Source organism: Methylocella sp. (genome assembly GCF_044226135.1).
Taxonomy (GTDB): Bacteria; Pseudomonadota; Alphaproteobacteria; order Rhizobiales; family Beijerinckiaceae; genus Methylocapsa.
Map to the genome: position 1 here is coordinate 1 of NZ_JBGAHM010000021.1, position 53,396 is coordinate 53,396.

Sequence of the window (53,396 nt, forward strand, 5' to 3'; positions counted from 1 at the left end):
GACCGGCGCGCCGGCGCGGTCGACGACGAAGGTCAGCGCCACGTCGCTCGAAGCCTGGACGATGCGCTGCATGTCCTCGAAGCTGCCGATCGGCCGGCCGTCGATCGAGACGATGACGTCGCCGGGCCTGAAGCCCGCCGCCTCGGCCGCGCCGCCCGCCGTCACGGCGTCGACGACCGGCGTCAGCACGGCGCGGCCGTTGACGTAATAGACCCCCGAGAAGATGACGATCGCGAGGATGAAATTGGCGATCGGCCCGGCCGCGACGATGGCCGCGCGCTTCCACACCGGCTGGGCGAAGAAGCTGACCGCGCGCTCCTGCGGGGCCATCATGGCGGCCGCCTGCTGGTCGGTCATGGAGGCGCCGTTGGCGTCGCCGTGGAACTTCACATAGCCGCCGAGCGGAAGGGCCGCGACGCGCCAGCGCGTGCCGTGGCGGTCGACCGCCGCGAAGATCTCGGGGCCGAAGCCGAGCGAGAAGGCGTCGACCTTGACGCCGCACCAGCGGCCGACGAGGAAATGGCCAAGCTCGTGGAAGAACACCACGACGCTGAGCACGAAGATGAAGGGAAAGACATAGGTCGCGGCCGACCAAAGGGGCGAAAGAATATCCATCATCTCCTCATCGGGCGCGCGGCGCGCGGCCCGTCAGGCTGACGGACGCCCCTCGCTTCAGGACGCCGCCGCGCCCTGCGGCAGACGGGCGCTCGTCCGCTCACGCACGGCCCGGTCGATCTCGAGCGCTTCGGCGACCGTCTCCGGCTCGCGCGCCACGCCGTCGCCGAGCGCGCCGTCGCAGGCCTCCTCGACGAGCCGGGCGATCTCGTGGAACGAGATGCGCCGTTCGAGAAAGGCGGCGACGGCGATTTCATTGGCCGCGTTCAATACAGTAGGAAGCCCGCGCCCGGCGCGCAAGGCGTCGAGGGCGACGCGCAACGCCGGGAAGCGCGCGAAATCGGGCCGCTCGAACGTCAGCTGGCCGACGCCGGCGAGGTCGAGGCGGCGCGCTTTGGTCTTGAGCCGCGCCGGAAAGGCGAGGCAATGGGCGATCGGCACCTTCATGTCGGGCGCGGCGAGCCCGGCCGAGACCGACCCGTCCGTGAAGGCGACGAGCCCGTGCACGACCGATTGCGGATGCACCAGAACGTCGAGCCGCTCCGGCTCGATCCCGAAGATGTAATGCGCCTCGATGACTTCGAGGCCCTTGTTCATGAGCCCGGCGCAGTCGACCGTGATCTTCGGGCCCATCGACCAGTTCGGATGGGCGAGCGCCTGCTCCGGCGTCGCCGCGGCGATGGCCTCGAAGCTCCAGGCGCGGAACGGGCCGCCGGACGCCGTCAGCGTGATCATCTCGACCGCGGCGAGATCGGCCTCGCCCATCGCCTGGAACACGGCGTTGTGCTCGCTGTCGACCGGCAGCAGGCGCGTCCCCGAGGCCGCCGCCTGCTTCATGAAGGCGGGGCCGGCGCAGACGAGACATTCCTTGTTGGCGAGGGCGACGGTGCGCCCCGCCTGCAGCGCCGCGAAGGTCGGCGCGACGCCCGCCGTGCCGACGATGGCGCCGACGACGATGTCGGCCGGGCGCAGCGCCGCCTCGACCACGGCCTCGGGGCCCGCGGCCGCCTCGACGCCGGTGCCCGCGAGCGCGGCCTTGAGGTCACGATAGGCGGCGGGATCGGCGACGGCGGCGAAGGCGGCGCCGAGTTCGACGGCGGTCCTCGCCAGCGCCGCCGCGTCGCGCCCGCCGGCGACGGCCGAAACCGTGAAGGCGCCGCTCGCGCCCTTGACCACTTCGGCGGTGGAGCGCCCGATCGAGCCCGTCGCGCCGAGCACGACGAGGCTGCGCGGGGCGGCGCACGGCGCCGGCGCCCAAAACGCCTCGCGAGCGGGCGCGGGCGGCTCCTGCGCGCTCTCATGCGCGCTCTTGGGCCGCAGATGGACGACTTTTTTCATGACGTTCCGTCGAAGGGCGGGAAACGTCCCGATAACATCATGGGCGGCGACGAAAAGACAGTCGCGGCGGTTCGTTTCGGCGCGACTGTCGCCCATCGGCCACAGAGGCCGCAGCGGGGGCGAATGGGCTCAGGTCCAGTGAAACAGGCCGGACGGGCCGCGCAGCGCGGCGAGACCGGCGGCGAAGGCCGCGGCCGCGATGAAGCCGTCGAGCCGGTCCATGAAGCCGCCATGGCCTGGAATCAGCGCGCTCGAATCCTTGACCCCGAAGCGGCGCTTGACGGCGGATTCGAAAATGTCGCCGGCCTGCGACACGGCGGCGGCGGCGAGGCCCAGCAGGAAGACCGGCGCGAGCGTCGCGAAGGCCGGCGCGTCGGCCCCGTAAAGCCCGACGAGCGCGCCAAGGCTCGCGCCGGCGACGATCCCGCTGAGCGTGCCCGACCAGGTCTTGGACGGCGAGACGCGCGGCCAGAGTTTTGGCCCGCCGATCAGCCGGCCGCCGAAATAGGCGAAGACGTCCGTGCCCCAGACCGTGGCGCAGAGCCAGACGACGGCTTTCGCGCCGCCGCCGGCCGAGAAGAACAGAAGGCAGAGGGCGACGATGAGCGACCCCGCATAGGGCGCGCCGCAGAAGGCCCAGAGGCGCCGCCCCGGCCCCGCCGCGGCCGCCGCCAGCCCTCCGCCGGCCAGCAGCGCGAGGCAGGCCGCCGCATAAGTCTGGCGCGCCGAGAGATAGGCGGCCGCGCCCACGGCCGCCGCGACGGCGAGAAAGCGCAGGCGCGGGCGCAGCGTCTTGATCAGCGTCTGCCATTCATAGGCGACGGCGAGGGTGGCTGAGCACCAGATCAGGACGAAGGCCGCGCCGCCGAACACCACCGAGGCGAGCGGCGCGGCGGCCAGCACCAGCGACGAGACGACGCGGGGCGCAAGGTCGGCCATGCGCCGCCCCGGCCGCAGCGGGCCGCGTCCGCTCGTCCCGCGCGGGGCGCCGCCGGCGTTGTCGAGGCTTGTTTCGGCCATGGCGCGCGCGCCTGCGTCTCGAGGGGTGATGGCTCAGCCTCCGGCCACGCTCACGGCCGGGGCCGAGCCGCCGAAGCGCCGCTCGCGCTGGCCATATTCGGCGAGGGCGGCGGCGAAGGCCTTGCGATCGAAGTCGGGCCAGTGCATCGGCAGGAACACGAACTCCGAATAGGCCGCCTGCCAGAGCAGGAAGTTGGACAGGCGCTGCTCGCCGGAGGTGCGGATGATGAGGTCGGGGTCGGGCGCGCCGGCGGCGTCGAGCCGCGAGGCGAAATAGGCCGCGTCGACGGCGGACGGGTCGATCCGGCCCGCGCGCGCGTCCTCGGCGATCGCCCGGGCCGCGGCGGCGATCTCCTGCCTCGCCCCGTAATTGAAGGCGACGATCAGGGTGAGGCCGCCGCAGTCGCGGGTCGTGGCTTCGGCCTCGGCGAGGAGCGCGCGGACGTCGGGCTTCAGGTCGTCGCGCCGGCCGATGATCCTGACCTTGACGTCAGCCTTGCGCAAATCGGCGAGGTCGTTGCGGATGAAGAACTTCAGGAGGCCGAGGAGATCGGAGATCTCCTCCTGCGGGCGGCTCCAGTTTTCGACCGAGAAGCTGTAGACGGTGAGATAGTCGAGCCCGAAGTCGATCGCGGCGCGCACGGCGCCGCGCAGCGCCTCGAGGCCGCGACGATGGCCTTCGATGCGCGGCAGGCCGCGGGCCGCGGCCCAGCGGCCGTTGCCGTCCATGATGACCCCGACATGAACGGGCGCGCGCTTGTCCGGCGTCGCCGCGGCCGGCGTCTTGTTCGAGAACATGCTTCGCATCGCGTCCTGGCGCCGCCTTCTAGAGCATCTTCAGCGGAAGCCGCACACTCCCGCCTCCGGAACATGCGTTCAAGCAAAGAATTGAAGCGCAGGCCAGCCGGGCCCCGCGCCTGAACGGCGCAAGCCGCGGGACCGTCGCGCGCGCCGGGGAGGGGCGTCAGAACCGGGGCGCGTCAGACCTGCATGATCTCCTTTTCCTTGGCGGCGAGGGCGGAATCGACGTCGGCGACGAACTGGTCGGTCGCCTTCTGCACCTCCGCCTCCTGCCGCTTCTGGTCGTCCTCGCTGATCTCCTTGTCTTTCAGGAGCTTCTTCAACATGTCGATGCCGTCGCGCCGCACATGCCTGATGGCGACGCGGGCGTCCTCGGCGTATTTGTGGGCGACCTTGGCCATCTCCTTGCGCCGCTGCTCGTTGAGCTCGGGGATGCGGATGCGCAGCACCAGCCCCTCGGTCATCGGCGAAAGGCCGAGATTGGAGTTGCGGATCGCCTTTTCGACGGCGCCGACCATGCCCTTGTCCCAGACCTGCACCGAGAGCATGCGCGGCTCGGGCACGCTGATCGTCGCCACCTGGTTCATCGGCATGGACTGGCCATAGGCCTCGACATGGATGGGTTCGAGCAGGCTCGCCGAGGCGCGTCCGGTGCGCAGGCCGCCGAGTTCATGCTTCAGGGTCGCGATCGCGCCCTGCATGCGCCGCTTGAGGTCGGCGAGGTCGAAGTCTGCGCTCATCTGGGGCGGTCCTGGCTCATGATCCTGCTGAACGCCGCGCCCCGGCGCGTCGACGGGGGCGGCCCGACGCGCCGGCCTTAAGGCGAGACGAGGCTGAAGCGCCCCTTCCCCTGCAGCGCGGCGCTGATCGCGCCCGGCTCGCGGATGGAAAAGACGATTATCGGAATCCGGTTCTCCCGCGCAAGGGCGAAAGCGGCCGTGTCCATCACCGCGAGATTCTTGGCGATCGCCTCGTCCTGCGACAGGGCTTCGTAGCGCGTGGCGTTCGGGTCGCGCTTGGGGTCGGCCGAATAGACCCCGTCGACCTGGGTCGCCTTCATGATCAGGTCGCACGAAAGCTCGGCGCCGCGCAGCGCCGCGCCGGTGTCGGTCGTGAAGAAGGGATTGCCGGTGCCGCCGGCGAGCACCACGATGCGGCCCTTGCCGAGGTGATGCAGCGCCGCCTGCCGCGAGAACGGCTCGCACAGCGAGGGCATGGGCACGGCCGAGAGGGCGCGCGCGCTCTGCCCCTCCTTCTCGATCGCATATTCGAGGGCGAGCGCGTTCATCACCGTGGCCAGCATGCCGATGGAGTCGGCGCGGGCGCGCTCGATGCCCTTGTCGGCCCCGGCGATGCCGCGGAAGAAATTGCCGCCGCCGACCACCACCGCCACCTCGACCCCGAGCGCGGCCGAGGCCGCGAGATCGGCGGCGATATGGGTCAGGGTCGGCATGTCGAGGCCATGCGAGCCCGGCCCCATCAGGGCCTCGCCCGACAGCTTGACGACGACGCGGCGCCAGGGCGAAGGCGAAGACGCGGCCGTCGCGCCGGCCGAGGTTTGCGCAGTATGGGTCATCGCCGCCGTCCTCACAATGAGCGCAGGGTCGTGCCGCTGGAGGCGTCTCCAGCGTAAGTTGCGGATTTCGGCCGTCTTCGCGCGCTGCTCGAAACCGGGCGCGCCGCGGCGGGCGCACCATGGCCATGGCTCAGGCGCCCGTCAAGCCTCTTCGGCCCGCGGCCGGACGTCGCCGAAAGCCCCGCGCAAGCGCCGCGGTTTCAGGCATACTCGCCGCTCAAACGCTCCTGGAATCCCGCCGCGCATGGCCGTCCGTCTTTTTCGCGATTCGATCCTCGCCCGGCTCGCGCTGATCCCTTCCGTGATCCTCGCGCTCGGCATCGCCGTCGCGATCGGCGCGACGCTCGCCGGCGCGCGCGGGCGCATCGCCTCGGAGGAAGCCTCGGGCGTCACGCTCGGGGATCATCTGATCCGCTTCGCGCTCGACGACCTCGCCGCGGCCAGAAGCCCCGGCGACCGGGCGGCGACGGCGCGTCGGCTGCGCGAGGGGCTCGCCCAGATCCGCCACATCCGCGTCGCCTTCCCGGACGCGCCGCCGCCGCCGCCGTCGAATCTCGCGCCCGCCTGGTTCACGGCGCTGCTGCGCCCGCCGGAAATCGTCAAGACCTATTCGCTCGGCGGGGGCGCGGAGCCGCGGGGCGAGATCGTCATGCGCGGCGAGCCCTCCGACGAGTCGGCCGAAATCTGGTCGGGCCTCCTGTTCCTGACCGCGCTGCTCGGGCTCCTGTCCTTCGCCATCGTCACGCTCATGGTGGCGGCGGCGCGCCATGCGCTCGCGCCGCTGCGCCAGCTGCTCGAAGGGCTCGACCGGCTCGGGCGGGGCCAGTTCGGCGCGCTGCCGCAGATCGGCACGGGCGAGCTCGCCCCCATCGCCGCCCATTTCAACCGGCTCTCCGCCACGCTCGCGCGCTCGGAGGCCGACAATCATCTCCTGATCGACCGGCTGATGTCGGTGCAGGACGCCGAGCGCAAGGAGCTCGCGCGCGAACTGCATGACGAATTCGGCGCCTCGCTGTTCGGCATCAGGGCGGCGGCCTCCTGCATCGTCGAGGCCGCCTCCGCCGAGGTCGGGCCGGAGGCGAAGACCGAGATCGTCGAACGGGCGCGCAGCGTCTCGGCCCTCGCCGACGCCATCCAGAAGCAGAACTACCGCATTCTCGAGCGCATCCGCCCCATGGTGCTGCGCCAGATGGGGCTCGCCGAGGCGCTCGCCCAGCTCGTCGAAAGCTTTCGCGCGCAGCACAAGGAGTTTTCCTGCGCGATCGAGGTTTCGGAGACGGCCGCCGGGCGGCGCTTCGACGAGGAGGCGAGCCTGACCGCCTATCGCATCGCCCAGGAGGGGCTGACCAATGTCGCGCGCCATTCGGGCGCGGATTCGGTCTGCGTCTCGATGGAGGTCGCGCGCGCGCCCTCCGGCGCTGAAGAAATCCGCCTCGCGGTCGAGGACGACGGCGTCGGCCCGCCGCCCGAACTGCGCTATGGCTATGGGCTGCTCGGCATGAGCGAAAGGGTGCGCAAGCTCGACGGACGTCTTACGATAAAAGAAGGCGAGGCCGGCGGGACGCGAATCGAGGCGGTCATTCCGCTCGCGCCGCAAAGAGCGCAGAACGAAACGCCCCGGCCCACAGGGGCCGAAACCACGGCCGAAGGCGCGCAGGGAGGCGCGGAGTCATGACGGCGGGAGCCAAGATTCTTCTCATCGAGGATCATCCGATCGTGCGCGACGGCTGCCTGCGCATCCTCGCCCGGCGGCCCGACTTCACCGCCGTCGAGGCCGCGACCGCTCAGGCCGGGCTCGCGGCCAACCGGACTTTTCTGCCCGACGTGATCATCCTCGACCTCGAACTGCCGGACCTTGGCGGGCTCGACGCCATGCCCGAGCTCTTGAAGGACAATCCCTCCGCCCGCATCGTCATCTTCAGCATGTATGAGGCGGCGAGCTTCGTCACCAAGGCGCTGGAGCGCGGCGCGCGCGGCTATGTGACCAAGAACGACGACCCCAACGCCATTTTGCAGGCGGTGGACAAGGCGCTCGCCGGCGCGGTCTATCTCGGCCAGTCGGTGGCGCAAAACCTCGCGCTCGCCAATTTCGAACCGGCCGACGACCCGCTGCGGGCGCTGAGCGAGCGCGAGAAGCAGGTCGTGACCCTGCTCGGCGAGGGCAAGAGCCTGTCGGAAATCTCGGCGGCGCTGGCGATCGGCTACAAGACCGCGGCGAACATCGTCTCGACGGTCAAGCAGAAGCTCGGCATCGGCACGAGCCCGGCGCTGATCAAATTCGCGGTGGAGCTGAGGGGGCGGGGGGCAAGGGGCGCGGGCGAGGGGCGGGCGTGAGGCGTCACACCCGCATCGGCATCAGCACATAGAGCGCGCTCGCGCCCTCGCGGTCCTGCGCCAGAGTGGGAGAGCCGGGGTCGGCGAGCTTGAACAGCGCCGTGTCGCTGTCGAGCTGCTCCATGATGTCGAGCAGGTAGCGGGCGTTGAAGCCGATGTCGAGCGGCGCGGAATCATAGTCGACGTCAAGCTCCTCCTGCGCCGAGCCCGACTCCGGGTTCGTCACCGAAAGCGTCATGCGTCCGTCGGCGATGGCGAGCTTGACCGCTCTGCCCCGATCCGAGGAAATGGTCGAGACGCGGTCGACCGCCGCCGCGAAAGGCGCGCGGTCCACGATCAACCGCTTGTCGTTGCCGGCCGGAATGACCCGCATATAGTCCGGGAAGGTGCCGTCGATCAGCTTCGAGGTCAGCACCACGTCGCCGAAGGTGAGCCGGATCTTGGTCGTCGAAAGCTCGACCTTGACGTCTTCGGACAGGCCCTCGACGAGCTTCTGCGTCTCGGTCACGGCCTTGCGCGGCACGATCACGCCGGGAACGCCGGCGGCCCCCTTGGGGCAGGCGATCTCGACGCGCGCGAGCCTGTGCCCGTCGGTCGCGACCGCGCGCAGGACTGTCTCGCCCCCCTCCTCCATGGAATGCAGGAAGATGCCGTTGAGGTAATAGCGCGTCTCCTCGTTCGAGATCGCGAACTGGGTCTTGTCGATCAGCTTTTTCAGGTCGGCCGGCGCGAGCATGAACTCATGGCTGAACTCGCCCGTCGCAAGATCGGGAAAATCGCCGTCGGGCAGGGTCTGGAGCGTGAAGCGCGAGCGGCCCGAGCGCAGCTGGAGCTGGCCGCCGTCGCCCATGGCCTCAAGCGAGACCTGCGCGCCGTCGGGCAGCTTGCGCACGATGTCATAAAGCGTATGCGCCGGAAGCGTGGTCGAGGCGGCGGCCTCGTTGGACAGGATCGGGATGGTGTTGCGCCGCTCCACCACGCGATGAACATGGCCGAGCGATTTGAGCAGGGCCGCTCGCTCAAGGGTGACTTTCATGGCGCGTCCGTTTCCTCTTATAAAACCGTGCGCAAGCCAGTGAGCCTCGGCCGGGGGCGAGACTTTGGCGCGGCGCGGCAATTTGCGCAAGCGGCGCAAGGCGTTTCCCACCGGCTTCCTGCGCGCCGGCCCGCAGACGGGGCGGACGCAAAACCACCGCAATCGCCGGGCCTTTACCCGTCGTTAAGCCCGGCCGGGCCAGCATCGGCGCGGGCGGCGGAGTCCCGACGGAGAAGGGCGACGCAGCCTTCATGAGCAGGCGCGAGACGGACGAGCGGCTTGAACCCCATTTCGGACCGGCGCGGAAGCCGTTGATGGCGCAGCGGGGCGAACGGCCCGGCCGGGCGCGCAAGCCGGCGAAGGCGCGCCGCAGGCGGCGCTCGGGGCTCGTCGGCGCGCTGTCGCTCGGGCTGACGCTGGCGGTATGGGGCGGCGTGGCGGCGACGGCGGTGGTCGGCTACCACATCACCCAGCTCCCGCCGATCGACAAGCTCGAGGTGCCGAAGCGCCCGCCCAACATCGCCATTCTGGCCGACGACGGGGCGCTCCTCGCCAATCGCGGCGACACGGGCGGGGCGAGCGTCAAGCTCTCCGACCTGCCGGCCTTCGCCCCGAAGGCGTTCGTGGCGATCGAGGACCGGCGCTTCTATTCGCACTGGGGCGTCGACCCCATCGGCGTGCTGCGCGCGGCGACGCGCAACGCCGCAGGCGGCGCGACGCAGGGCGGCTCGACCCTGACCCAGCAGCTCGCGAAAAACCTGTTCCTGACGCAGGAGCGAACCTTTTCGCGCAAGATCCAGGAGGCGATCCTCGCGGTCTGGCTCGAGCGCAAATATTCCAAGAACCAGATACTCGAGCTTTATCTGAACCGCGTCTATTTCGGCTCGGGCGCCTATGGGATCGAGGCCGCCTCGCAGCGCTATTTCGGCCATCCGGCGCGCGCGCTCACCCTGCCCGAGGCGGCCATGCTCGCGGGCCTGATGAAGGCCCCGACCAAGCTCGCGCCGAACCGCAACCTGAAGGGCGCGCAGGAACGGGCGGCGCAGGTCGTCGCGGCGATGGCCGAGGAAGGCTTCGTGACGCCGGGCATGGCGCAATACGCCCTCGCCAATCCGGCGACGCCGGCGAAGCCGAAGGGCGCGGGCTCGGCCAATTACGCGGCCGACTATGTGATGGACGTCCTCGACGACACGATCGGCGCGGTCGACGAGGACATCGTGGTGACGACGACGATCAGCGCGCGGCTGCAGGCCGCGGGCGAGGCCGCGCTGACGCAGGAGCTCGACGCCAAGGGCGCGAAATTCGGCGTCGAGCAGGGCGCGCTGGTCTCGATCGAGCCGAACGGCGCGATCAAGGCGCTGATCGGCGGGCGCAACTACGCCGACAGCCAGTTCAACCGCGCGACGGCGGCCAAGCGCCAGCCGGGCTCGGCCTTCAAGCCCTTCGTCTATCTCGCCGCGCTCGAACATGGGCTGACGCCGGCGAGCGTGCGCGACGACGCCCCGATCAACGTGCGCGGCTGGACGCCGGAGAATTATTCGCGCCAGTATTTCGGCCCGGTGACGCTGACGAAGGCGCTCTCCCTCTCGCTCAACACGGTCGCGGTGCGGCTCGGCCTCGAGGTCGGCCCCAAGGCGGTGATCAACGCCGCGCATCGCCTGGGGATCGAATCCGAGCTGACGCCCAACGCCTCGATCGCGCTCGGCACCTCGGAGGTGACGCCGCTCGAACTGGTTTCGGCCTATGCGCCCTTCGCCAACGGCGGCGTGGCGGTCGAACCCTTCATCATCCTGCGCGTCAAGACGGCGGCCGGCAAGCTGCTCTACCAGCGCAAGTCCTTTTCCAACGGACGGGCGATGGACGCGGCCTATGTCCCGATGATGAACGCCATGATGCAGGAGACGCTACTGACCGGCACGGCGCGCAAGGGCGAGCTGCCGGGCTGGCAGGCGGCGGGCAAGACCGGCACGAGCCAGGATTTCCGCGACGCCTGGTTCGTCGGCTATACGGCGCGGCTCGTGACCGGCGTGTGGCTCGGCAATGACGACAACTCGCCGACCAAAAAGGCCTCGGGCGGCAATCTGCCGGTGGAGATCTGGTCGCGCTACATGCGCGTCGCGCATCAGGGCGTTCCGCCGCAGCCGCTGCCCGGCGGAATCTGGCGCGCGCCCGAGGCGGCGCCTTCCTTCTGGCCGGGCGCAGGGCAGGACGCGGCGCCGGTCGAAGTCGCCCCGCCGCCGCCCGTGGCGGAGGCCGGCGCGCCGGGCGCGCCCTCCCCCGCGACGGGACCCGCGCCCGCGGCCCAGCAGCCGCGCCGCGCCGCGGCCGACCCGACGCAGGGCGGCTTCGCGCCGCCGGGCCTCATTCCCACGCAGGGGCGCGCGGCCGGGCGGCCGCCGGCGCGGGAGAAGAATTTCTTTGAAAGCCTGTTCGGCGGCTGAGCGCGTTCCATTTTGACGCGAAAGGCCGATCCCGCGGGACCGGCCTTCGCGCCCGCCGCGTCAATCCGCCGGCTCTTTTTCGAGCGTGGCGCAATGGGCCTTGGCGGCGGCGGCCGCCGCCTCGTCGACGAAGTCGATGCGCACCATATTGGTCGCGCCGGGCGTGCCGAAGGGGACGCCAGCCACGGTGATGATGCGGTCGCCGACGAAGGCGAAGCCCTCGCGATAGGCGAATTTGGCGGCGCGCCGCGTCATGTCGTCGATGTCATGCGCGTCCTTGGTGACGAGCGCGTGCACGCCCCAGGCGATGGCGAGCCGGGCCGCCGTCTCCGGGTAAGGCGTGAGCGCGAGCACCGGCGCGACCGGGCGCTCCCGCGCGATGCGCAGCGCCGTCGCGCCTGACGCCGTCCAGGCGACGATCGCCTTGAGGTCGAGCGTCTCGACGACGTTGCGCGCGGCGATGGCGATGGCGTCGGCCCCCGTCGCCTCGGGCGCCGTGCGCTGGGCGTTGATGATGCTGCGGTAATAGGCGTCGCGCTCGACCTCCTCGGCGATCCTGTTCATGGTCGCCACGGCCTCGACCGGATAATGGCCGGCGGCGCTTTCGGCCGAGAGCATGACCGCGTCGGCGCCCTCGAACACGGCGGTCGCCACGTCCGACACTTCGGCGCGCGTCGGCACCGGCGAGTTGATCATGGACTCGAGCATCTGCGTCGCGACCACCACCGGCTTGCCGAGACGGCGGGAGATGCGGCTGATGCGCTTTTGCAGGCCGGGCACCTTTTCGAGCGGCATCTCGACGCCGAGGTCGCCGCGCGCGACCATCAGCCCGTCGGAGATTTCGACGATCTCCTCGAGCCGCGCGATCGCCTGCGGCTTCTCGATCTTCGACATGACGGCGGCGCGCCCGCGCGCGAGCTTCTTGACCTCGGCGACGTCGTCGGGCCGCTGCACGAAGGAGACGGCGACCCAGTCGACGCCGGCCGCAAGCCCGGCTTCGAGATCGGCGCGGTCCTTGTCGGTCATGGGCGAGACGGGAATCTCGGTGTCGGGCAGGCTGACGCCCTTGCGGTTCGAGATTTCGCCGGCGACGTCGACGCGCGCCACGGCGCGGTCGGCCTCGGCCTCGACCACATAGAGGCGCACCTTGCCGTCGTCGACGAGCAGCGTGTGGCCGGGCGCGAGCGCCTTGAGGATTTCGGGATGCGGCAGGCAGACCCTTGTTTCGTCGCCGGGCTCGGGATTCGAGTCGAGCGTGAAGGTCTGGCCAGGCTTGAGCTTGACGGCGCGGTCCCTGAACAGGCCGATGCGCAGCTTCGGTCCCTGGAGATCGAGCAGGATCCCGATCGGGCGGCCGGATTCGGCCTGCACGGCGCGGATCATGCGCACCTGCTCGCGCATCGCGTCATGCGAGGCGTGGCTCATGTTGATGCGGAAGACGTCGGCTCCCGCCCTGTGCAGGGCGCGCAGCGTCTCCTCCTTGGCCGAGGCCGGCCCGATGGTCGCGATGATTTTGCACCGACGCAGTCGCCGCATGAGAGCCTCTTTTCGGGGAAGCCGGGGCGGCGGGCGGGCCCTGCGGCTGTCGCGACGCGTCCGGACGGTAAGATCGTCGATCGTGACCCGCCGGCGGCGGCGTGGTCCCGCATGCTGTTTAAAGCGCTTTTGTTTCCTTTTTACGCCAGCGCCGCGGCGCTCCTGAAGACGCGCGGGCCGGCCGGACGCGTCCGGCCGCGAGGCTCACGGCCTCGCCGCGGCGGCGTCGGTGAGCTGAACCGTCCAGTTCTTCGCCTCCTTGCCGGTGTCGACTTCAAAGAAGCCCGTCCGGTCGAAGCCCCTGACATAGCAGTCCTCGCGGCCGAGAATGCGGAATTCGCGGTCGCGCGTGCACATGAAGGCCTTGCCCTTCCACTCCGCGCCGCGTTCGTCCTGGGCGTAGAGATAATAATATTCGGCGGCGAGCGCGCCGCGCACCAGCGTCTCGCAGGCGCCGGGCTTCAGGTTCCACCAGCCCTCGCTGACCCATGTCGCGCCGTCCGTATAGGCGAGCGAGACGCTGACCCGATTCGCCGTGGCGTTGCACAGGCGGAAATCGGCGAGCGCCGGCGCGACGCCCAGAGCCGCGACGAGCCCGGCAAAGGCCCCGAGCGCGACGGCGGGCGTAAACCTTCGCCGCACAGCCGTCAAGATTGCGGTGATCCGCTTTGTCAACACCGACCTCTGGAGGAGTCCCGCAGGACGATGGCCGCTTCTAGCGCGCGCGGGCGGCGATGGCCAGCAAGCCCGCCCGCCGCGCCGCGGGCGCGGGGCCGCGGGCGCGATCACATTTTCTCCTGCGGGCGGGCGCGGCTTTGGCGCATGGTTGCGGCCGCGCCCCGGCCGGGCGATGGTCGCCCGCCTGAAACCCGAAGGAGCGACGCCGACCGATGACCGAGCCCGATTTTCCGCGCGAGCCGGATCATGATCCGGTCGAACGCATCGAAGGCCCGCTCGACGCCGGCGTCCTGTTCATCTGCGACCACGCCTCCAACGCCCTGCCCGCGCGCTATGGATCGCTCGGCCTGCCGCAGGGCGAGCTCGAACGCCATATCGGCTATGACATCGGCGCGGCGACGCTGACGCGGCGGCTCGCCGCCCTCGCCGGCGCGCCGGCCGTGCTGTCGCGCTTCTCGCGCCTGCTCATCGACCCCAACCGCGGCGCCGACGACCCGACGCTGGTCATGCAGCTGTCCGACGGCGCGATCGTGCCGGGCAACGCCGGCGTGAGCGCCGAGGAGGTCGAACGCCGCGTCGCGCGGTTCTGGCGTCCCTATCGCCAGGCGGTTTCGGAGGCGATCGAGGCGATGGCCGCGAGGGGGCCGCTTCCCGTCGTGCTCTCGATCCATTCCTTCACGCCGACCTGGCGCGGCGTCGTGCGGCCATGGGAGATCGGCGTCCTGTGGGACACGGACCCGCGCCTCGCCCTGCCGCTGATCGCGGCGCTCGGGGAGGCGGGGTTCACGGTCGGCGACAACGAGCCCTATGACGGCGCGCTCGAAGGCGACACGCTGGACGAAGAGGTGACGCGGCGCGGGCTCGCCGGGATCCTGATCGAGGCGCGCCAGGATCTTGTCGCCTCGATCGAGGACGCCGAGAGCTTCGCCGACCGGCTCGCCCCGATCATCGCGGCGCAGATCGCCAGGCCGGAGCTGCGCGAGCCGGCCTTCCTGCCGAGCCGCACCGGCCGCCACAGGCGCCGCGTCGCGGCCGACGCGGCGTCAGGCTAAAGCCGGCACGCCGATTGCTGCTTCATGGTCAGCGGCGTCATTTATTAGGTAAACTGCTTACATAATAACTGAACGCTCGTGAAGAAGCAAGGATAAATCAAATGGCGGACCACAAAGTTACAGTTGAACAGCTCCCGAGTGGCAAATGGGCCTGCTTTCTCCACTTGCCCGACCATGATCAGCCGATCGACCTCGGCAAGCAATTCAAGAATGACGAGCAGGCCGAAAACTGGCTCAACGTCTCTGAATCCGTAACGGCCATCGATATGATGATCCGCAAATACAAGAAGACGGCCTGAAACCGGCCGGCGCGGCGGCCGCCCGGCCGCCGCGCCATAAAAACTGATCTATTTCAATATGTTGTCGCCTTGAACAAAAGCGCGCCGCGCCGATGTGCGTGAAATTCCTGTCCACTTTCGAACAGGTCAGATTTGAAACGCGTCCGCGCTCCCGCCTCCAGACCCTTTCGCCGGACCTTTTCGCCCCATGGTCTCCCTCTCCGCCGTCTGCGGATAGCGGGGACAAGGCCGCGCCCGGCTTGACCGGCGCGGCGCGACGGCGCATGGGCGCGATTTCGCCCGCCTGGCCACAGGGATTTTATCGCTTTTGTTAACGCCCTCGGCCTATCGGAAAGGACGGCGCCTTTCGGCCCGCACGCAGTTGGAGGAGCTTGCGCTCATGACTCAAGACATCGCCGACAGCGGCGTCGCCGCCGCCGAGCTGACCCAGTTCGTGGAGCGCGTCGAGCGGCTCGAAGAAGAAAAGAAGGCGCTCGCCGACGACATCCGCGACGTCTACGCCGAAATGAAGGGCCGCGGCTTCGACGTGAAGGTGGTGCGCCAGATCGTCCGCATGCGCAAGCAGGACCACGCCGAACGCATGGAGATGGAGGCGATCCTCGAACTCTACATGTCCGCCCTGAATATGAAATAGCCCCAGTCGTCATCACGCTGTAAAAAAAGACGGCTTCAACGCGCCCGCCCGCATCAACGCCAGGGCCCCTTCGCGCGTTGGAGCGTGGACGCGGCGGACCGGATCCGCCCGCGCGCTTTTTCGTCCCTGGAGCACACGATGACCGCAGACGCCGAAATCCTGTTTTCGCCCTTCACGCTCGGCGATCTGCGCCTGCCGAACCGCATCGTCATGGCGCCCCTGACGCGCAGCCGCGCGAGCAGGGACACGCTCGCGCCCAACGACCTCAACGCCCAATATTACCGCCAGCGCGCCAGCGCCGGCATGATCGTCACGGAGGCCACGCAGATCTCGCAGGAGGGCCAGGGCTATGTGTGGACGCCCGGCCTCTACGACGAGGCGCAGGTCGAAGGCTGGCGCAAGGTCACGCAGGCGGTGCATGAGGAAGGCGGGCTGATCTTCAACCAGCTCTGGCACGTCGGCCGCATCTCCCATGTCGATTTGCAGCCGAACGGCGCCGCGCCCGTCTCCTCCTCCGCCGTCGCCGCACGGGTCGAGACTTTTCTTGCGACGGGCCGCGCGCCCGTTTCGACGCCGCGCGCGCTCGAAACCGACGAGATCGCCCGCGTCGTCGAGGATTACCGCAAGGCCGCCGCGAACGCCAAGCGCGCCGGCTTCGACGGCGTCGAGATCCATGGCGCGAACGGCTATCTGATCGACCAGTTTCTCAAGGACGGCGTCAACCGGCGCACGGACCGCTACGGCGGCTCGGTCGAAAACCGCCTGCGTTTCCCGCTCGAGGTCGTCGACGCGGTGCTGTCGGTCTGGGACCGCGCCCGCGTCGGCATGCGCCTCTCGCCGGTGAGCCCCGCGAACGACGCGACCGACAGCGCGCCCGAAACCGTGTTCTTCCCGCTCGTCGAGGCGCTCAGCCGCCGCGGCCTCGCCTATATTCATGTGGTCGAAGGCGCGACGGGCGGCCCGCGCGACGTCGCGCCGTTCGACTTCCAGAAGCTGCGCAAGAGCTTCGGCGGCGCCTATATCGCCAACAACGCCTACACGCGCGCGCTCGCCGTCGAGACGCTCGAAGCCGGCCGCGCCGACCTCATCGCCTTCGGCAAGCTGTTCATCGCCAACCCCGACCTCGTCGAGCGCCTGCGCGAGGATGCGCCGCTCAACGCTCCAAACCCCGAAACCTTTTATGGCGGCGACGCCAAAGGCTATACGGACTATCCCGCGCTGAACGACGCCTGAGGGCGGCCCTGCGGCCGGAGAAGTCTGGCGCCGGGGGCTAAAATCCGCCTCGGCTCAGCACGGCGAAGATCGCGTCGGTCAGGCGCTTCAGCTCGTCGTCGGAAATGGTGAAGGCCGGCGTCAGATAGACGATGTCGCGGAACGGGCGCACCCAGACGCCTTCCGCGACAAGCCGGCGCTTCAGCCCGTTCATGTCGGCGATGCGCTCAAGCTGCACGACGCCGATCGCGCCGAGAACGCGCACGTCCGTCACGCCCGGCAGCGCGCGGCACGGCTCAAGATCGCGCGCGAGCGCCGCCGAAATGCGCGCGACCTGCGCAAGGCGCGGCTCGCGCTCGAACAGGTCGAGCGAGGCGTTGGCGGCGGCGCAGGCGAGCGGATTGCCCATGAAGGTCGGCCCGTGCATGAGCGCATGGGCCGGGTCGTCCGACCAGAAGGCCTCGAACACGGCGCCGGAGGCGACCGTCGCCGCGAGCGCCATGGTCCCGCCGGTGAGCGCCTTCGAAAGCGTCAGGACGTCGGGCGAGACGCCCGCCGCCTCGCAGGCGAACATGGCGCCCGTGCGGCCGAAGCCCGTGAAGATCTCGTCGAAGATCAAAAGCAGGCCGTGACGGTCGGCGGCCTCGCGCAGCAGGCGCAAAACCCCGGGCTCATGAAAAATCATGCCGCCCGCGCCCTGCGCCAGCGGCTCGACGATGATGGCCGCAAGGTTTTCGCCCTGCGCTTCGAGCGCCGCCTCGAACGCCGTCCGCGCGCGCTCATGCGTCGGAAGCTCGACGACGAGCTGCTCGGCGAGCGCGCCCCGAAACAGCGAATGCATCCCCTCCTCGGGATCGCACACCGACATGCAGGCGAAGGTGTCGCCATGATAGCCGCCGCGGAAGGAGACGAATTTGTTTCGTCCGCGCGCGCCCCGGTTGAGGTGGTATTGCAGGGCCATCTTCATCGCCACCTCGACCGCGACCGAGCCCGACTCGACAAAGAACACGCGCGACAGCGGAGCGGGCAGCAGCGCCGCGAGACGCGCGGCAAGACGACAGGCCGGCTCATGCGCGAGGCCGCCGAACATGACATGCGGCATGGCTTCGAGCTGGCGGCGAACGGCCTCGGCGACATGAGGGTGGTTGTAGCCGTGGCAGGCGGTCCACCAGCTCGCGAGTCCGTCGACGAGTTCACGCCCGTCGGCGAGCGTGAGGCGCGCGCCGCGCGTCGAAACGACCGGCAGCGGCGCGGGCGCGGTCTTCATCTGGGCGTAGGGCAGCCAGACATGGGGAAGGCCGGACTGAAGCCAGGGCGGGTCCGCGCTCATCGTCAAACCCCGCCTGCTCGAACCCCGCCGGACGCCGCATTGCGTCGGCGCTCCGGTTGCGCCACTTTCGCGCGAGCGCCGGCCGAAACCCGCCCCCCTGGCCGCGCCGATTGCGTTAAGCGCCGCGCCCGCAAACGTCAATCTCCCCTTCCCCGCGCGCCCCGGCGCCCATGAACAGCCTCGACGCCTTCGCCGCCGCCAAACTCGCCGAGCTCGACGCGGCCGGCCTGCGCCGGCGCCTGACGCCGGCCCTGCGCGAAGACGGCGTGCATATCCTGCGCGACGGCCGCAGGCTCGTCTCCTTCTCCTGCAACGACTATCTCAACCTGTCGCATCATCCAGCCGTCAAGGCGGCGGCGAAGGCCGCGATCGAGACCCATGGCGCAGGCGCCGGCGGCTCGCGGCTCGTGACCGGAAACACGCCGCTGCTCGAAGAACTCGAACGGCGGCTCGCCCGCTTCAAGCGGCTTGAGGCCGCGATCGTGTTCGGCTCGGGCTATCTCGCCAACGCCGGCATCACGCCGACGCTCGCCGGCGCCGGCGACCTCATTCTCGTCGACGAGCTCGCGCACGCCTGCCTCTTCGCCGGGACGCAGCTTTCGCCGGCGAAGACGCTGCGTTTCCGCCATAACGACGTCGCCCATGCGCGCGCGCTTTTCGCCGCCCATCGCGGCGGCGCGCGCCACGCCCTGCTGCTGACGGACGGCGTGTTCTCGATGGACGGCGACCTCGCGCCGCTCGCCGAGCTCGCCGCGCTCTGCGCCGACCATGACGCCTGGCTCCTGAGCGACGACGCGCATGGTCTTGGCGTGCTGGCGGACGGGCGCGGCTCGGTCGCGGCGGCCGGCTCTCCGCCCGCGCCGCTGCAGATGGGCACGCTGTCGAAGGCGATCGGCGGCTATGGCGGCTATCTGTGCGCCTCGGCGCCGGTCGTCGACCTCATGAAGACGCGGGCGCGCACCTTTGTTTATTCGACCGGCCTGCCGCCGGCGAGCGCGGCCGCGGCGATCGCCGCGCTCGACGTCATTGAAAGCGATCCCGCGCTGACCGCGCGCCCCCTCAAGACCGCGCGCGCCTTCTGCGCGGCGCTCGGCCTCGCGCCGGCGCAAAGCCCCATCGTGCCGCTCGTCCTCGGCGCGCCGCAGGCGGCGCTCGAAGCCTCGCGCAGCCTCGTCGAGGCCGGCTTTCTCGTGACCGCCATCCGCCCGCCGACGGTGCCGCAGGGCACGGCGCGTCTTCGTTTTGCGTTTACCGCGGGCCATGGCGAAGACGACGTCGCGCGGCTCGCGCAGGCCGTGCGCGCGCTCATGCGGAGGTGAGGCGATGCCGGCCTATTTCGTCACGGGCTCGGGCACGGACGTCGGCAAGACTTTTGTCGCCGCCGCGCTGCTTCTTGCGCTGCGCGCGCAGGGGCGCGACTGCGCGGCGCTGAAGCCCGTCGTCAGCGGCTTCGACCCGGAGCGGCCCGAAGGCGGCGATCCGGCCGTGCTGCTCGAAGCGCTCGGACGCCCCGTCACGCCCGAGACGCTCGCCGCCATGTCGCCCTGGCGCTTCAGGGCGCCGCTCTCGCCCGACAGGGCGGCGCGGCTCGAGGGGCGGGCCATCGACTTCGACGCGCTCGCGCGGCTGTGCCGGCGCGCCGCCGCGACCGCGTCCGGCGTCCTGCTGATCGAGGGCGCGGGCGGCGTCATGGTCCCGCTTTCCGACGCCCGCACCACGCTCGACCTCATGACCGCGCTGCGCCTGCCGCTGATCTTCGTCGCCGGCTCCTATCTCGGCGCGATCAGCCATGCGCTGACGGGACTCGAGGCGGCGCGCTCGCGCGGGCTCGCCGTGCGCGCCGTCGTCGTCAACGAAGGCGCCGGCGCGAGCGTCGGGCTCGAAGCCTGCGCCGAGGCGATCGGGCGTTTTTCTTCGGCGCCGCTCGCGCTGCTGCGCCGCCAGACGCTGGCGGACGCGGCCGCGGCGCTGGCGGCGCTGGCGCGCGTCATATGACGCGCGCGCGGACGACAGCCTCCGCCGCGGCGAAGGCGCGGTCGAAGAAAACCGCGAGCAGCGCGACGAGCAGCGCGCCCTGCAGCACATAGGCCGGATTCTGCGCGGCGAGCCCCTCGACGATGGGCGAGCCGAGCGACAGCGCGCCGACCGTCGAGCCGATCGCCGCCGTGCCGACGTTGACGATGAAAGCGGCGCGCAGCCCCGCCACGATGAAGGGCGCGGCGAGCGGAAGCTCGACCCGCAGCAACAGGCCGCGCGGCGAGAAGCCGAGCGCCTGCGCCGCCTCGCGCGCCGCGGCCGGAACGCTCGCGAGCCCCGTCAGCGCGCCTTCGAGAATGGGCAGAACGGCGTAGAGGCCGAGCGCCGCGAGCGTCGGCGCGGCGCCATAGCCGAGCATGGGCACGGCGAGCGCGAGGACGGCGACGGGCGGCACCACCTGCCCCGCCGCCGCGGCCGCGCCAAGGAGCGGCGCGAAGTCGCGGCCGAAGCGCCGCGTCGCGACGACGGCGAGGCCGACGCCCGCGAGCGCCGCCGCGCCCGTCGAGACGACGACAAGCTCGACATGCGCGAGGGCGAGCGCGAAAAAGCTCGCGCGCGTATAGACCGGGCGCGCGAGATCGGGAAAGAGCGCGTGGAACAGCGGCGCGCTCCACGGCAGGCCGGCGAGCGCGAGGCCAAGCAGCGCCGCGGCGCGCAGCGCCGGACGGCGCAGTCCCGCGCGACAGAGGTCGGCCGCCGTCATGGGCGCGGGCCCGCCGCGACGTCGGACAGAAGGATTTCGCCGCAGGGCGCGCCAAACTCGTCGGCCACGGGCAAGACCGTGACATGACGTGCGATCATCATGTCGAGCGCCTCGCGCAGGCTCGCGTCCTTGCGCAGGGCCGGGCCCGGGACGCCGCGAAACGGCCGCAGCCGGTCGGCGACGGGGATGAGATCGAGAAGACGCTGCGGCCGGCGCTCGACGTCGAGAAAGTCCGCGACGAAGGCGTCGGCCGGGCGCGACAGCATGTCGGCCGGCGCCGCCGACTGAACGAGCCGGCCGGCGTTCAGGACGGCGATCTGCGTCGCGAGGCTCGTCGCCTCGTCGACGTCATGGGTGACGAAGACGATCGTCTTGCCGCCGTCGCGGCGAAGCCGGCGCGTCTCGGCCTGGAGCGCGGCGCGGCTTACGGGATCGAGCGCCGAGAACGGCTCGTCCATGAGCAGCAGGTCCGGGTCGGCCGCGAGCGCGCGCGCGACGCCGACGCGCTGCTGCTGGCCGCCGGACAATTCGCGCGGACGCCGCGACAGCAGCGCCTCGTCGACGCCAAGCGCGGCGCAGACCTCGTCGATCCGCGCGGCGACGCGCGCGCGGCTCCAGCCGAGAAGGCGCGGCGTCGCCGCGATGTTGTCGCGCACGCTCCAGTGCGGAAAAAGCCCGACCGACTGGATGCAATAGCCGATCGAGCGGCGCAGCGCGACCGGATCGAGCCGCGCGACGTCGGCCCCGCGCAGGAGAACGCGGCCCTGGTCGGGCTCGACCATGACGTTGATCATGCGAAGCAGCGTGGACTTGCCGCAGCCGGACGGCCCGAGCAGCGCGCAGAACGCGCCTTCGGCGATCTCGAACGAGACGCCGTCGAGCGCGCGCGTCGCGCCGAAGCTCTTGCCGACGTTCTCGAAGCGGATCAAAGCCGCCCCCGCGCGGCGGCGATCGCGGCGGCGAAGCCCGCGTCGACCGCAAGCGCCAGTCCGACGACGGGCAGCGCGCCGAGAAGGACGAGATCGGGCGCGTAGCGTCCGATCCCCTCGAAAATGAACACGCCGAGCCCGCCCGCGCCGATGAGCGCGGCGACGGCGGCGAGGCCGATCGCCTGCGCCGAGGCGACGCGCAGCGCCGAGATCAGCGCCGGCGCGGCGAGCGGCAGTTCGACCGAGGCCAGCAGGGACCGCGCGCCGAAGCCAAGCCCCCGGCCCGCCTCCTTCACGTCGGCGGCGACCCCTTCGAGCGCCACGACGAACCCGCGCGTCAGCGGCCCCAGCGCGTAAAGCGTGAGCGCGATCAGCGCAGGCGTCGCGCCGACGCCCGCGACGCCCCATTCTGCGAGTTTTGGAAATCGCGCGGCGAGCGCGGTCAGGGGCGCGATCAGCGCGCCGAACAGCGCGAGCGAAGGAAGGGTCTGGAGCACGCCGAGCGTCTGGAACAGCGCGTCGCGGGCGGCGGGGCGGCGCAGCGCGAGCGCCGCAAGGCCGACGCTCGCCACGGCGGCCGCGCCGACGCTCGCGCCGGCGAGCGCCATATGCGTCGAAAGCGCGGACCAGAATTCGGCGCGCCGCTGCATGTAGGCCTGAGCCAGCGCGAGCCGGTCGCGCGCGCCGAGCGCGGCGAGCGCGCAGGCGCCAAGGGCGAGCGCCGCCCAGACGGCCGCGCCAGCGGGGCGCGGCGGCCGAAGCCGCCGCAGCGCGGTCGAGACGCCCGCGAGCGCGGCGCAAAGCATGATCCAGAAGGCTGGCCCGAGCGAGGTTCGCGCCGCGGGCTTCGCGCCCTCGGCGAGACGCGCCGCGAACGCTCCGGCCGCCGCGAGGCAGGCGAGCGCGAGCGCGAGGCCGACGGCGAGCGCCGCCCGCGAGCGGACGCGTTCGTCTTTGACGAAGGCGAGCGCGCCCATCAGCGCGACCAGCGTCATGACCAGCGCCCCATATGGCCCCGGCGCTTCCGCGAGCGACAGGCCGACCCCGTCGGCGACGCGGTTCGGCGCATGGACGACGAAGCCGCCGAACGCGCCGCCGAGGGCGGCCGCGAGCGCAAGGACGAACAGCGGGCGGTCACGCGGCGGGGCGCTCACGGGGCGCCGCGCCGCGCCATGTGGCCGCGCGCCACGGCGGCCGGGTCTTCGCCGTCGACGGCGACGCGCGCGTTGAGCGCGCGCAGGGTCTCGACGTCGAGGCCCGCAAACAGCGGGGCGAGCGCCGCCCGCGCCGCGGGCCAGGCTTCGAGCGTCGCGGCGCGCAGGACGGGCGCCGGCGCATAGACCGGCTGCGAGCGCAGCGGATCCTCGAGCGCGACGAGGCCGAGCGCGTCGAGCGCGCCGTCGGTGCGATAGGCCATGGCCGCGTCGACGCCGGAGATCGCGTCGGCGGCGGCCTTCATCGTCGCGATCGTCTCGCCGCCCGAAAGCACGAGCAGCTGGTCAGCGCCCAGCCTGAAGCCATAGGCGGCCTCGAAGGCCGGCAGGCCCGCCGGACTTTCGACGAATTCCGCCGACGCCGCGAGCCGCGCGCGACCCCCCGCCGCGACGCGCCGCGCGAAATCGGCGAGCGACGTCAGGCCGTGGCGGCGCGCCGGCGCGCGCGGAACGGCGATGATCCAGCTGTTGTCGGCGGGCGCGGGCGACAGCCACACGAGGCCGTTGCGGGCGAGATCGAGCGCCGCGGCCCGCTCATAGCCTTTCGCCGCGTCGCGCCAGACGGGATCGCCCTCCTGCTGAAAGAACGTCGCGGCGTTGCCGGTGTATTCCACGCAGACGTCGATCGCGCCGGCGAGCAGCGCCTGGCGCACGAGGCTGGTCGGGCCGAGCCGCAGCCGGTCGATCACGGGGACGCCGGCCTCACGCAGGGCGAGCAGGACCATGGCGCCGAGCAGCGCGCTCTCAAGATCGAGCTTCGAGCCGACGGCGACCGGCGCCGGCGCAGCCGCCTGCGCCCCGGCGGCGAAGCCGGTCGCAAGGCCGGCGAGGACCAGGCGCCGCGAAGGCCGCGCGCCCGTCATATGACCACCGTCAGGCGTTCGGCGGCGCGCGTCACCCCGGTGTAGAGCCAGCGGCTGCGGTGCTCGCGAAAGGCGCCGCTTTCGTCGAACAGGGTCACGTCGGGCCATTGCGACCCCTGCGCCTTGTGCACGGTCAGGGCGTAGCCATAGTCGAATTCGTCGGACTCCCGTCGCTGCTGAGGCGTCAGGCTGTCTTCGGTCCCCTGAAAGAATTCGGGCGCCACGGACACCCGCAGCGGCTTGCGCGCCGGCTCGTCGTCGGGCGCCACATGCAGCGTCAGCTTCTTCCTGCGCATGGCGCCGACAGTCCTGACCGTCCAGACGCCGCCGTTCAGGAGGCCCTTGGAGCTGTCGTTGCGCAGACACACCAGCCGGTCGCCGGCTTCGGGCAGATCGGACGAAAAGCCGAAAAGCTCGCGCAGGCGCCTGTTGTAGGCCCGGCGCGTGCGGTTGACGCCGACGAGCACCTGATCGCTCGCCGTGACGGCCGCGGCGTCGATCTTGTCGCGCGTGACGACTTTCGCCTCGCCATAATCGCCGGGCGTGAGACGCCCGCCGTCGCGCGCCAGCATGGACAGGCGGATGATCGGATTGTCGGCCGCCTGACGGTGGATTTCCGTCAGCATCACGTCGGGCTCGGCCTCGGTGAAGAAGCCGCCGCCGCGCACCGGCGGCAGCTGCGCGGGATCGCCCAGCACGAGCACGGGCCTGCCGAAGGACAGAAGGTCGCGGCCGAGCGCCTCGTCGACCATGGAGCATTCGTCGACGACGACGAGGCTCGCCGCGGCGAGCGCGGAGTCCTCGTTGAGGACGAAAGTCGGCGCCTCGGTCTCGACCTCGCTTTCGCGCGGGCGGTAGATGAGGCTGTGGATCGTCCGCGCGCCGCGGCAGCCGCGCGAACGCAGCATGAGCGCGGCCTTGCCGGTGAAGGCCGCAAACAGCGTCTCGCCGTCGACGTCCTCGGCAATGCGGCGCGCGAGCGTCGTCTTGCCGGCGCCGGCGTAGCCGAACAGCCGGAACACCTGCGCCTCGCGACGGGTCTCCCATTCGCGCCGCGAAAGCCAGGCCGAGACCTCCTTCAGCGCGCGGTCCTGCTGCGGCGAGAAGCTCACGCCGCGCGCTCCGCCGCGGGCTTCAGGGCGAACGGCCGCGCCAGGGCGCGTCCTCTTATGGGCCGCGCGCGCTTTTCGGGCGCAGGGCGGCGCTCTCGGGCGGTCCGCCGCCGCGCCGTTCGTCTGTCCTGTCTCGCCATCTTCGCCGCGTCGCCTTGTCTGAACCTCATGCGCCAAAATGCGCGAAGGCGCGGGCGTGGGTCAAACGAAGACGCCCGAGGGCCGTCACATATAAAGCCGGTCGTTCGGCAGGCCGGCGTAAAGATCGGCGACGAATTCGCCATAGCCGTTGAAAAGCAGCGTCTTGCGTCGCTCGCCGGTTCCAAGGACCTCCTCGGTCGCCTGACTCCAGCGCGGATGCGGGACCGCGGGGTTCACATTGGCCCAGAAGCCGTATTCGGCGGGCTGCAACCCCTCCCAGAAAGTCTTGGGCCGCTCGGACGCAAAGGAGATTCGCCTGATCGACTTGATCGACTTGAAGCCATATTTCCACGGCGTCGCAAGGCGCAGCGGCGCGCCGTGCTGCCTGGCGAGCGGCTCGCCATAGGCGCCCGTGACCAGAAAGGCGAGATCGTTTGCGGCCTCGGCCATGGTCAGCCCCTCCCGATAGGGCCACGGGTAGAACGGCGCGGCCTGGCCCGGCGCGATCGAACGGTCGAGAAAGGTTTCAAAGACGACATATTTTGCGGACGACAGCGGCTTCGCCATGTCGACGAGACGTTTCAGCGGAAAGCCGGTCCAGGGCACGGCCATCGACCACGCCTCGACGCAGCGGTGGCGGTAAAGGCGCTCCTCGAGCGCCCCGGCGCGGATCAGATCGTCGATCCCGATCTCGCGCGGGGCCTCGACGAGCCCGTCGACCCTGAGCGTCCACGGCCGCGTGCGTAGCGCCTGAACCGGGACCGACACGTCCTTCGTCATGCCGAACTCGTAGAAATTATTGTAATGCGCGTTGATCTCCTGCGGCGTGACCGGGCGGTCGAGCCGGTAGGCTTCGTTGCGGCGCGCCGGATAAAGATCGCGCGTGGGATCAGGGGCGGCCGGCTCGGGCTTCGGCGTGTCGCCGCCGAACCAGAACGCCATGGCGGGCGGGGCCGCGAGCGCGGCCGCGGCGCCAAGGCCCGTGGCGAGCGCGGCGCGACGGCTCAGGAAAAGCGCCTTCGGCGTCGCCTCCCGCTCGTCGATCTCCCAGCCTTTGCGACGATGATAGAACATGACGGCCTCTCTCGGGCGCTGCGATGTCGACTATACGTTTCGGGCGCCGCGTTTGCTTCGCGGCGCCGATCACGAGATTGCGAGGCGGCTTTGCGCCGCAGGCTTCGGCGAAGCCTGAGGCGTCGTCTTGACTTTGGAGCGGCGAGCCTTATGGTCGCGCGCTCAAAGTTCTCGTCGCCCCCTGCGCTCTCAGGCGCGGGACGGGTCGATATGTCTTTAAAGGACCGTCCCGATGGCCAAGGCCGCAATGCTCAAGATCAAGCTCCTGTCCACGGCGGACACGGGCTATTTCTATGTGACCAAGAAGAACGCGCGCACCAAGACCGAGAAGCTGAGCTTCCGCAAATATGACCCGGTCGTGCGCAAGCATGTGGAATTCAAGGAAACCAAGATCAAGTAAAGGCGCCATCCTCTAAAGGCGCCCTGCTCGCCTGACGGCGCGCGGACGCAGGCGGGCGCGCCGGCTCAGGACGCCGGGGCGGCCCGCGAGGGTCGGCGGCCGCGAGACGGGCCGCCACTGGCCCTTCAGGGGCCGCCACGCCCGGTTGCGGCTCAGCAGCTTCAGTTCGGGCTTCGCGCTTGCGCCACGGCGCGAACTTCGGCACAATGACGCGGCCTCGACTAGACAAGTCTCTGGTTTGATTGAGGTTACAGGCGTGTCAGCGCCTTGCGGGCGTAGTTCAATGGTAGAACGGAAGCTTCCCAAGCTTCATACGAGGGTTCGATTCCCTTCGCCCGCTCCAAAACTTCCGCGATAAAACAGGAAATTGGCCGCCCGGCCGCCTGGGCGCGCCTCGCGCGCTCCGTTTCGCGCGTGAAGCGTCGCGCGGGGGCGCCGGCCTTTGTATCGCCTTGGTCAGGCCGCGGCTCGGCCGATCTCGACCATCGGCGAAAGACCTCGCACACCCTCCTGCGGACAGCGACCGGGTCTCTTTCGCCGCGATCTCGTGGCTGCGGCGCGCGAAGGGCCGGCGCCTCATGCCGCTCCGAGCACGGACGCGGCCCTGGCTTTCCGGCCCCTTCCGGGTTTTGCGCCTTCGGGTCGCGGCTTACGAACCGCCGCTGCGCTCCGGTCGTCCGCCTCGACCCACTCAGGTCCATCGCCGCCAGCGTCGCCGAGCAGCGCCAGCGCCGGCCGGACCACGCCTTCCAATAGCGGACGCTCCGGTCTGACGCGCGCCAGCACCCGAACCCCGAGCAGGACGCCGAGCAGATGCTTCGACAGGTCCTCGGCCGGCACGCGGGCGGAGATCGTCCCGTCTTTCTGTCCTTCGCGGACGCATTTCAGGAAGAACGCCTCGAGGCGCTGGAGCACCGCGCTGACCGCCTCGCGAAAACCGGCGTCGTGCGGGGCGGCGTCAAGGGCGGCGTTGACCAGCATGCAGCCCTTCTGCTCAGGGTCGCCGGCCGACCGCCTGACGATCTCCTCGAAGAAGGCGGCGATCGCACGGCGCGGCGGCAGGACTTCGCAACGGCGCATCCGGTCGGCCACGCTGACCTCGACATAGTGATCGAGCGCGCGCCGATAGATCGAGCGCTTGTCGCCGAAGGCGTTATAGAGGCTCGCGCCGGCGACGCCCGTCCTTTCGATCAGATCGCGCATGGAGGTGGCCTCAAAGCCCTGGCTCCAGAAGCAGGCGACCGCGGCGTCGAGCGCCGCCGTCTCGTCGAACTCGCGTGGCCTCGCCATCTTTGGACCTCACCTCCTTGAGGCGGCCGGCGCGCGCCTCACCATCTCAACACTTTCCGGCCGATCAGATAGCCCGCCGCGGTCACCATCAAAATCGCGATCGTGTACCAGGTCACGACGAACAGCGGGCTGTCGTCATTGCAGTTGGCCGCATAAAAGGTCGCGCCGACGCCGCTCGCCGCAAGGCCGGCCGCCGCGCCCGCGAGGCCCGGGTTCGACGGCGCGCCCTTGCGCAGGACCGCGAGCAGACAGATCAGCGGCCCCGCCGCCAGCAGCGGGATCAGCGTCAGGCAGAACCGCGCATTATGACCGACAAGGCTCGGCGCCCAAAGGCTCCGCGGCAGCGTGAGCAGCTCGGCGCCGGCTCCGGCGAGCGCCAGCAGCGGAACGATCGCAAGCGCCGTCATGCGCGGGCCGACCGGCTCTCCAGGACGGCCAAGGCCGATCATGGCGCGAACGGCGGTCGCGGCCAGCGCAATCGTCACGACGAACTTGAACAGGAAGCGCACGCTCTCCATCGCTTGCGCGATGTCCGCGCGGACGCCGACGAGCGCGAAGAAGAGCGCGGCGGCGACAGCGACGCTCGCGGCGACCCCGATCGTCGCCAGCGAGCGAAACCGCCACGGCGGCGCGGAATCCGCCGCGAGCGACCTGATGAAATCGTCAGTTTTCACACGCCCCGCCTCTGTACAGGGCGCCGAGCGCCTTCAGCGCGCGATGCAGGGCGACCCGCACGGCCGTTTCCGTCATCTGCAGGCGTCCGGCCGTCTCCCGGATGCTGTCGCCGTTGATCGATATCGATTGAACGATCTCCCTTTGCCGCGTCTTCAGCCGAGCGAGCAGCTTACCGATGTCCCGACCGGAAATCTCGGTCGTCGGTTCTTCCGCGGCCAAAGTCTCGACGACGTCGTCGATCGGCACGCTGGCGTGCCGGCCGCGGCGCCTCAGCACGTCGATCAGCTTGTTGCGCGCGATCGCCGAGACCCAGGGCCCGATGGGGCGCGTCTCGTCCCATGTTCCGCGCTTGAGGTGGATCGCGAGAAGCGCTTCCTGCACGACATCCTCCGCGTCGCTCTCCGACGCGCCAAAACTCCGGCAACGAGAGCGCGCCACCGCCCGGACATGCGGCGCGACGGAGGTCAGGAACTGACGATAGGCGACCGCGTCTCCGCCCATCGCCGCGCGCATCCACCTCGCCCACTCTGCTTCCCGGGCCGATTTGGTCATCCGCAAGTCCATACGCAAGGAGCGGCTGCTTTGTTACGGCGGCGTGGCGTTCGCCGCCCTGCGCTTTCTCGCTTCATCGACGCGCGCCCTCTCCGGTCCGGCCAGTTCTAGAACAGTTGTTACAGAACAAGCGCGCGGATTTCCAGACCGCCGCGACATTTCCATGCCGGCGACAGACGCCGTCGAGGCAGAAAAATCGACCGGGCTGTAACACGCCGCGCCGGCGCTCCGTAATGCCGTCGTGACCGATGCCGGCACGCGTGCAATTCCTGGAGACGCAATATGTCCGTAAAGAAACTTGTCAGCTCGGCGGCGCTCGCCGGCGCCCTGTCCAGCGCCCTCGCCTCGATGGCTGGCGCCGCGCCGCTGACCAAGGCCGAAGCCTCCGCCGCCCTCGCCGCGCACAAGGAGAAATGCTTCGGCGTGGCCCTCAAGGGCCAGAATGATTGCGCGGCCGGCCCGGGCACGACCTGCCAGGGCACTTCGACCGTCGATTTCCAGGGCGACGCCTGGAAGTTTGTGCAGGGCGGAACCTGCGGTTCGATCGTCCTGCCGAACGGCAAGCACGGCTCCCTGAAGGCCATGTGATCGCGTCTGTCGCGCAACCGACAGAAGGCCGGGAGGCGGAGCCGTCATGATCCACACATCCGACATCGCCGCGGCCACCGCGGACCACGCGCTCCGCTTCCCGGCCGACGCTCTCGCCGGCCGGGCCGGCGCCAGCTTCAAGCATCAACACCTCGCGGCGATCCTCGCCGACGGCAAGCCCACAGGCTTCTTCGAGGTCCACGCCGAAAACTACATGGGCGACGGCGGCCATCCGCATCGCGCCCTGGAGACGATCCGGCGCGACAACCCGGTGTCGCTGCACGGCGTCTGCATGTCGATCGGCGGGCCCCAACCGCTCGACACGGCGCATCTCGCGCGCTTCAGGGCGCTTGTCGAGCGCTACGAGCCCGCGCTCGTCTCCGAGCATCTGGCCTGGTCGACGCATGGGACGACCTTCTTCAACGATTTGCTGCCGCTCCCCTACACGCCGGCGACGCTCGATCGCGTCTGCGAACATATCGCCCGGGTTCAGGAGGCGATCCGCCGGCCGATGCTTCTTGAAAATCCCTCGACCTATGTCGCCTTCCGGGACTCGACGATGAGCGAGACCGACTTCATCCGCGCCATCGCCCGCCGCACCGGCTGCGGCCTGCTTCTCGACGTCAACAACGTCTTCGTTTCGGCGACGAACCATGGCTATTCGGCGCTCGACTATCTCGCCGACTTCCCGCTCGCGCACGTCGGCGAGATTCATCTGGCCGGCCACGCCGGGCAGTTCGACGACGAAGGCGACCTGTTGCTGATCGACAGCCATGACGCGCCGGTCGCCGACGCGGTGTGGAAGCTCTACGAGACCGTCGTCGCGCGCGCCGGCCCGATCCCGACGCTCATCGAATGGGACGGCGACATTCCCGACTGGCCGGGGCTGAAAGCCGAAGCCGCCGCCGCCCAGGCGATCCTTGACCGCAAGCTGCGCCAGGTCGACGCGGAGCGGCGCCATGTGGCCTGAACGCGCGCCGCAGCCAGAAAGCCGCCCGAGCTTCGCGGCCGCCTTCGCTCCGGCCCTGACCGATCCCGCACGCGCGACGCCCGAGATCGTCACGGGGCCGAACGGCAAGGCGGCGGTCAGGCGCTACAACGTCTACCGCAACAACGTGACCGTCAGCCTCATCGAGGCGCTCGCCGCGATCTATCCGGCGGTCCGGCGCGTCACCGGCGCGGAGTTCTTCCGGGCCATGGCCCGCTTCCACATTCAGGAGACGCCGCCCACGTCGCCGCTGCTGTTCCAGTATGGCCACGATTTTCCGGCGTTCATCGACCGCTATGAACATGCGCGGCCGACGCCGTGGCTCGGCGACGCCGCCCGCGTCGAACGGGCCTGGCTCGACGCCTATCATGCCGCCGACGCCGACCCGCTCCCGGCAAGCACGCTCGCCGCCGCGCCGCCAGACAGCCTCGCCGGGATCAGGCTCGAACCCCACCCGGCGACGCGCCTCGTCCGGTCCCGCTATGCGGCCGTCAGCATCTTCGCCGCCAACCGCGGTTCGGCGCCCTTCGGCGTGATCGACGCGAGCGTGAGCGAGGACGCGCTGGTCACGCGGCCCGACGTCGACGTGTCCGTCCGCCGTCTTCCGCCGGGCGGCGCGGTCTTCCTTTCCGCGCTGATCGCCGGCGAGCCGCTCGGAAACGCGGCGGCCGAGGGCCTCGCCGAGACGGAGACGTTCGACATCGGCGCGGCGATCGCGGGAATGCTCGAAGCCGGCGCCTTCACAGCCTTCAAGACGGGAGACGCATCATGACCACCGATCAGCGCACGGCCTCCGGCGCCCTTGTCCCGACCCTCGCCGACCTTGTCGAAAGGGCGCTCCTGCTGGTCCGCCGGATCGCGCCCGCCGATTTCGTCCAGCTCGTCGCGCGGGTCGCGCTCGCCGTGCCGTTCTGGCGCTCGGGCGTTCTCAAATGGGACGGCTTTCTACAGGTCAACGACACGGCCGTGACCTTGTTCAGCGACGAGTTCATGTTGCATCTGCCGGGCGGCCCCTATCCGTTTCCCGCGCCGGCCGCCTTCGCGTTCCTGTCGGGCTCGGGCGAAATCGTCTTTCCGATCCTGCTCGTGCTCGGCCTCGGCGCGCGTTTCGCCGCGCTCGGCCTTCTGGTCATGACGCTGATCGTGGAGCTGACCGTGCCCGAGGGATGGCCGATCCACCTGACCTGGGCCGCGATGGCGCTCGGCGTCATGGCCTGGGGCCCCGGCGCAGTCTCGCTTGACGCGCTCATTGACCGGTTCTGGCGCGACGATCGCCGCGACCGCGAACAAGGCGGTCAAACCAGACTGAAATGAGCGGAGGCGCGATGCGCCCGAACAGACGCGTTCGACGCGCCGCCGCCGTCGTGGCGCCCGAGCGCGCAGGCCGGCCCATCGCGCATTGGTCCGTTCAGGGGAAAAGATCGCGCCGTCAAACCCGCGGTCAAACAGCTGGCGCGTTCATATCCAGGCGCTGGACATCAGCCGCAATTGCTTCCATATATGGGCATATACGAACAAAATGCGCATGAAAGTCCGCCGTGGCGCAGTTCATGTCGCGTCACGGATACGGTCGCCGACACATTTTGGATAGTGAAGCACGTCCATATCAAGCGCCTGTTTGCACTACCGATGTCATGGAGCCGGGAGACGTCTGCGAGTACCCCGAAGGGGAGTGGAAATGACCGTGTTTTGCAACTGCTACGCCTTGCGCCAGGCGAGCCGCCACGTCACACAGTTCTACGATCATGCTCTGGCGCCTTCCACATTGCGGGCGACGCAATACACGATGCTCTCCGAGATCGACAAACGTGGCCCGATCTCGCTATTGCCGCTGGCCGAACACATGGTGATGGACCGCGCCACGCTTGGCCACAATCTTCGCCTTCTTGAGACGAACGGTTACATTACGCTGAAGACCGGCGATGACCGCCGCAGCCGCGAGGTCAGCCTGACCAAGGCCGGGCGCAGGGCGCTTGCGGAAGCCGAACCGCTTTGGCGGCGGGCGCAGGACGCCTTCGAGGCCGCGATCGGCCCGGACCAGGCGGCTAAATTGCGCGAGGCGCTGGGGCGGGCGGCCGCGGCGGACTTCACTCTTCGCCCCTGATCTCCAGCGCCTCCCCGCCGATCGCCGCAGGCGCTGTTGGCGACGTGCGCGATCGAGCCGGCCGAAGGCCGGTCCGACGCGCGCTCTCGGGATCGGGCGAAGAACACATGGCGGGGCCACGGCGTGGGCGATCTGCGCTGGAGGCTACATCGCTCCCAGGATGAGCCTCACAATGGCCATCTGGCTCGGGAGATAGCCCGTATGCTTCGGGGCGTCGTCAATGGCTTCGGCTACATGGCGCTCGTAGAAAATATCGGCGCCGACCGCCGGCAACTGCTCAGGGCGCTCGAAGGTCATGGCTGGAATAAACAATACCTTGAGCGGCCCTGCGCTCCACGTCTCGACGAAGGCCTGACCGCAATTCCGGCAGCGTCCTCGTCTCAGGTTCGGGGGCGGAAACCTGAACCGCTTGAACATTCTGAAATCGAGCGAACGCCCGTCCTCGAGAACGGCATGCGAGGCGCTGATGATCGCCACGTCTGAATAGGCGCTCTCCGTGAAAGCCTGGCAGATCGTGCAATGACACCGGAGCCGTGTCTTGGGGACATGCGTGGTTTCAACCGCGCAGCTCCCGCATTTGCACGCGGCGCGCATAACAGGATGGGTTTGTCCGCTCACAACCGTCTTCCGCTGATCGTTCGATTGGTGGTCGGGTTTTCTCCGTACGGAACCCTGTCCATCGGCTAGGGCGTCAGGGCGCCGCAGGCGCGTCGTTCCAGCGACGAAAAATGACGCTGGCGTTGACCCCGCCAAAGCCGAAGCCGTTGGACATCGCATAGTCGGTCGCAAGTCGCCGCGGCTCGTTTGCGACGATATCGACGCCCACGCTTTCAGGATCGGGCGTCTCCAGGTTGAGCGTTGGCGGCGCCAACTGGTCCCTGAGCGCGAGGATCGCAAACACGGCTTCGAGGCCTCCCGCCGCTCCAAGCAGATGCCCGGTCGCTGATTTCGTCGCGCTAACCGCGATTTGCCCCCGATCGCCGAACACGCTCTTGATGGCGGCAAGCTCCCCCTTGTCGCCTGTCGGCGTGGACGTCGCGTGCGCGTTCAAATGGCGAATATCGCTCGGCTGAAGGCTCGCCTGGGCGACGGCGATTTCCATGGCTCTTCGAGCTCCGTCGCCGTCGTCGGGTCCCGACGTGATATGATGAGCGTCAGCCGTCGTGCCGTAGCCTACGATTTCGGCTATCGGAACGGCGCCGCGCGCAAGCGCATGGTCGAGCGCCTCGACCACCAGCATGCCAGCGCCTTCGCCCATGACGAAACCGTCGCGCGCCGCATCGAACGGGCGGGAGGCGCGAGAAGGATTGTCGTTGAAACCGGTCGAAAGCGCGCGCGCCGCGGCGAAGCTCCCCAGGGCGACCTCATTGACGCAGGCTTCCGTCCCGCCACAGACCGCGATGTCCGCCTCGCCCCAGCGAATCAGGCGGGCGGCGTCGCCGATCGCCTGAACGCCGGCGGCGCATGCCGTGACCGGCGCCCCTATCGCGCCCTTGAGGCCGTGGCGGATCGAGACGTGCCCGGCGGCGAGGTTCGCCAGAAACGACGGCACGGTGAATGGCGAGAGGCGTCGCGCGCCGCGCCGATCCACCGTGCGGACCGCCTCGGTGATCGCCGGAAAGCCGCCGATCCCCGACGCTATGATGGTGGCGGCGCGCAGCCGTTCGCTCTCCGATTTCGCGACCCAGCCGGCCTGTCCGAGCGCCTCGCCGGCTGCGGCGAGCGCGAAGAGGATGAACCGATCGACTTTTCGCTGGTCCTTCGGGGGAACGACGAGATCCGGGTCGAATCCCGCCTCCGGATCTTCCTCCAGCGAGGGGACGACGCCGCCGACTTTCCCGGGCAGCTGGCCCGCCATCGCCTCGGGAAGACGCCGAAGCCCGGATCGTCCCGCGAGCAGCCTCGACCAGGACGCCCCGACGTTGGCGGCAAGGGGGCTCACCGCCCCCATGCCCGTTACGACCACACGTCTCATTGTCGCCCCTCAATATGGCGCGGTCACGGAGTCGGACGCCAGGAACGCCGTCGCCTGCCGGGCGAATTCGTCATGAAACTGGAACAGCGACCCGTGGCCGGAATCCGGATAGGTCAGGAGAACGGCGTTCGGAAGATGAGCGCTCAACCAATAGGAATTGGCGACGGGGATCATCTCGTCCTTGACGCCGTTGACCACCAGCGTCGGATGCGTGAGGCCGGCCAGATCGGCGAAACGCTCGCCCTTGACCTGCTCCCATTCACGGAACGCCGCCATCTGGGCCTCGATCACGTCGGCGCCCGACGCCGGCTCGCGATCGGCTTGACGCAGCATCAAACGGTCAATGAACGCCGCGCCCGCCGCCTGGCTCGCCGCGCTCGGGGTGAAGAAAATCTTCTGCAGGATCTGGTAGCCTTGCAGATTCGGGTTTGCGAAATGCGCCGCGAGGCTCGGCTTGTCCAGATGCATGATGTCCTCGCCGCCCCTCGGCGCTGTGCCCACAAGGATCATGCGCCGGAAGATCAATGGGCGTGCAAGCGCCATCTCCTGAGCCACCATGCCGCCGAGCGAAAAACCCAGGACGTCGCAGGAGCCAACTCCCAATCCGTCGAGGAAAGCCAGCGCATGCCCGGCCATGCCGGCGATCGTCGTCGGCGTCTTGCCTGAAGACCGTCCAACGCCGGCGTTCTCGAACAGGATGACGTCGTGGTTTTCGGCGAGCGCATCCGTCAACGCCGGGTCCCAATTGTCGAGCGTTCCGGTGAAATGCTGCAAAAGGAGCAATGGCGACCCGCCGCCGGAGCCGAAGCGCCTGTAAGCGTAACGTGAGCCGTCGACCTCCAGGAACCGGGTCGCTGCGCGGATGCTGGCTTGGGACGTCTTGGTCATTGCAGATATCCTTGAATGATGGTCGCTTACCGCGCTCGCCGGTGAACCCGGGCAGGCGTCGTCCCATCCCCCAGCGTCGTTCAATCTCGTCATCGGCCTGGACGTCGCCCGCCTTCACGAGATATATGCGTATATAAGACCATATTCAAGGGCCGTCGTCCGCCGCTGACGGCCAGGCCAGGCTGACCGGCCATGCATGGCGTTGAACGCGCGTCGTGCTTTCGCTGTGAACATGGCCGCCGCCGGTCAGGTCTTGAACGGGCTTCCATCGGCCCCGGCCGCCTCAGGGGCTTTGCCCGACGCGCGGCGCAAAACGGGGCGTTCGCGCGGCGGAAGCCCCGCAGAGATCCCATGTCCAGGACCTCATGTCTGGCCGATGATCGCGGACGACCGGCCGCCTTTGCGCCGACCCCGGGACCGTCGCCGCGCGGCGCGCGCCTCGCCCGCCCGGCGTCAGGGCTTACAGGCGCAGGAAGGCCGTGAGCGGCTGTTCTACAGACCCGAAAACCTGGAGCGGGCTCCGGTCAGACTGGACGAAGTCCGTCAAAGCCCGCTCAACCACTTAAGTCCAGATTGACTTCCCGGCGGCCGAACGCGCCCAGCCGGACGGGTTCGCCTCACCCTTGCGGACCATCTTCGCGCTCGAAATAGAACCCTGCGAAAACAGGCACGTGGCGTTCCGGGTAGAAGGGAATCGCGCAGTCGAGCTCATGCACCTCCCAGCGGTCGCGCAGGACATAGCCCTCCCGCGCGAAAAACCCCAAAACCTCGTCCTCGCCAAACACCCTGTAGGGCGACACGCCGACCGAGAAATTCTGCAGCGTCCAGAAGGGCTCGCCCTTTGTCACGGGCAGCTTGTTGATCAGCACATGCCTCGGCTTTGCGGCGAGCTTGCCAAACAACGTCGGCAGATCGTCGCGGACATACTGGATGGCGCCGGCCGTATGCAGCACGTCGGCCGGCGGCGCGCTTTCGAGCGCGGTCATGAATTCGATCGGCGCGCTCTCCTGGCGGGCGATGTTCACGCCGGCGGCGGCGATTTCCGGCACCTCGACCACGATCCAGCGCGCCCCTTCGGGCAGCGCGAAGATGCGCCTGTAGGCATAATAGAGGAGGCCGACGCTGCCGCCGAAATCGACCACGGTCGACGTCTCGCGCAGGAGCTTCGAGAGCCACATCATGGGCGGATAGGTCCATTGGCTCTTGTAGGCGATGTTGCCCGTCCAGAGGCCGGCGGCGGCGGCGCTGTCCCAGCCGCGCCGCTCGGGCGCGACCTGCGCTTCGGCGTCGTCATAGGAGGCGTAGACGCCGCAGAAGAGGCCCGGATGATCGCGGCGGTTCAGCGCGTAGCGCTTGTAGAGCGGCCGCGCGAAAGGCAGCCGGGCGAAAAGCCCGCCGATTTCGCTCGCGCCGAGGGCGGTCTTGAACACGCGCTGCAATGACATGGGCATGGCGTCCGTAATGGCCGGTCGCGCCGCAACGGCAATTGGGCCTTGCGCGCGGCCGCGAATGAAATCGCTTGTAGTAAAGTCGCCTCGCCGCTGACTTAAGGCCAGCCGAGGCCTTTAATTCAATTCATCAGGACTTCAATGCATCAGGCGCCGCCGCGGAACGCCGGGCGGGCTTCAATGCCTGCATATATACAAAACGCCGCGCCGGGGCGCAACGTGACCGACGGCGTCAGGACCCGAGCGCGACGGGCGCGCCCCCGCCCGCCGCCGCGGCGGCGTCAGGCGCGCGCGCGCCCTGAGCCGGAGCGCCCGGAATGAAGGCGTCGAAGGCGGCCCAGAACTGGGCGCGGATGGGGTCGCGCTCCATCAGGATCTCATGGCGGGCGCCGCGCAGCGTGACGCAGCGCCCGGCCTTCATCCGCGCCGCGAAGGTTTCGATCGCGGGCGTGTCGACGACGCGGTCGTCGCCGGCCGCGACGATCAGGAAGGGCTCGAAGATCTCGCGCGCGAAGTCCGGATTTTCAAAGCGCCACATCAGCCTGAAGGCGGCGTCGACCCAGCCGACCGTGGGCGCGCCGACGGCGATCTCGGGCGACGCGGCGACAAGGCGCCCCATGCGGGCGTAGCGACCCGGGTCCGAGGTGATGGGATTGCCGGCGAACGGCTTCAGCGGATAGGGTTTTGGCCCGCCGGCGCCGGGCGCGAAGGCCTTGGCGAGGCCCGAGACGCACAGGCTTCGGGCGAGGCCGCGCAGCGCCCGCGCATAACGCAGCCGGCACAGGTCGATCATCGGCGCGGTGGTCGCGACGCGCTCGAAAAAGCAGCGGCCGGCGTGGGCCGCGTCGAGCAGGATCGCGCCGCCCATGGAATGGGCGAGGGCGTAGAAGGGCCGGCGCGCGTAAGGCTCGAGCGCCTCGACGCGCAGCGCCTCGAGGTCGCGCTGATAGGCCGAAAAATCATCGATGTGGCCCTTGGCCGGATGGTCCGCCTGCCGCGTCGAGCCGCCCTGCCCGCGCCAGTCCATGACGACCACGTCGAAGCCGCGCCCCAGCAGCTCGGCGACGACCTCGTAATATTTCTCGATGAATTCGCCGCGCCCCGGCAGCACGCAGACGGTGCCGGCGCAGCCCTCCTGCGTGCGCCAGGCGGCGACGCGCAGCGTCGCCTTGTCGGCCGCGCGGATGCGCCCGACGCTCATGCCCGGCGGACGCAGGCCCGGATCGTCATACCGCTCGGCGCTCATCCTCGTGCTCCCTGGTCTGCCCGGCGCGTCCCGAAGTCAGGCGCGCGAAACCCGCAAGAATTCTTGAAACGACGCTGTTTCAGCCCCTTGCACGGCGCGGCCTCCAGCCTACATGCATCATGCGCGGGCCGCATGACGGACGCGCGAAGGAGCCGGGGCGCCCGCAGGACCGGGCGCGCCGCACCGCTTCAGGAACGTGTCGCTTCATCATTGGAGGATATGAAAACATGCGCCAGTTCGATCTCGCTCCCCTCTACCGCTCCACCGTCGGCTTCGACCGGCTGTTCAACATGCTGGACCAGGCCGCGGGCTATGACGCCGCGCCGAGCTATCCGCCCTATGACATCGAGCGGACCGGCGAGGACTCCTACCGCATCTCCATCGCCGTCGCCGGCTTCGCCGAAAAGGATCTTTCGGTCGAAACGCGCGAGAACACGCTGAGCGTGCGCGGTTCGCGCGGCGCGCAGGTCGAGGAGGACGGCCCCAAGGCCGAAGTGCTCTATCGCGGCATCGCCTCGCGCGCGTTCGAGCGCCGCTTCCAGCTCGCCGAGCACGTCCATGTGACCAGCGCGAGCCTTGAGAACGGGCTCCTGCACATTGATCTCGTGCGCGAGATTCCCGAGGCGCGCAAGCCCCGCCAGATTCCGATCGGCGGCGAAAGCGCCGGCGCCGCGCCGCAGGTCGTGTCGTCCCAGCGCGCGGCCTGACGCGTCCCGCCGCGCGCGGGCTTTGGTGAGGCTCGCGCGCGGCGGCCGGGCGGCCGGGCGAAGGCGCCTTTTCAAGGCGCCTTTTCGCGCCGCGTCAGATGTGCGTCCGCAAGAATTCAGGAGCCCTCAGGCTGCGCGGCGGCGTCCCTGACGAGACTGAGCAGCGCGTCCACCTCCGGCTCCGTCGTGGCGAAGGAGGTCACGAATCTGGCGAACACCTCGTCCGCGCGCCGGCCTTCGCCATAGTCGCGGTCGGACCAGTCGTAATAGCGCGCGCCCGCGGCCCGCAAGCCTGCGTCGACGCGGGCCGGCAGGAGCGCGAACACTTCGTTCGCCTGTCGCGGCCAGGGAAGGTTGAGTCTGGCCGCGGCGAGCCCGTCATGAAGCCGCGCGGCGCGCGCGTTCGCGGCATGGGCGTTGTCGAGCCAGTGGCCGTCCTCGAGATAGGCGAGCATCTGCGCGCCGAGAAAGCGGCCCTTGGAGAGCGTGTGGCCCGAGCGCTTGCGCTGGAACGGCAGCGTCGTCGCCCGCGCGGGGTCGAAGACGAGCACGGCTTCGCAGGCGAGCGCGCCGTTCTTGGTCGCGCCGAAGGACAGGATGTCGACGCCGGCCCGCCAGCTCATGTCGGCCGGCGAAACGCCAAGCTCGACGAGCGCGTTGGCGAAGCGCGCGCCGTCCATATGCACGCCCAGTCCGGCGGCGTGGGCCATGCCGGCGAGGCGGGCGATCTCGTCGGGGTCATAGGCGGTGCCGGCCTCGGTCGCCTGCGACAGCGACAGCGCCGCGGGCTGCGCCTGTTTGACCGGGCCGCGCGGAAAGGCCTTGAGCGTCGCGGCCAGCGCCTGCGGCGCGATCTTGCCGGCCCCGCCCGCGACGCCGACGAGCTTGGCCCCGGCGGTGAACATCTCAGGCGCCCCGCATTCGTCTTCGGCGACATGCGCATTGACGTGGCAAAATGCGGCGCCGAACGACGGGCACAGCGCGCCGAGCGCCAGCGCGTTGGCGGCCGTGCCGGTGGCGACGAGAAACATCGAGAGGCGCGTCTCGAAGACGTCCTCGAGACGGCGATGGGCGCGCTCGGTCCAGGCGTCCTCGCCATAGGCCGGCGCCGTGCCGAGATTGGCTCCGCGCAGGGCGTCGAGGATCGGCGCGCTGACGCCCGCGGCGTTGTCGCTGGCGAAATCGAGCATGAGGAGGTCCGTTTCTGAGCGGCCGCGCGACGTGCGCGGCGAATGGCGCGCGACTCGCACAAAGTGGCGCGCGACTTGCTAAGCGTGGCGCGAAGGCCGGTCGTCGCGACGCCGGCGAACCGGTCCGAAGTCCTCCTCCCGCCCCGCCGCGAAATCTAGAACGGCTCTTGTTAACGCGCTATAAATGGCTTAATTTTTTGCTCCGGATAGGACAGCGATGCTGACGTGTTTGCGGGGCGGCCCAGTCCGCGCAGGCGCTTATGCCCGCGCCCGCTTCGGTCTCGCGCCCGCCCGGGCGCGCCACGGCCCGGGGCGGGCTCCCTTGAGGGACCGCCCGCCGCGGACGGATCGTCGCCTCCCTTTTCCGGACGTTTCCCGGCGGACGCCCCGCCCCCGCGGCGCGACATCCTGAGGCGGCCGCTTCAGGCTTCGCCCGCGAGCGCCCCCCAGGCGCGGACGGGCAAAACCAAGACGACGCAGGACCGGCCTGCGCGAAGGAGACGAATGAGGGCGGAGACGAATTCTTCGCCGGCCGCGGCCTCCGCCGCGCGTCCAGGCGCTCCCAGTCATGAACGAGAGGGTTTTAGACGATGACCGATCCCGCAGCGCCGGCCGCCTCCCGCCACCCCCTCTCGATTCAGGCCTTTTCGCCGGAAACGGCCCCTGCGCAGACCCGTCTCATGATCGATCCAGCCCTTCCGCTTCCGCAAGGCCTCTATTCCCCGACGCGCGAGCATGACGCCTGCGGCGTCGGCTTCGTGGCCAACATGCACAATCAGAAGTCGCATGAGATCGTCGAGATGGGTCTCCAGATCCTTCTCAACATCGACCATCGCGGCGCGGTCGGCGCGGACCCCAAGGCCGGCGACGGCTGCGGCATGCTGGCCCAGATTCCGCACGAATTCTTCGCCGCCCGCACGCGCGCGCTCGGCTTCGAGCTGCCCGCCCCCGGCGAATACGCCATCGGCGCGCTGTTCCTGCCGCGCGACCCCGAGGGCCGCAAGATCGTCGAGGGAATCGTCGAGCGCACCATCGCCGAAGAGGGCCAGGTCCTGCTCGGCTGGCGCGACACGCCGGTCGACAACTCCGACCTCGGCGAAAGCGTCAAGCCGACCGAGCCCTTCAGCCGCCAGGTGTTCATCGGCCGCGGCGAAGGCGTCGCCGACCAGGCGGCTTTCGAGCGCCGTCTTTTCGTGCTGCGCAAGGTGATCTCGAACCGGGTGCACGACCTCGCCGCGACCGATCCGCGGGTCGCGGGCTTCTATCCGGTGTCGCTGTCCTCGCGCACCATCGTCTACAAGGGCCTGCTGCTCGCCGGCGGGCTCGGCTTCTATTTCAAGGACCTCAAGGAGCCCGACTTCGTGTCGGCGCTGGCGCTCGTGCACCAGCGCTTCTCGACCAACACCTTCCCCACCTGGCAGCTCTCGCATCCCTACCGCATGGTGGCGCACAACGGCGAGATCAACACGCTGCGCGGCAACGTCAACTGGATGGCCGCGCGCCAGGCCTCGGTCGCCTCCGACCTGTTCGGCGACGACATCTCGAAGCTCTGGCCGATCTCCTACGAGGGCCAGTCCGACACCGCCTGTTTCGACAACGCGCTCGAATTTCTGGTGCAGGGCGGCTATTCGCTGGCCCATGCGATGATGATGCTCATCCCCGAGGCCTGGGCCGGCAACCCGCTGATGGACGAGCCGCGCCGCGCCTTCTACGAATATCACGCCTCCATGATGGAGCCGTGGGACGGGCCGGCCGCCGTCGCCTTCACCGACGGGCGCCAGATCGGCGCGACGCTCGACCGCAACGGCCTGCGCCCGGCGCGCTACATCGTCACCGAGGACGGGCTCGTCGTGCTCGCCTCGGAGGCCGGCGTGCTGCCGATCCCCGAAGAGAAGATCGTCGCCAAATGGCGCCTGCAGCCGGGCAAGATGCTGCTCGTCGACCTCGAACAGGGGCGCATCGTCTCCGACGACGAGATCAAGACCACGCTTTCGGCCGACCACCCCTATGCGGACTGGCTGAAGAACACGCAGATCGTGCTCGAGGAGCTGTCGCATGTCGAGCCGCGCTCGACCCGCACCGACGTGTCTCTGCTCGACCGCCAGCAGGCCTTCGGCTACACCCAGGAAGACGTCGCGATCCTGATGGAGCCCATGGCCGTCACCGGCCAGGAGGCGATCGGCTCGATGGGCACCGACACGCCGATCTCGGCGCTGTCGTCGGCCTCGAAGCCGCTCTACACCTATTTCAAGCAGAATTTCGCGCAGGTCACGAATCCGCCGATCGACCCGATCCGCGAGGAGCTCGTCATGAGCCTCGTGTCGTTCATCGGGCCGCGGCCGAACATCCTCGACCATGAGGGCAATTCGAAGCGCAAGCGCCTCGAGGTGCGCCAGCCGATCCTGACCAACAGCGATCTCGAAAAGATCCGCTCGATCGGCCATTTCGAGGAGACCTTCGACACCAAGACTCTCGACATCACCTACAAGGCCGAGGCCGGCGCCGCCGGCATGGGCGAGGCGATCGACCGCCTGTGCGACCGCGCCGACCAGGCGGTCAAGAGCGGCTTCAACATCATCATCCTGTCCGACCGCCTGGTCGGGCCGGACCGCATCCCGATTCCCGCGCTGCTCGCCACGGCGGCGGTGCATCATCACCTCATCCGCAAGGGCCTGCGCACTTCGGTCGGTCTCGTCGTCGAGACCGGCGAAGCCCGCGAGGTGCATCATTTCGCGCTGCTCGCCGGCTATGGCGCCGAGGCGGTCAACCCCTATCTCGCCTTCGAGACGCTCGCCGCCATGGCCGACGAGTTCCCGGAGGAGGTCGACGGCTACGAGGCCTGCAAGCGCTTCATCAAGTCGATCGGCAAGGGGCTGCTCAAGGTCATGTCCAAGATGGGCATCTCGACCTACCAGTCCTATTGCGGCGCGCAGATCTTCGACGCGGTCGGCCTGTCCGACGCCTTCGTCGCCAAATATTTCACCGGCACCGCGAGCCATATCGGCGGCGTCGGCCTCGCCGAGATCGCCGAGGAGACCGGGCGCCGCCACAGGGACGCCTTCGGAGACTCGCCGGTCTACCGCCACGCGCTCGGCGTCGGCGGCGAATACGCCTTCCGCTTCCGCGGCGAGGCGCATTCCTGGACGCCGCAGTCGGTCTCGCTGCTGCAGCACGCCGTGCGCGGCGACGCCGCCGACAGCTACAGGGCCTACGCCAAGCTCCTCAACGAGGAGACCGGCAATCCGCTCGTCATCCGCTCGCTGTTCCGCATCAAGAGCGCGGAGGAGGACGGCCGCGCGCCCGTGCCGCTCGAGGAGGTCGAATCGGCCGCCTCGATCGTGCGCCGTTTCGCCACCGGCGCCATGTCTTTCGGCTCGATCTCGCGCGAGGCGCACACCACCCTCGCCGTCGCCATGAACCGCATCGGCGGCAAGTCGAACACCGGCGAGGGCGGCGAGGAATCGGACCGCTTCAAGCCGCTGCCGAACGGCGACTCCATGCGCTCGGCGATCAAGCAGGTGGCCTCGGGCCGCTTCGGCGTCACGACCGAATATCTCGTCAACGCCGACATGATCCAGATCAAGATGGCGCAGGGCGCGAAGCCCGGCGAAGGCGGCCAGCTGCCCGGCCACAAGGTCGACGCGGTGATCGCCAAGGTGCGCCATTCGACGCAGGGCGTCGGCCTGATCTCGCCGCCGCCGCACCATGACATCTATTCGATCGAGGATCTCGCCCAGCTCATCACCGACCTCAAGAACGTCAATCCGGCGGCGCAGGTCTCGGTCAAGCTCGTCTCCGAGATCGGCGTCGGCACCGTCGCCGCCGGCGTCTCCAAGGCGCGCGCCGACCATGTGACGATCTCGGGTTTCGAAGGCGGCACGGGCGCCTCGCCGCTGACCTCGATCAAGCACGCCGGCAGCCCGTGGGAGATCGGCCTCGCCGAGACCCAGCAGACGCTGGTGCTGAACCGGCTGCGCACGCGCATCGTCGTGCAGGTCGACGGGGGCTTGCGCACCGGCCGCGACGTGGTGGTCGGCGCCCTGCTCGGCGCCGACGAGTTCGGCTTCGCCACCGCGCCGCTGATCGCGGCCGGCTGCATCATGATGCGCAAGTGCCATCTCAACACCTGCCCGGTCGGCGTCGCGACCCAAGATCCCGTGTTGCGCAAAAAATTCGTCGGCCAGCCCGAGCATGTCATCAACTTCTTCTTCTTCGTCGCCGAGGAAGTGCGCGAGCTGATGGCGCAGATGGGCTACCGGAGCTTCACCGAAATGGTCGGGCAGATGCAGATGCTCGACAAGCAGAAGGCGATCGCGCACTGGAAGGCGCGCGGGCTCGACTTCACGCGCCTGTTCCACAAGCCCGAGCCGGCGCCCGGCGAGACGATCCATCGCTCGACGTCGCAGAACCACGGGCTCGACACGGTGCTCGACCGCAAGCTGATCGCACAGGCCATGCCGGCGCTCGAAAAGCGCGAAAAGGTGACGATCGAAACGCCGATCCGCAACGTCGACCGCGCCACCGGGGCCATGCTCTCGGGCGAGATCGCCAAGCGGCACGGCCACGCCGGCCTGCCGAAGGACACGATCCACATTTTGGCCAAGGGCACCGCCGGCCAGAGCTTCGGCGCCTGGCTCGCCCATGGCGTGACGCTCGAACTCGAAGGCACCGGCAACGACTATGTCGGCAAGGGCCTTTCGGGCGGACGCATCATCATCCGCCCGGCGCGGGAGTCGCGCGTCAAGGCGACCGACGCCATCATCGTCGGCAACACCGTGCTCTATGGCGCGATCACCGGCGAATGCTATTTCTCCGGCGTCGCCGGCGAGCGCTTCGCGGTGCGCAACTCCGGCGCGATCGCGGTGGTCGAGGGCGTCGGCGACCATGGCTGCGAATATATGACCGGCGGCGTCGTGGTGGTGATCGGCGCCACCGGCCGCAATTTCGCGGCCGGCATGTCGGGCGGCGTCGCCTATGTCCTTGACGAGGACGGCGGCTTCGCCAAGCGCTGCAACATGGCGATGGTCGAGCTGCAGCCGGTCGAGGCTGAGGAGAAGGCGATGCAGAACGCCTATCACCAGGGCGGCGACCTCACCGCGCACGGCCTTGTCGAGGTCATGAGCGACATGACCCGCTTCGACGCCGAGCGCCTGCGCAGCCTGATCCTGCGTCACGCCGAATTCACCGGCTCGGAGCGCGCCAGGGACATCCTGTCCAACTGGGAGAGCTACCGCGGCAAGTTCCGCAAGGTCATGCCGGTCGAATATCGCCGCGCCATCGAAGAGATGAAGCTCGAGCGCGGCGGGGCGCTGGCGGCGGCGGTCGGCATGTAGGCCGAAGGTGCGGAGCGTCGCGCCGGCTTCGGCCGCCGCGACGCGGGAGGCGTCAAGCCTTCTTCCTCCAGCGCGGGAGCAGGAGCTCTCCGCGCCGGACGCGCGAGATGCGCAGATCAACGAAACGCCGTCGAGGGGCTTTTATGGGCAAGGTGACTGGATTCTTGGAGATCGACCGGCGGGATCGGCGCTATGCGCCGGCGTCCGACCGCATCCGCCATTATCGCGAATTCGTCATTCCGCTGTCGGAGGAAGCGACCAAGGATCAGGCCGCGCGCTGCATGAATTGCGGCATCCCCTATTGTCACGCGGGCTGCCCCGTCAACAACCAGATCCCCGACTGGAACGACCTCGTCTATCACGCCGACTGGGAGGAAGCCTCGCGCAACCTCCATTCGACCAACAATTTTCCCGAATTCACCGGCCGCGTCTGCCCTGCTCCCTGCGAGGCCTCCTGCACGCTGAACCTCAACGACCAGCCGGTCACGATCAAGACGATCGAATGCGCCATCGTCGACCGCGCCTGGCTGAACGGCTGGCTGCCGCCCGAGATCGCCGCGAAGAAGACCGGAAAAAGAATCGCCGTCGTCGGCTCCGGGCCCGCCGGCCTCGCCTGCGCGCAGCAGCTCGCCCGCGTCGGCCACGAGGTCCATGTCTATGAGAAGAACGCCAAGCCCGGCGGCCTGCTGCGCTACGGCATCCCCGACTTCAAGATGGAGAAACATCTGATCGACCGCCGCGTCGACCAGATGCAGGCCGAAGGCGTCGAATTCCACGTCAACGTCAATGTCGGGCTCGACGTTTCGGCCGAGGAGCTGCTCGCCGGCCATGACGCCGTGGTGCTCGCCGGCGGCGCCGAAAAGCCGCGCGACCTGCCGATCCCCGGCCGCGACCTTGCGGGCGTGCATTTCGCCATGGAGTTCCTGCCGCAGCAGAACCGCCGCGTCAGCCGCGAGCCGGTGCAGAGCAACGAGCCGATCCTCGCCGGCGCCAAGCATGTCGTCGTCATCGGCGGCGGCGACACCGGCTCCGACTGCATCGGCACTTCGATCCGCCAGGGCGCCCTTTCGGTCACGCAGCTCGAAATCATGCCCATGCCGCCCGAGAAGGAGAACAAGCTTCTGACCTGGCCGAACTGGCCGCTGAAGCTGCGCACCTCCTCGTCGCAGGAAGAAGGCGCGAAGCGCGAATTCTCGGTCGTCACCAAGGCGGTGCTGGGCGAGGACGGCGTCGTCAAAAGCATCCTTTGCGCCCATGTCGACGACAAGCTCAAGGAGGTCCCCGGCAGCGACTTCGAGATCCGGGCCGATCTCGTGCTGCTCGCCATGGGCTTCGTCTCGCCCGTTCCTGAAGGGCTTCTCGCGGACCTTGGCGTCGCGCTCGATCCGCGCGGCAACGTCCAGGCCGACACGACGAGCTATAAAAGCTCGAGCGACAAGGTGTTCGCCTGCGGCGACATGCGGCGCGGCCAGTCGCTGGTGGTGTGGGCGATCCGGGAAGGCCGCCAGGCGGCGCAGTCGGTCGACACGTTCCTCATGGGCTCGAGCGTTTTGCCGCGCTGAGCGCGCCCCGCGCGAGCGGCTGGCTCAGGCCGCCGCCGCAAGAAAAACGCCAAGGACAAGGCGGGCTTCAGGCCCGCCTTGTCCTTGCGCCGGCGCATGGCGTCACAGCACCACCACCCGCGCGCCGACGCCGACGCGCTCATAAAGGTCCATGACGTCGGCGTTCATCATGCGGATGCAGCCCGAAGACACCGCCTGGCCGATGGTGTTCGGCTCATTGGTGCCATGGATGCGGAACAGCGTGTCCTTGTTGCCCTGATAAAGATAGAGCGCCCGCGCCCCGAGCGGATTTTCAAGCCCGCCCTCCATTGATTCGGGCAGGTCCGGCCGGCGCTTCAGCATCTCCTTCGGCGGCACCCAGCGCGGCCATTCGGCCTTGCGCCCGACCCGCGCCGCGCCCTTCCACTCAAAACCCTGCCGGCCGACGCCGATGCCATACTGGATCGCCCGCCCGCCCGGCTGGACCAGATAGAGATGGCGCGTGCGCGTGTCGACGACGATCGTGCCCGGCGGCTCCTCGGTGGGGTTTGGAACCACCGCGGCCGTGCGCTGATAGGGATCGACGCTTCTCTCATGGGCGCGCCGGTCGGCGCCGGCCGGCGCCGGCGCGTAGCGCTCGCCGCGCGGCTCGGCGTCAGGATAATAGCCGCCGTAATAGGGATCGCCGCGATAATAATATTGCGCCACGTCATAGGGGCGCTCGTCGGGCAGCGGCGGAAAGTCCGGATAGGCCGGCAGCGGCGCCGGCGGATAGAAGGGATGGGCCTGATAACCGTCGTAATTGCGCCATTGCGCGCTCGCCGGCGCCGTCATCGGCAATTGCGCGGCGAGAAGCGCAAGGCCGGCTCCGACGAGCCTGAGACGATGCAGTGCTGACGTCATGGTTAAGAATCCGTTTGTCCTATGGCCGCCACCATGGCACGCGCGCGACGCCAAGAAAATCTCCCTCAGGCCCGACGCCGCCGCCGCGCCCAGCATAGCGCGTTCAAACTCTCGCGAAGCTTGCGCCGCCGCGCGCAAAAAAAAAGAGCATGGCCCGAAGGCCATGCTCCTGAACTTGGTCTTCGCAAGACTTTCAGTCCTCGCGAAAACTTAATCCTCGAACGTCGGCGCGCCGCCGATGAAAGGCTGCTCCTGCTCCGCCGGGTCGACGGCCGGCGGCGCGAAGGCCGGCGGCGGCAGGCTCGGCTGCGGCTCCTGCGGCGTCTCGCCCTTCTGGGCGAGAATCAGATCGTCACGCATCAGCGCGACGCTGCGCAGCTTGGCCATGGCCGCGCCGGTGCCGGCGGGGATCAGGCGGCCGACGATGACGTTCTCCTTCAGCCCTTCGAGCGTGTCGGTCTTGCCGTTGACGGCGGCCTCCGTCAGCACGCGGGTCGTCTCCTGGAAGGAGGCGGCCGAGATGAAGGAGCGCGTCTGCAGCGAGGCCTTGGTGATGCCGAGCAGCACGGGCGTGCCCGTCGCCGCCTTGCCGCCCTCGGCCTCGGCCCTGGCGTTGGCCTCGTCGAACTCCACCTGATCGACCTGCTCGTTGGCGAGGAAGTCGGTGTCGCCCGGATCGACCACGTCGACCTTCTGCAGCATCTGGCGGACGATCACCTCGATGTGCTTGTCGTTGATGGCGACGCCCTGCAGCCGGTAGACTTCCTGGATCTCGTTGACGAGATAGGCGGCGAGCTCCTCGACGCCCTTGATGGCCAGGATGTCGTGCGGCGCGGGATTGCCGTCGACGATATAGTCGCCCTTCTCGACGACGTCGCCGTCCTGAAGGTGGATGTGCTTGCCCTTCGGGATCAGATATTCGACCGGATCGGCCCCCTCCTCGCCCGGAACGATCGAGATGCGGGTCTTGTTCTTGTAGTCGCGCCCGAACTGCACCGTGCCCGAAATTTCGGCGATGATCGCGTGGTCCTTCGGACGGCGCGCCTCGAACAGCTCGGCGACGCGCGGAAGGCCGCCGGTGATGTCGCGCGTCTTGGCCGAATCCATCGAGATGCGGGCGACGATGTCGCCGGCGCGCACCGTGCCGCCCGGATCGACGCCGATGATCGACTCGACGGGAAGCGTGTAGCGCGCTTCGCCGCCGCGCTGCAGCTTGGCGACCTTGCCGTCCGCCGTCTTGATGACGATGGCGGGCTTCAGCGTCGCCGAGCGCTGGTTGAGACGCCAGTCGATGACCATGCGCTTGGCGATGCCCGTCGCCTCGTCGATGGTCTCGGTCATGGAGGCGCCCTCGACGAGATCCTCGAAGCCGATCACGCCGTCGACCTCGGTGAGGATCGGACGGGTGTAGGGGTCCCATTCCGCGATGCGGTCGCCGCGGCGGATGTGGTCGCCCTCGTCCACCTTGAGGCGGGCGCCGTATTGCACGCGATGCACCGCGCGCTCGGTCCCGTCCGGACCCTCGATCACGATCGCGACGTTACGCGCCATGACCATCAGGTCGCCGTCGCTGTTGCGCGCGACGTGCCGGTTGCGGACGCGGATCAGGCCGTCGAAGTTCGATTCGATGAAGGACTGGTCGGCGATCTGCGCCGCGCCGCCGATGTGGAAGGTGCGCATGGTGAGCTGGGTGCCCGGCTCGCCGATCGACTGCGCGGCGATGACGCCGACCGCCTCGCCCATGTTGACCGGCGTGCCGCGCGCGAGGTCGCGCCCGTAGCAGGTGGCGCAGACGCCGTTCTTGGCCTCGCAGGTCAGCACCGAGCGGATCTTCACCTCCTGGATGCCGGCGGCGTTGATGCGCTCGATGTGCCATTCCTGGATCATCTCGCCGGAGGCGACGATGATCCCGCCGTCGACGTCCTTGAGGTCCTCGGCCGCGGTGCGGCCGAGGATCCGAGTCGCGAGCGAGGCGACGACCTGGCCGGCGTCGAGGATCGCGCGCATGCGGATGCCGCCCTGCGAGCCGCAGTCCGTCATGGTGATGATCGAATCCTGCGCCACGTCGACGAGGCGGCGCGTCAGATAAGCCGGAGTTGGCCGTCTTGAGCGCCGTGTCGGCGAGGCCTTGCGCGCGCCATGCGTCGTTGAAGTACTCGAGCACGGTCAGGCCTTCCTTGAAGTTCGAGATGATCAGGCTCTCGATGATCCTCGCCGGACGGCGGCCATCAGGCCGCGCATGGCGGCGGCGCTGCTTCATCTGGGTCGGCGAGCCGCGCGCGCCCGAGTGGCTCATCATGTAGATCGAGTTGATCGGCCGGTCGCGGCCGGCGTCGTCCTTCCGCACCGCCGAGATGCGCGCCATCATTTCTTCGGCGAGCTTGTCGAACGCTTCGCCCAGGCGTCGACGACCTTGTTGTATTTCTCGCCCTGGGTGATCAGGCCCGTCGTTGTACTGCTGCTCATATTCCTTGGCGAGCGCGGAGGTGTCGGCGATGATGCGCGGCTTCGTCTCCGGCACGACCATGTCGTCCTTGCCGAAGGAGATGCCGGCCTTGAACGCCTCGCGGAAGCCGAGCGCCATGATCCGGTCGCAGAAGATCACCGTCTCCTTCTGGCCGCAGTTGCGGTAGACGACGTCGATCATGTTGGAGATCTCTTTCTTCGTCATCAGCTTGTTGACGACGTCGAACGGGATCTTGGGATGCCGCGGCATCAGCTGGCCGAGAATGAGGCGGCCGGGGGTCGTGTCGTAGATCTTCGACACGCGCTTGCCCTCGCCGTCGTAGCTCCACGCCCGGCCCTTGATCTTGGTGTGCAGCGTGATCGCCTTGGCGAACAGCGCGGCCTCGATCTCGCCGATGTCGGCGAAGGCCATGTCCTGCCCCGGCTCGCCGTCGCGCATCAGCGAGACGTAGTAGAGACCGAGCACGATGTCCTGCGAGGGCACGATGATCGGCAGGCCGTTCGCCGGGTGCAGGATGTTGTTGGTCGACATCATGAGGACGCGCGCCTCAAGCTGCGCCTCGAGCGACAGCGGCACATGCACCGCCATCTGGTCGCCGTCGAAGTCGGCGTTGAAGGCCGCGCAGACGAGCGGGTGCAGCTGGATCGCCTTGCCCTCGATCAGCTTCGGCTCGAACGCCTGGATGCCGAGCCGGTGCAGCGTCGGCGCGCGGTTCAGCATGACGGGGTGTTCGCGGATCACCTCGTCGAGGATGTCCCACACCTCGGGCTTTTCCTTTTCGACCAGCTTCTTCGCCTGCTTGACGGTGGCCGACAGGCCCTTGGCGTCGAGACGCGAATAGATGAACGGCTTGAACAGCTCGAGCGCCATCTTCTTCGGCAGGCCGCACTGATGCAGCTTGAGGTCCGGGCCGACGACGATGACCGAGCGGCCCGAATAATCGACGCGCTTGCCGAGCAGGTTCTGGCGGAAGCGGCCCTGCTTGCCCTTCAGCATGTCGGCGAGCGACTTCAGCGGCCGCTTGTTGGCGCCCGTGATGACGCGGCCGCGGCGGCCGTTGTCGAACAGCGCGTCGACCGCCTCCTGCAGCATGCGCTTCTCGTTGCGCACGATGATGTCGGGCGCGCGCAGCTCGATGAGACGCTTCAGGCGGTTGTTGCGGTTGATGACGCGGCGGTAGAGGTCGTTGAGGTCGGACGTCGCGAAACGGCCGCCGTCGAGCGGGACGAGCGGGCGCAGGTCCGGCGGGATGACGGGCACTTCGGTCAGGATCATCCACTCCGGCTTGTTGCCGGAATGCATGAAGGCCTCGATGATCTTCAGCCGCTTGGCGAGCTTCTTGGGCTTCAGCTCGGTGGTCGACTGGGCGATCTCGATCTTGAGCTTTTCGGCGATCGCCGGCAGATCCATGTTGCGCAGGATCTCGCGGATCGCCTCCGCGCCGATGAGCGCGGTGAAGCTGTCCTGGCCGTATTCGTCCTGGGCGCGCAGATAGTCCTCCTCGTTGAGGAGCTGGCGGTCCTTCAACGGGGTCAGGCCCGGATCGAGCACGATGTAGGATTCAAAGTAGAGGATGCGCTCGAGGTCCTTGAGCGTCATGTCCAGCAGAAGGCCGATGCGCGAGGGCAGCGACTTCAGGAACCAGATATGCGCCACCGGGGCGGCGAGCGAGATATGCCCCATGCGCTCGCGCCGCACGCGCGAGAGGGTGACCTCGACGCCGCATTTTTCGCAGATCACGCCCTTGTATTTCATGCGCTTGTACTTGCCGCACAGGCACTCGTAGTCCTTGATCGGACCGAAGATGCGCGCGCAGAACAGGCCGTCGCGTTCGGGCTTGAAGGTGCGGTAGTTGATCGTCTCCGGCTTCTTGATCTCGCCGAAGGACCAGGACAGAATCTTCTCCGGACTCGCGATCGAGATCTGGATCTGGTCGAACGTCTGCGGCTGAACGACCGGATTGAAGAGATTCATGACCTCTTGATTCATTGCCGTCTCCTGATGCGGCGGGCGGGCCCCGGGGCCGGGCCGCGCCCGCGCCGGAAAATCGAAAGGGCGCGCGGCGCGGCCGAAAGAGGCGCGCGCCGCGTTGCGTCCGGCGTGTTTATTCGGCGGCCTCCGCCGCCTCGTGCGGCGGCGGCTTCGTCGCCGTGGTCAGCTCCACGTTGAGGCAGAGCGAGCGCATCTCCTTGACGAGCACGTTGAAACTCTCGGGGATGCCGGATTCAAAGGCGTCGTCGCCGCGCACGATCGATTCATAGACCTTGGTGCGGCCGGCGACGTCGTCGGACTTCACGGTCAACATCTCCTGCAGCGTGTAGGCCGCGCCATAGGCTTCGAGCGCCCACACCTCCATCTCGCCGAAGCGCTGGCCGCCGAACTGCGCCTTGCCGCCGAGAGGCTGCTGGGTGACGAGGCTGTAGGGGCCGATGGAGCGCGCGTGGATCTTGTCGTCCACGAGGTGATGCAGCTTCAGCATATATATGTAGCCGACCGTCACCTTGCGATCGAAAGCGTCGCCGGTGCGCCCGTCATAGAGCGTCACCTGCCCCGAGGGGTCGAGCCCGGCCTGGCCGAGCATCTCGACGATGTCGGGCTCATGCGCGCCGTCGAACACCGGGGTGGCGATCGGCACGCCGCGGCGCAGGTTCTCGCCGATCTCGACCACGGTCTCGTCCGAAAGATCGCCGAGCTGCGCCTCGGCCGGCGCGCCGTAGATCTCGATCAGCTTCTCGCGCAACGGTCCGGCGTTCTGCTCGCGCTGCCAGGCGTTGACCGCCGCGGCCACCTGCCTGCCGAGGCCGGCGCAGGCCCAGCCGAGATGCGTCTCGAGGATCTGGCCGACGTTCATGCGGCTCGGCACGCCGAGCGGGTTCAGCACGATGTCGACCGGCGTGCCGTCGGCGAGGAACGGCATGTCCTCCTGCGGCACGATCTTCGAGACGACGCCCTTGTTGCCATGGCGTCCGGCCATCTTGTCGCCGGGCTGGATCTTGCGTTTCACGGCGACGAAGACTTTCACCATCTTCATGACGCCGGGCGACAGCTCGTCGCCGCGCTGCAGCTTCTCGACCTTGTCGAGGAAGCGGCTCTCAAGCCCCTTCTTCGATTCGTCGTACTGTTTGC

Annotated in this window: 45 protein-coding genes, 1 tRNA gene and 2 pseudogenes; 19 read left to right on the top strand and 29 right to left on the bottom strand. The window is 69.1% G+C overall.

Annotation, left to right across the window (positions count from 1 at the left end; translation table 11 throughout):
• The 6 genes from ACILRB_RS10190 to pyrH form a co-directional block, all read right to left on the bottom strand.
• Nucleotides 1–615: M50 family metallopeptidase (locus ACILRB_RS10190; protein ID WP_395666187.1), on the bottom strand; the 615-nt coding region annotated here is incomplete at its 3' end.
• 57 nt (nucleotides 616–672) lie between these two features.
• Nucleotides 673–1,953 carry a 1-deoxy-D-xylulose-5-phosphate reductoisomerase gene (gene dxr, locus ACILRB_RS10195; RefSeq protein WP_395666188.1) on the bottom strand — a complete coding sequence of 427 codons (1,281 nt, stop codon included), beginning with the start codon at nucleotides 1,951–1,953 and terminating at the stop codon, nucleotides 673–675.
• 129 nt (nucleotides 1,954–2,082) lie between these two features.
• Nucleotides 2,083–2,973, bottom strand: a complete 891-nt coding sequence (locus ACILRB_RS10200; RefSeq protein ID WP_395666189.1) for a phosphatidate cytidylyltransferase — start codon at nucleotides 2,971–2,973, stop codon at nucleotides 2,083–2,085.
• A gap of 33 nt (nucleotides 2,974–3,006) precedes the next feature.
• The gene (locus tag ACILRB_RS10205; RefSeq protein ID WP_395666190.1) at nucleotides 3,007–3,780 is read right to left on the bottom strand and encodes an isoprenyl transferase; all 774 of its coding nucleotides are present in this window, start codon (nucleotides 3,778–3,780) and stop codon (nucleotides 3,007–3,009) included.
• 173 nt (nucleotides 3,781–3,953) lie between these two features.
• Nucleotides 3,954–4,514, bottom strand: coding sequence for a ribosome recycling factor (frr, locus tag ACILRB_RS10210; RefSeq protein ID WP_395666191.1), 561 nt, complete (start codon nucleotides 4,512–4,514; stop codon nucleotides 3,954–3,956).
• Between the two features lie 77 nt (nucleotides 4,515–4,591).
• Nucleotides 4,592–5,350: a UMP kinase gene (gene pyrH, locus ACILRB_RS10215; RefSeq protein ID WP_395666192.1), complete on the bottom strand. Its 759-nt coding sequence runs from the start codon at nucleotides 5,348–5,350 to the stop codon at nucleotides 4,592–4,594.
• Between the two features lie 244 nt (nucleotides 5,351–5,594).
• On the opposite strand from pyrH, the gene ACILRB_RS10220 reads away from it, so the two are divergent.
• Both ACILRB_RS10220 and ACILRB_RS10225 read left to right on the top strand, forming a co-directional pair.
• Nucleotides 5,595–7,025 carry an ATP-binding protein gene (locus tag ACILRB_RS10220; protein WP_395666193.1) on the top strand — a complete coding sequence of 477 codons (1,431 nt, stop codon included), beginning with the start codon at nucleotides 5,595–5,597 and terminating at the stop codon, nucleotides 7,023–7,025.
• The gene (locus ACILRB_RS10225) at nucleotides 7,022–7,684 is read left to right on the top strand and encodes a response regulator (protein ID WP_395666194.1); all 663 of its coding nucleotides are present in this window, start codon (nucleotides 7,022–7,024) and stop codon (nucleotides 7,682–7,684) included. Before ACILRB_RS10220 ends, ACILRB_RS10225 begins: the two co-directional genes overlap by 4 nt.
• Before the next feature lie 4 nt (nucleotides 7,685–7,688).
• Here the strand turns inward: ACILRB_RS10225 and dnaN are convergent, their stop codons facing one another.
• Complete coding sequence (dnaN, locus tag ACILRB_RS10230; protein WP_395666195.1) at nucleotides 7,689–8,720, bottom strand: DNA polymerase III subunit beta; 1,032 nt, start codon at nucleotides 8,718–8,720, stop codon at nucleotides 7,689–7,691.
• Between the two features lie 314 nt (nucleotides 8,721–9,034).
• Between dnaN and ACILRB_RS10235 the strand changes: the two genes are divergently transcribed.
• Nucleotides 9,035–11,161 carry a transglycosylase domain-containing protein gene (locus ACILRB_RS10235; RefSeq protein WP_395666196.1) on the top strand — a complete coding sequence of 709 codons (2,127 nt, stop codon included), beginning with the start codon at nucleotides 9,035–9,037 and terminating at the stop codon, nucleotides 11,159–11,161.
• A gap of 60 nt (nucleotides 11,162–11,221) precedes the next feature.
• Here the strand turns inward: ACILRB_RS10235 and pyk are convergent, their stop codons facing one another.
• Together pyk and ACILRB_RS10245 are read right to left on the bottom strand one after the other, a co-directional pair.
• Nucleotides 11,222–12,697 (bottom strand): pyruvate kinase, encoded by a 1,476-nt coding sequence (gene pyk, locus ACILRB_RS10240; protein WP_395666197.1) that lies wholly within the window; start codon nucleotides 12,695–12,697, stop codon nucleotides 11,222–11,224.
• Between the two features lie 204 nt (nucleotides 12,698–12,901).
• Nucleotides 12,902–13,339 carry a DUF1036 domain-containing protein gene (locus tag ACILRB_RS10245; protein ID WP_395666231.1) on the bottom strand — a complete coding sequence of 146 codons (438 nt, stop codon included), beginning with the start codon at nucleotides 13,337–13,339 and terminating at the stop codon, nucleotides 12,902–12,904.
• A 248-nt stretch (nucleotides 13,340–13,587) separates the two neighbouring features.
• Between ACILRB_RS10245 and ACILRB_RS10250 the strand changes: the two genes are divergently transcribed.
• The 4 genes from ACILRB_RS10250 (at nucleotide 13,588) to ACILRB_RS10265 (ending at nucleotide 16,593) form a co-directional block, all read left to right on the top strand.
• Nucleotides 13,588–14,427, top strand: a complete 840-nt coding sequence (locus ACILRB_RS10250) for an N-formylglutamate amidohydrolase (RefSeq protein ID WP_395666198.1) — start codon at nucleotides 13,588–13,590, stop codon at nucleotides 14,425–14,427.
• A gap of 101 nt (nucleotides 14,428–14,528) precedes the next feature.
• Nucleotides 14,529–14,726, top strand: a complete 198-nt coding sequence (locus ACILRB_RS10255; protein WP_395666199.1) for a hypothetical protein — start codon at nucleotides 14,529–14,531, stop codon at nucleotides 14,724–14,726.
• A 379-nt stretch (nucleotides 14,727–15,105) separates the two neighbouring features.
• On the top strand, nucleotides 15,106–15,360 hold the full coding sequence (locus ACILRB_RS10260; protein WP_395666200.1) for a DUF2312 domain-containing protein: 255 nt from the start codon (nucleotides 15,106–15,108) through the stop codon (nucleotides 15,358–15,360).
• A gap of 138 nt (nucleotides 15,361–15,498) precedes the next feature.
• On the top strand, nucleotides 15,499–16,593 hold the full coding sequence (locus ACILRB_RS10265) for an alkene reductase (protein ID WP_395666201.1): 1,095 nt from the start codon (nucleotides 15,499–15,501) through the stop codon (nucleotides 16,591–16,593).
• Between the two features lie 37 nt (nucleotides 16,594–16,630).
• Here ACILRB_RS10265 and ACILRB_RS10270 read toward each other — a convergent pair whose 3' ends face one another.
• On the bottom strand, nucleotides 16,631–17,902 hold the full coding sequence (locus tag ACILRB_RS10270) for an adenosylmethionine--8-amino-7-oxononanoate transaminase (RefSeq protein ID WP_395666202.1): 1,272 nt from the start codon (nucleotides 17,900–17,902) through the stop codon (nucleotides 16,631–16,633).
• A 170-nt stretch (nucleotides 17,903–18,072) separates the two neighbouring features.
• On the opposite strand from ACILRB_RS10270, the gene bioF reads away from it, so the two are divergent.
• Nucleotides 18,073–19,221, top strand: a complete 1,149-nt coding sequence (gene bioF, locus ACILRB_RS10275; RefSeq protein ID WP_395666203.1) for an 8-amino-7-oxononanoate synthase — start codon at nucleotides 18,073–18,075, stop codon at nucleotides 19,219–19,221.
• A 4-nt stretch (nucleotides 19,222–19,225) separates the two neighbouring features.
• Nucleotides 19,226–19,897, top strand: coding sequence for a dethiobiotin synthase (gene bioD, locus ACILRB_RS10280; RefSeq protein WP_395666204.1), 672 nt, complete (start codon nucleotides 19,226–19,228; stop codon nucleotides 19,895–19,897).
• Here bioD and ACILRB_RS10285 read toward each other — a convergent pair.
• The 6 genes from ACILRB_RS10285 to msrP form a co-directional block, all read right to left on the bottom strand.
• Entirely contained in the window at nucleotides 19,890–20,642 is a 753-nt protein-coding gene (locus ACILRB_RS10285) for an ABC transporter permease (protein WP_395666205.1), read from the bottom strand. The two genes, bioD and ACILRB_RS10285, sit on opposite strands and share 8 nt — an antisense overlap.
• Nucleotides 20,639–21,571, bottom strand: a complete 933-nt coding sequence (locus tag ACILRB_RS10290; RefSeq protein WP_395666206.1) for an ABC transporter ATP-binding protein — start codon at nucleotides 21,569–21,571, stop codon at nucleotides 20,639–20,641. The genes ACILRB_RS10285 and ACILRB_RS10290 overlap by 4 nt, the downstream gene beginning before the upstream one ends.
• Entirely contained in the window at nucleotides 21,568–22,725 is a 1,158-nt protein-coding gene (locus ACILRB_RS10295) for an ABC transporter permease (RefSeq protein WP_395666207.1), read from the bottom strand. Before ACILRB_RS10295 ends, ACILRB_RS10290 begins: the two co-directional genes overlap by 4 nt.
• Nucleotides 22,722–23,648, bottom strand: coding sequence for a glycine betaine ABC transporter substrate-binding protein (locus ACILRB_RS10300; protein WP_395666208.1), 927 nt, complete (start codon nucleotides 23,646–23,648; stop codon nucleotides 22,722–22,724). The genes ACILRB_RS10295 and ACILRB_RS10300 overlap by 4 nt, the downstream gene beginning before the upstream one ends.
• Nucleotides 23,645–24,760: an ATP-dependent RecD-like DNA helicase gene (locus ACILRB_RS10305; RefSeq protein ID WP_395666209.1), complete on the bottom strand. Its 1,116-nt coding sequence runs from the start codon at nucleotides 24,758–24,760 to the stop codon at nucleotides 23,645–23,647. The genes ACILRB_RS10300 and ACILRB_RS10305 overlap by 4 nt, the downstream gene beginning before the upstream one ends.
• Before the next feature lie 225 nt (nucleotides 24,761–24,985).
• A complete protein-coding gene (msrP, locus tag ACILRB_RS10310; protein ID WP_395666210.1) occupies nucleotides 24,986–25,975 on the bottom strand; it encodes a protein-methionine-sulfoxide reductase catalytic subunit MsrP in 990 nt (329 codons plus the stop codon).
• A gap of 232 nt (nucleotides 25,976–26,207) precedes the next feature.
• On the opposite strand from msrP, the gene rpmG reads away from it, so the two are divergent.
• Both rpmG and ACILRB_RS10320 read left to right on the top strand, forming a co-directional pair.
• Complete coding sequence (gene rpmG / locus ACILRB_RS10315; protein ID WP_395666211.1) at nucleotides 26,208–26,375, top strand: 50S ribosomal protein L33; 168 nt, start codon at nucleotides 26,208–26,210, stop codon at nucleotides 26,373–26,375.
• 269 nt (nucleotides 26,376–26,644) lie between these two features.
• Nucleotides 26,645–26,718: transfer RNA gene (locus ACILRB_RS10320), tRNA-Gly, on the top strand.
• Between the two features lie 233 nt (nucleotides 26,719–26,951).
• Here ACILRB_RS10320 and ACILRB_RS10325 read toward each other — a convergent pair.
• From ACILRB_RS10325 to ACILRB_RS10335, 3 genes are read right to left on the bottom strand one after another with little or no spacing between them, the layout of a single operon-like run.
• The gene (locus ACILRB_RS10325) at nucleotides 26,952–27,665 is read right to left on the bottom strand and encodes a TetR/AcrR family transcriptional regulator (protein ID WP_395666212.1); all 714 of its coding nucleotides are present in this window, start codon (nucleotides 27,663–27,665) and stop codon (nucleotides 26,952–26,954) included.
• A gap of 38 nt (nucleotides 27,666–27,703) precedes the next feature.
• On the bottom strand, nucleotides 27,704–28,339 hold the full coding sequence (locus ACILRB_RS10330) for an NrsF family protein (RefSeq protein WP_395666213.1): 636 nt from the start codon (nucleotides 28,337–28,339) through the stop codon (nucleotides 27,704–27,706).
• Nucleotides 28,329–28,892, bottom strand: coding sequence for a sigma-70 family RNA polymerase sigma factor (locus tag ACILRB_RS10335; protein ID WP_395666214.1), 564 nt, complete (start codon nucleotides 28,890–28,892; stop codon nucleotides 28,329–28,331). Before ACILRB_RS10335 ends, ACILRB_RS10330 begins: the two co-directional genes overlap by 11 nt.
• A 282-nt stretch (nucleotides 28,893–29,174) precedes the next feature.
• On the opposite strand from ACILRB_RS10335, the gene ACILRB_RS10340 reads away from it, so the two are divergent.
• The 5 genes from ACILRB_RS10340 to ACILRB_RS10360 all read left to right on the top strand — a co-directional run bounded on the left by ACILRB_RS10340 (nucleotide 29,175) and on the right by ACILRB_RS10360 (nucleotide 32,572).
• Nucleotides 29,175–29,480, top strand: a complete 306-nt coding sequence (locus tag ACILRB_RS10340) for a DUF2282 domain-containing protein (protein ID WP_395666215.1) — start codon at nucleotides 29,175–29,177, stop codon at nucleotides 29,478–29,480.
• A 46-nt stretch (nucleotides 29,481–29,526) separates the two neighbouring features.
• Complete coding sequence (locus ACILRB_RS10345) at nucleotides 29,527–30,450, top strand: DUF692 domain-containing protein (RefSeq protein WP_395666216.1); 924 nt, start codon at nucleotides 29,527–29,529, stop codon at nucleotides 30,448–30,450.
• Nucleotides 30,440–31,240, top strand: a complete 801-nt coding sequence (locus ACILRB_RS10350; protein ID WP_395666217.1) for a DNA-binding domain-containing protein — start codon at nucleotides 30,440–30,442, stop codon at nucleotides 31,238–31,240. The genes ACILRB_RS10345 and ACILRB_RS10350 overlap by 11 nt, the downstream gene beginning before the upstream one ends.
• A complete protein-coding gene (locus tag ACILRB_RS10355) occupies nucleotides 31,237–31,782 on the top strand; it encodes a DoxX family protein (RefSeq protein ID WP_395666218.1) in 546 nt (181 codons plus the stop codon). The genes ACILRB_RS10350 and ACILRB_RS10355 overlap by 4 nt, the downstream gene beginning before the upstream one ends.
• 364 nt (nucleotides 31,783–32,146) lie before the next feature.
• Nucleotides 32,147–32,572 carry a MarR family winged helix-turn-helix transcriptional regulator gene (locus tag ACILRB_RS10360; RefSeq protein WP_395666219.1) on the top strand — a complete coding sequence of 142 codons (426 nt, stop codon included), beginning with the start codon at nucleotides 32,147–32,149 and terminating at the stop codon, nucleotides 32,570–32,572.
• Nucleotides 32,573–32,716: 144 nt separating this feature from the next.
• Here ACILRB_RS10360 and ACILRB_RS10365 read toward each other — a convergent pair whose 3' ends face one another.
• The 5 genes from ACILRB_RS10365 to ACILRB_RS10385 form a co-directional block, all read right to left on the bottom strand.
• A complete protein-coding gene (locus tag ACILRB_RS10365; protein ID WP_395666220.1) occupies nucleotides 32,717–33,349 on the bottom strand; it encodes a GFA family protein in 633 nt (210 codons plus the stop codon).
• Nucleotides 33,264–34,547: a beta-ketoacyl-ACP synthase II gene (gene fabF, locus ACILRB_RS10370; RefSeq protein ID WP_395666221.1), complete on the bottom strand. Its 1,284-nt coding sequence runs from the start codon at nucleotides 34,545–34,547 to the stop codon at nucleotides 33,264–33,266. The genes ACILRB_RS10365 and fabF overlap by 86 nt, the downstream gene beginning before the upstream one ends.
• A gap of 9 nt (nucleotides 34,548–34,556) precedes the next feature.
• Complete coding sequence (locus ACILRB_RS10375) at nucleotides 34,557–35,435, bottom strand: alpha/beta fold hydrolase (protein WP_395666222.1); 879 nt, start codon at nucleotides 35,433–35,435, stop codon at nucleotides 34,557–34,559.
• A gap of 617 nt (nucleotides 35,436–36,052) precedes the next feature.
• The gene (locus ACILRB_RS10380; protein WP_395666223.1) at nucleotides 36,053–36,880 is read right to left on the bottom strand and encodes a TIGR04325 family methyltransferase; all 828 of its coding nucleotides are present in this window, start codon (nucleotides 36,878–36,880) and stop codon (nucleotides 36,053–36,055) included.
• A gap of 235 nt (nucleotides 36,881–37,115) precedes the next feature.
• On the bottom strand, nucleotides 37,116–38,129 hold the full coding sequence (locus tag ACILRB_RS10385) for an alpha/beta fold hydrolase (RefSeq protein WP_395666224.1): 1,014 nt from the start codon (nucleotides 38,127–38,129) through the stop codon (nucleotides 37,116–37,118).
• A gap of 227 nt (nucleotides 38,130–38,356) precedes the next feature.
• Here ACILRB_RS10385 and ACILRB_RS10390 point away from each other — a divergent pair, with 227 nt between their 5' ends.
• Nucleotides 38,357–38,836 carry an Hsp20 family protein gene (locus tag ACILRB_RS10390; RefSeq protein WP_395666225.1) on the top strand — a complete coding sequence of 160 codons (480 nt, stop codon included), beginning with the start codon at nucleotides 38,357–38,359 and terminating at the stop codon, nucleotides 38,834–38,836.
• 116 nt (nucleotides 38,837–38,952) lie between these two features.
• On the opposite strand, the gene ACILRB_RS10395 is transcribed toward ACILRB_RS10390, so the two are convergent.
• Complete coding sequence (locus ACILRB_RS10395; protein ID WP_395666226.1) at nucleotides 38,953–40,026, bottom strand: threonine aldolase family protein; 1,074 nt, start codon at nucleotides 40,024–40,026, stop codon at nucleotides 38,953–38,955.
• A gap of 680 nt (nucleotides 40,027–40,706) precedes the next feature.
• Here ACILRB_RS10395 and gltB point away from each other — a divergent pair.
• Nucleotides 40,707–45,359: a glutamate synthase large subunit gene (gene gltB, locus ACILRB_RS10400; RefSeq protein ID WP_395666227.1), complete on the top strand. Its 4,653-nt coding sequence runs from the start codon at nucleotides 40,707–40,709 to the stop codon at nucleotides 45,357–45,359.
• A gap of 143 nt (nucleotides 45,360–45,502) precedes the next feature.
• A complete protein-coding gene (locus ACILRB_RS10405; RefSeq protein WP_395666228.1) occupies nucleotides 45,503–46,921 on the top strand; it encodes a glutamate synthase subunit beta in 1,419 nt (472 codons plus the stop codon).
• Between the two features lie 102 nt (nucleotides 46,922–47,023).
• On the opposite strand, the gene ACILRB_RS10410 is transcribed toward ACILRB_RS10405, so the two are convergent.
• From ACILRB_RS10410 to ACILRB_RS10425, 4 genes and pseudogenes are all read right to left on the bottom strand, one after another.
• Complete coding sequence (locus ACILRB_RS10410) at nucleotides 47,024–47,803, bottom strand: L,D-transpeptidase (protein WP_395666229.1); 780 nt, start codon at nucleotides 47,801–47,803, stop codon at nucleotides 47,024–47,026.
• A gap of 210 nt (nucleotides 47,804–48,013) precedes the next feature.
• Nucleotides 48,014–49,843, bottom strand: coding sequence for a hypothetical protein (locus ACILRB_RS10415; RefSeq protein ID WP_395666230.1), 1,830 nt, complete (start codon nucleotides 49,841–49,843; stop codon nucleotides 48,014–48,016).
• Between the two features lie 109 nt (nucleotides 49,844–49,952).
• Nucleotides 49,953–52,259: pseudogene (gene rpoC, locus ACILRB_RS10420) on the bottom strand (DNA-directed RNA polymerase subunit beta'); the annotation flags it as partial.
• Nucleotides 52,260–52,374: 115 nt separating this feature from the next.
• Nucleotides 52,375–53,396, bottom strand: a pseudogene (locus ACILRB_RS10425) (DNA-directed RNA polymerase subunit beta); the annotation flags it as partial.

What these genes read in the sequence shown, in the direction of transcription:
- dxr (WP_395666188.1), bottom strand. Translation starts at nt 1,953, where the DNA reads ATGAAAAAAGTCGTCCATCTGCGGCCCAAGAGCGCGCATGAGAGCGCG.
- ACILRB_RS10200 (WP_395666189.1), bottom strand. Translation starts at nt 2,973, where the DNA reads ATGGCCGAAACAAGCCTCGACAACGCCGGCGGCGCCCCGCGCGGGACG.
- ACILRB_RS10205 (WP_395666190.1), bottom strand. Translation starts at nt 3,780, where the DNA reads ATGCGAAGCATGTTCTCGAACAAGACGCCGGCCGCGGCGACGCCGGAC.
- frr (WP_395666191.1), bottom strand. Translation starts at nt 4,514, where the DNA reads ATGAGCGCAGACTTCGACCTCGCCGACCTCAAGCGGCGCATGCAGGGC.
- pyrH (WP_395666192.1), bottom strand. Translation starts at nt 5,350, where the DNA reads ATGACCCATACTGCGCAAACCTCGGCCGGCGCGACGGCCGCGTCTTCG.
- ACILRB_RS10220 (WP_395666193.1), top strand. Translation starts at nt 5,595, where the DNA reads ATGGCCGTCCGTCTTTTTCGCGATTCGATCCTCGCCCGGCTCGCGCTG.
- ACILRB_RS10225 (WP_395666194.1), top strand. Translation starts at nt 7,022, where the DNA reads ATGACGGCGGGAGCCAAGATTCTTCTCATCGAGGATCATCCGATCGTG.
- dnaN (WP_395666195.1), bottom strand. Translation starts at nt 8,720, where the DNA reads ATGAAAGTCACCCTTGAGCGAGCGGCCCTGCTCAAATCGCTCGGCCAT.
- ACILRB_RS10235 (WP_395666196.1), top strand. Translation starts at nt 9,035, where the DNA reads ATGGCGCAGCGGGGCGAACGGCCCGGCCGGGCGCGCAAGCCGGCGAAG.
- pyk (WP_395666197.1), bottom strand. Translation starts at nt 12,697, where the DNA reads ATGCGGCGACTGCGTCGGTGCAAAATCATCGCGACCATCGGGCCGGCC.
- ACILRB_RS10250 (WP_395666198.1), top strand. Translation starts at nt 13,588, where the DNA reads ATGACCGAGCCCGATTTTCCGCGCGAGCCGGATCATGATCCGGTCGAA.
- ACILRB_RS10255 (WP_395666199.1), top strand. Translation starts at nt 14,529, where the DNA reads ATGGCGGACCACAAAGTTACAGTTGAACAGCTCCCGAGTGGCAAATGG.
- ACILRB_RS10260 (WP_395666200.1), top strand. Translation starts at nt 15,106, where the DNA reads ATGACTCAAGACATCGCCGACAGCGGCGTCGCCGCCGCCGAGCTGACC.
- ACILRB_RS10265 (WP_395666201.1), top strand. Translation starts at nt 15,499, where the DNA reads ATGACCGCAGACGCCGAAATCCTGTTTTCGCCCTTCACGCTCGGCGAT.
- ACILRB_RS10270 (WP_395666202.1), bottom strand. Translation starts at nt 17,902, where the DNA reads ATGAGCGCGGACCCGCCCTGGCTTCAGTCCGGCCTTCCCCATGTCTGG.
- bioF (WP_395666203.1), top strand. Translation starts at nt 18,073, where the DNA reads ATGAACAGCCTCGACGCCTTCGCCGCCGCCAAACTCGCCGAGCTCGAC.
- bioD (WP_395666204.1), top strand. Translation starts at nt 19,226, where the DNA reads ATGCCGGCCTATTTCGTCACGGGCTCGGGCACGGACGTCGGCAAGACT.
- ACILRB_RS10285 (WP_395666205.1), bottom strand. Translation starts at nt 20,642, where the DNA reads ATGACGGCGGCCGACCTCTGTCGCGCGGGACTGCGCCGTCCGGCGCTG.
- ACILRB_RS10300 (WP_395666208.1), bottom strand. Translation starts at nt 23,648, where the DNA reads ATGACGGGCGCGCGGCCTTCGCGGCGCCTGGTCCTCGCCGGCCTTGCG.
- msrP (WP_395666210.1), bottom strand. Translation starts at nt 25,975, where the DNA reads ATGTTCTATCATCGTCGCAAAGGCTGGGAGATCGACGAGCGGGAGGCG.
- rpmG (WP_395666211.1), top strand. Translation starts at nt 26,208, where the DNA reads ATGGCCAAGGCCGCAATGCTCAAGATCAAGCTCCTGTCCACGGCGGAC.
- ACILRB_RS10325 (WP_395666212.1), bottom strand. Translation starts at nt 27,665, where the DNA reads ATGGCGAGGCCACGCGAGTTCGACGAGACGGCGGCGCTCGACGCCGCG.
- ACILRB_RS10335 (WP_395666214.1), bottom strand. Translation starts at nt 28,892, where the DNA reads ATGACCAAATCGGCCCGGGAAGCAGAGTGGGCGAGGTGGATGCGCGCG.
- ACILRB_RS10340 (WP_395666215.1), top strand. Translation starts at nt 29,175, where the DNA reads ATGTCCGTAAAGAAACTTGTCAGCTCGGCGGCGCTCGCCGGCGCCCTG.
- ACILRB_RS10345 (WP_395666216.1), top strand. Translation starts at nt 29,527, where the DNA reads ATGATCCACACATCCGACATCGCCGCGGCCACCGCGGACCACGCGCTC.
- ACILRB_RS10350 (WP_395666217.1), top strand. Translation starts at nt 30,440, where the DNA reads ATGTGGCCTGAACGCGCGCCGCAGCCAGAAAGCCGCCCGAGCTTCGCG.
- ACILRB_RS10355 (WP_395666218.1), top strand. Translation starts at nt 31,237, where the DNA reads ATGACCACCGATCAGCGCACGGCCTCCGGCGCCCTTGTCCCGACCCTC.
- ACILRB_RS10360 (WP_395666219.1), top strand. Translation starts at nt 32,147, where the DNA reads ATGACCGTGTTTTGCAACTGCTACGCCTTGCGCCAGGCGAGCCGCCAC.
- ACILRB_RS10365 (WP_395666220.1), bottom strand. Translation starts at nt 33,349, where the DNA reads ATGCGATGTCCAACGGCTTCGGCTTTGGCGGGGTCAACGCCAGCGTCA.
- fabF (WP_395666221.1), bottom strand. Translation starts at nt 34,547, where the DNA reads ATGAGACGTGTGGTCGTAACGGGCATGGGGGCGGTGAGCCCCCTTGCC.
- ACILRB_RS10375 (WP_395666222.1), bottom strand. Translation starts at nt 35,435, where the DNA reads ATGACCAAGACGTCCCAAGCCAGCATCCGCGCAGCGACCCGGTTCCTG.
- ACILRB_RS10380 (WP_395666223.1), bottom strand. Translation starts at nt 36,880, where the DNA reads ATGTCATTGCAGCGCGTGTTCAAGACCGCCCTCGGCGCGAGCGAAATC.
- ACILRB_RS10385 (WP_395666224.1), bottom strand. Translation starts at nt 38,129, where the DNA reads ATGAGCGCCGAGCGGTATGACGATCCGGGCCTGCGTCCGCCGGGCATG.
- ACILRB_RS10390 (WP_395666225.1), top strand. Translation starts at nt 38,357, where the DNA reads ATGCGCCAGTTCGATCTCGCTCCCCTCTACCGCTCCACCGTCGGCTTC.
- ACILRB_RS10395 (WP_395666226.1), bottom strand. Translation starts at nt 40,026, where the DNA reads ATGCTCGATTTCGCCAGCGACAACGCCGCGGGCGTCAGCGCGCCGATC.
- gltB (WP_395666227.1), top strand. Translation starts at nt 40,707, where the DNA reads ATGATCGATCCAGCCCTTCCGCTTCCGCAAGGCCTCTATTCCCCGACG.
- ACILRB_RS10405 (WP_395666228.1), top strand. Translation starts at nt 45,503, where the DNA reads ATGGGCAAGGTGACTGGATTCTTGGAGATCGACCGGCGGGATCGGCGC.
- ACILRB_RS10410 (WP_395666229.1), bottom strand. Translation starts at nt 47,803, where the DNA reads ATGACGTCAGCACTGCATCGTCTCAGGCTCGTCGGAGCCGGCCTTGCG.
- ACILRB_RS10415 (WP_395666230.1), bottom strand. Translation starts at nt 49,843, where the DNA reads ATGACGGACTGCGGCTCGCAGGGCGGCATCCGCATGCGCGCGATCCTC.